Raw genomic sequence first — 44,206 nt, forward strand, 5'->3', positions numbered from 1 at the left:
ATCATGAATTACGAACGCGACGATAGGCAAATGAAAGTTCGTAATTGGCAAAGTATAATTCAGCAACTCGAAATTCTATTTGATATAGATTTGCAACCAGAATAAATACAAACACTTAATTTATTGTTCAATCTTGACCAAGAGTCAAAGATTTGCGCGTTTAAATAATGATAAAAACGGAAAATTGCGAAAGCGTTTCCGTTTTTTAGTATACTTTTAATAACACGATGTCAATGGTTTCAAAGAAATCTAGACATTAACACACTTAAATCATTACTTCCCAAGCGTTTGTTAAAAAGTGGGAAAAACCATTTAATTGACGAAAAAGACAAATTTATATTGACATTTAGAAATAACAAATTAAAACTTTTGTCTAATTATTTCAAAGGAATTTATTATGACTAAAAATCTGTCTAAGGCCAAAACCCAAAAAATTGTACAAGTCAAAGATCACAAATCCATTGAACAAAAAGCTGAAGAAATTAAGCGTTCATTAGGTCTTAAATAAAAATTTTATCTAATTCCAAAAAGCAATAAACATAGCAACAAATTTTGTCAAATTTGAAATCAGCTCATTTATGGGCTGATTTTTATTTTTTATAAATAAAAATGGATGCATACGCACCCATTTCGTTTTGATTATTAAGTTTTAATTTGCTTTATATAAATCTAACAACGTTCCGTTTTGTACGAGTTTTAGCAATTGTTCTTTTTGACTCATATCTAAGTTATGAAAATAAGATCCAGAAACAAAGATATCACCATATTTCCATAGTTCACGCATTTGTGCTGCACCAATTCCACCATCAAATTCTAATAGTGGGGGTTTACTAAGTTGTAATCTTTTAACAATTTTATGAAACTGGAGAATGTTTTTAAAAACCTTGGGATTGAATTGCTGTCCACCCAAACCTGGATGAACTGACATAAAAGTTAAATAATCCAAACTACCAATAACTTTTGCATAAGGCTCTAAATCTGTTTCCATTTTAAAAGCTAGGCCAACTTGATAATTATGATTTTTAATAAATTCGATATAGCGTAATACATCGCCTGGATTGGCTAGAGCTTCAACATGAAACGAAATCCGATTAGCCGGAAAACGGGTAAATTTCAATAGCGTTGTTGCAATCTTGGAAACCATTAAATGGATGTTTACTTTAAATCCTAATTGATGCAAAATAGGTAAATAGTCAACATCAAATCCTTTAGTTCCTGTAAATTCATCCATCACGTCATAATGAATTGTATCTAGACCAATACTGCGAAGTTTTTTCAAATATTGGATATCAAACTGGTCTCGTAATGGCAGTACTGAAAACGCGATTTTTTTAAGTTGCATATTAATATTTATTTTTTTCCAAGTAATTTAAACATGTTTTGTTTATAGGCTTCAACGCCAGGTTGATTGAAAGGGTTGTGTTTTAGTAAACGAGCTGAAATAGCAGTAGCAAAACACAATCAGTAATAGAAATATCCAAATGCATATTCAGACATTTCTTCAAGTTCGATTTTTAGAATTGGAACACCAGCATCTTCATGGGCAGCTATTGTTGCTTCACATGCGGCTTGGTTAATATCATGAACAGTTTTGGAATTCAAGTAATCCAAATGATCGTCATCTTTAAAAATTGATTTAGTCATTTTAAGATTAGCAATTGGTTTGTTAAAAGTTAAAACTGTTTCAAAAAAGTTACGTACTCCTTGTTGATACAATTGACCCATCGAATGTAAATCTGTTGTGAACACTGAAAAAGTAGGAAACAATGCATCACCATCTTTTCCTTCACTTTCGCCAAACAATTGGCGGTGTTGTAATAATGTATCTTCTAAATTGTTTTCGTAACTAATAAAAATTTCAATAGCAAGTTTTGATTTTTTATATAAGAAGTGGCGGTAGCAAGCATATAAAGCTGCACTATTTTTATCTAAAGAAGAATTCTTGATAAGAACATCATAAGCATCTTTGGCACCTTTAAGAACCTTTTCGGCATTAATTCCACACAACATTGCTGGCAATAATCCAACTGGAGTTATTGAAGAAAAACGTCCACCAATATCGCTATCAATTGGCAACATTGTGTATTTATGAGCAACACACAAATCGTGCAAGACGCCTTTTTCAGGATCTGTAATAGCCACAATTCTTCAACCAAAATCCTTTTTGTATTGAGTCGCCAAAGCTGTTCTAGCTAATTTAAACCCAAGCGCAGATTCTAAAGTAGTTCCGGATTTACTAATAACAATAATGCCCCAATTTTTGTTCTTGACGTTATCTAAAACAACTTTTAGGTTTGAACTAGATAATGAACGCATAAAGTGAACTTGCATTTTACGTTTAGTTGGGTCTGGTAAAGCCATTTCAATAATTGCTTTAACTCCAGTGTATGATCCACCCATCCCGATGATTACAACATCTGTCAATTTTTTAGAGTGTCATAATTTGGTTATTTTTTTCATTTTTGCAAATAAAGCTGTGTGATCTTGATTTGGATAATCAACCCATCCTAAAAAGTCATTTCCAGGTCCAGATTTTTTAATTAAATCTGTATGGAACTTAGCCACATCTTTTTCATAAATCTTTTTTAATTCAGTTAATTTAGTTGCTTCTACATGAGAAGCATCAAATTTTAAAAATGCCATTTTTCATTTACCTTCTTACTGTTCGGTTTAAATTAAACCTTCTTGTCTTAAATAATTATAAATACTTTCGCGATTATTATCGCCAATTACTACGTCAGCCATTGCTTGAACACTTTCGGGTGCATTCCCCATTGCCACAGCTGTTCCTGATAACAAAAAAGAGCTAACGTCATTGGCAGAGTCTCCAAAGACGTATAAATTATCTGTAGATATTTGTAATTGTTTACAAATAACTGCTAAAGCACTAGATTTAGAAACTCCTAGTGGCGAAATGTCAATATTGACTTTTGAACCTAACGCAATAGTTACTTGATTACCATGCTTATTTTGCAAATATTCTACTCATTCTGCGACAACTTCACTTTCGGCTTTAATTGACATTTGAATAACTTTAAAAGAATTTTTTAAATGTTCTCATTTACTAAAAGAATCGTAAATATGAGATTCAGAGCGGCCGCGGAAAAAAGCAGGATCATCTATATCTTGAATAGGGTCATTTCCAAAATAAAATCTTAAAATGTCTTCTCCATTAGTTAATAAAATTTCCCGGTGTAATTCTTTTGCATAACCAATGAATTCTTCAACTAAAGATTGGGAAAAGGGTCGCGCTTTAATATATCTTTTAGTCGTAATGTTATAAATGGCAGACCCACATCCACCGATAATATAATCAACCAAATTTAACCGGCGGTAATAATAACGCGTTGCTGCTGGAATCCGTCCACTAGATAATAAAATATGATGACCTTTTTGCAATAACGCCTGAACAGCCTTTACAGTTCCTGGCATTAACATTTTTTGATCGTTTAATAATGTGCCATCAACATCAAAAACAAAAATCTTTTTATCTTCCATACTATACCTCTTGGAGCATCTTCACATAACAATCGTATCGTCATTGTGGTAACATCGGCTTATTAATTTGTGCTTTGATAGCACATTGAACTTCATTCATATGCAAACAGTCTGAATACTTACACTGGGCTTTTAATTTTCTAAAATCATGAAAAGATTGACTTAATTCTTTAACAGAAACTGGATATAAAAACTTGCTATATCCAGGAGTGTCAACTAAAAAACCATTCAAAAAAGGAATCAATTGGGTTTGCGTCGTTGTATTTTTTCCACGATTTAGTTTTAGAGAAATGGTGGCTGAACGCAAATCAATCGAGGAATCGAAACTATTAATTAAAGATGACTTTCCGACGCCACTTTGACCGACAAAGCACGAAACCTTGTTTGCTAGCTTATTTTTCAACAAGAGATGATCTCTAGGTGTGTTTTTATCAAAAACCTCATATCCAATTTTTTTCAAATCGATCATCCGTGATTGCAAGATAACATCATTTCTGGTTAAATCTAATTTGGTAAAAACCAAAGTAGGTAAAAATTCTAAAGCCATTTCATAATAAGCTAAAGTGCGCATAATTTGCAACCAATTTAACTCTGGTTGGGTTGCAGCAACTACTAATATCAAATTGTCTATATTATTAACTTTAGGCTTTTCTAAACAATTGTGTGCAGGATATAATTTCACAATTTGATAACCACTAACACCGACATCAACATCGACTAAATCACCAGCTTTTAAAGCACGTTGTTGCTTTCATTTGTTTGGTGCAAAAACGAGGTGTTTTTTATTTTGAAACCAAACGGTAATTTGGTTTGCAGTTAATTTTAAAATAACGGCTTGCATACTAACCAAAAAAGAATATTAAAAGAACAATTAAAATTACTGCTAAGATAACTAAACCAACAGTTATTAAAATGAACATTCATTTTGTGTAAAAAAACTTTTCTTCTAATCGTGTAACACTTGGATTGAAACTATCGGGTCGTTCTAATACTCTTTGCGAAACCGGTTTTAAAAGAGGTTCATTTATCCGTTCGGGCAAATTATATGTCTCTACATCTTTTAAAATTTGTTCACAATCATTGTATCGAAATTGTAAGTCTTCTCGTTTTGAAGCAACACAGCGAAAAACTATATTTTCAATACTATTTGGAATATCATAACGAATTCCCCGCATGCTAGGCATATCGTAAAATTTAGCTTTTTTAATGGTTGCTTTATCTTCTTTAGCTTTAATAAAAGGTTTTTCGCCAGTTAACATTTCAAATAAAATAACACCCATTGAGTGAAAATCAAATTGGGGCGTAGGTGTAATGCGGCGTCTTTTTTTGGTTTTGGGGTCAATTATTTCTTCTAAATTATCTGGAGACATATAATCAACAGTTCCAAATAATGATTGTTCATCTGTTAATGCTTCAATTTCTAAATCTCGCCGCATTACCGATGATGAAATTCCAAAATCCACAATTTTTAATTCGCGCAAATCAGGTGTCAATAAAATATTTTCTGGTTTTAAATCGCGATGAATTATCATGTGGGAATAAGTATGTAACCGACGAACGGCCAAAACAATTTTTTCAAAATAATACATTGCTTCGTCAACACTAAAATAACCCTTGTTACTTAATAGGGAACGTAACGAAGGACCATTAATGTTTTCCATAACAATAACAGCAACATTTTTTAATTCTAAAATTTCGTGGTTGCGGCGGATTGTTAAATTCGGTTGAATCACATCATATGTTTGCACTAAATTAGCATGCTGAACACGGGTTGCAGTAACCACTTCTTCAAGAAACTTAATTCAATTGTTTTCTTTCATTTGAGGCAAACGTTTAACAATTTTAATTACAACGTTTGCTAATGATGTATCTGTTGAAGTATTAGGATTTAAAGTGATATTAACGCCAGTAAAAATATGCGAGTCCATACCACCTTTTGTTAAAGGGCCATCGACACGGTATTTTTCAAAAATTAAATCTCCGGGTAAAAGTAAATCGCTACTATCAGCAGCTCTAGCCATGAATAATTCCTGGTAAATTTACAAGAACGACAGACAAATTGTCATTACTTCGGTGTTCCATTCCAATTTTCAGTAATTTTTCAGCAGCTTTATTTAAATCTTTTGCATTTGGTGCTATCAGATCATAAAACTCTTCAGGAGAAACAAAGTTGTAAAAACCATCTGAACACAACAATAAAAAATGTTCATTTGCTTTTGGTTCATGAACTGAAATTCCAAAATCGTCACGTGTTCCAGAAAATTCTTTAGAAACAATATTAGTCAAAGCTAATAACTCTTTGGAGTGAGTTTGAAAAGTAAGTGAACTAGCTTTAATTGAAGTCAAATAATTGAAAAGATTATGATCCAAAGTAATTTGTCATGTTTCTTTGGAATCATTCAACAAATAAGCACGCGAGTCACCAACTCAAAACGTGTGAATTTTTTTACCTATAATTAAACTTAAAACGATTGTTGATGCCATTTGCTCTAAAGAAGCCCCACCATTAGTTTCTTTAAAATGATCGTTAAAACGGGAAACGTATTTACCAATTGCAATTTTGGATTGACGTAAAGTTTGGGCAAATCATTTTTCTACGTGTTTATCGTCTAATTTATTGAAATCGGTTGCTTCAAAAGATTTCGCAAATAAATCCCGGACAATGCTTGAAGCAATCGCTCCGCCCTTATATCCGCCAAGACCATCACAAACCATAGCAACAACATTATTATGAGGATTGACCGCACAAAAAACGGCATCTTGGTTTTCTTCTCGAACGATCCCAACATTCGATGCTGAACCAAATAATTTATTTCCCATAATTCAAATTAACTCCTTCGTGTTTTGCACGTAACTGACCACATGCGGCATCAATCTTAGCTCCGCGTTCTAAGCGTACTGTACATTGAATTTTCAGCTTTTTTAAGGTTTGATAAAAAGCATTTATCCGTTCGTTAGTACTTCTATTATACCCATTTTCAGCCACAGGATTATAAGGAATTAAATTAACATAGCACAATAAGTCTTTTAATTTATCGGCCAATTCAATAGCGTGTTCAACTGAATCATTAACTCCATTAATCATGATGTATTCAAAAGTTAAACGCCGTTTTGTTAAAGTAAGATATTCTTTTGCCGCAGCTAACAACTTTTCAATCGGAACAGGTTTATTAATAGGCATCAAGCTAGTTCTTACTTCATTATTTGGAGCGTGTAAAGATATTGCTAAATTCACTTGTGGTTGTAAAGTGGCAAAATCTTTAAATTTACTAATAATTCCGCATGTGGAAACCGTCATGTTTCGTGGTCCTAGACCAAAACCGTTTTGATTTTTAAAAGTATTTAAACAAGTCATTAAATTTTTGAAATTATCAAATGGCTCACCGATTCCCATAACAACTAAATGCGAAATTCGTTTGTTTTCTCTTTTTTTAATGAAACGTTGGGCTTGAACTAACTGCCCAACGATTTCACCAGAAGTTAAATTTCGAATACGTTTAAGTAAGCCTGATGCGCAAAAAGTACAACCCATATTACAACCTACTTGAGTAGTAACACAAATTGATAGACCATAGTCAAATGTCATCACAACCGTTTCGACTTTATTGTTATCACTTAATGCATATAGAAATTTATAAGTATTATCAATCTTATCATGCTGGTAAATGACTTGCTGCGGAACTTCCATAGTAAAATGTTTTTTTAGCAATTCAATGTTCGCTTTAGACAAGTTTTTCATTTCGTCAAAACTTTCGCACAATTGTTGATATAACCAATTGAAAACTTGTTTAGCAACAAAAGGTTTAATACCAATTTCACTAAGTTTTTCGCGCAATTGCAATTCATCATAATCGTAGATATTCAATTTCTTAGTTTCCATGGTGCATCGCCTTTAAAATAATTTGTCGAACTTCCTCAGTGGCTTTAAGTAAATCATCGTTAACAACAACATGCTTAAACAAATGAATTTGTGACATTTCGAACTCTGCTTGTTTAATGCGATCTTCAATTAAATGTAGGTTCTCTGAACCGCGTTTAATTAAACGGTCTTTTAATTCTTCCATCGAAGGAGGTTTAATGAAAATTGTTAAAGTTTCTGGGATTTTTTTAATTACCTGAGCTACCCCTTGACACTCAATTTCGAGCAAAAGGTTTTCACCTTTATTTAAGACTTCATTAACATAAAACATTGGCGTCCCATAGTAATTATTAACGTAAGTGGCATGTTCCAAAAGCTCGTTATTGGCAATCATTTGTTCAAATTCTTCTTTAGTTTTATAAAAATAATTAACGCCTTCGACTTCGCCATCGCGTTTTTTTCTCGTAGTTGCTGAAATGCTAAAATTTAATTTTAGATTTTTGTCTGGTAACAAAGACTTAACGATGCTTCCTTTTCCAACTCCACTGGGTCCGGCAATGATAATTAGGAAACCTTTATGTTGTTTCATTTTTGTCCTTATATATTAAAAATGGTTACTTATTGTTTATAATTATAACAAGATATTAGAGCGAGAACTTATGGATTATCAACCTTCACAAGAATGACTAACATTTGACGAAAAAGATAAGATGCGTCAAAAGTGTTCCTTAGTCACATTTCCTTTAAAGAAAAAAGACTTGGAACTAATTAATAAAATGATTGCTTATGTAGACGAAAGTTATAATGGCAATGCCCCAAAATACAACATTCGACCAGGAATTGGAATAGCTGCCAATCAACTTGGGGTAAACAAACAAATGTTTTATATTCACTTAGACGATGGTGGCGTTGAATACCGCTACTTACTAATCAACCCTGAAATGGTCGCCGAATCACCACAACGTGCATATTTAGGCCCTGGAGAAGGGTGCTTAAGTGTCGCAACAGATCGGGACGGTTATGTCATCAGAAGTGTTAAAATACGGATCAAAGGATATGATTATTTTCAACAAAAAGAAATAGAAATCCAAGCAAAAGGTGGACTATTAGCTATGTGTTTGCAACATGAATATGATCATTTGCAAGGAAAATTGTATTACGATCGAATTAATCCCTTAAACCCATATCATGTAAATCCAGACTGAATCAAAATTGGACGCAGCGATCGCGAAGATAAAACAGAAAATACAAATGAATAATTAATGCATTTCTAGCAATTTTTGTTTTATAAATACTCGTCTATATTTAACAAATCAGATTATAAAAAATCGGAAAAAATCGGAATAGAAATTCGACAAAACCGGAGTAGAAATCCGACAAAACAAGAATAGAATTTCGACAAAACCGGAGTAGAAATCCGACAAAACAAGAATAGAATTTCGACAAAACTGGAATACAATTAATAATTTATTCTTTTTTTTCGCTATAATAAGTTCATAATAAGGAACTTTTATGATAATAAAAAGAGAAATTTTTAATCGTATTTTAAATTCAGTCGATTCTTTCCCTGTAACTTTAATCACTGGACCTAGACAAGTGGGAAAAAGTTTTCTGTGTTCTTTATTACATAAAGAAAAAAAATTTAATTACATTTCTTTAGATGTCCAAAAAAATTTGGAACTTGCGATTAATGATCCTGAATTGTTTTTGGATACTTATCAAGCCCCTTTGATAATAGACGAGATTCAAAAAGCTCCGATTCTTTTTGAGTATCTTGCACCTATTGTCAATAACAAAAGATTCAATCAGCAAAACTCCAATGGAATGTTTGTTTTAACAGGCTCACATCAATTTAATTTAATGAAAAACGTAAGTGAATCACTTGCAGGCAGGGTGTCAATTATTAATGTTTCAGGATTATCTTTTAACGAAATTATCAAACGCGAAGAAATCCCTTTTAAAATAGATCCAAAGACAATCACAAAAAGAGCTCTCACTTCATTTACTAAAAAAGATCTTATAAATGTGATTTTTAAAGGATCTTTTCCAGAAATGCATGTTAACAAAAAGCTTGAATGGAAAAATTTCTATGACTCTTATGTCAATACATACATTAGCAAAGATGTTATAGAAATATTGCCACTGAAGAAAAACTCATCGCTCTTTTTAAATTTTCTTGAAAACATTGCAAAAAATACAGGTGGAGAATTTATTGGAACTAACTTTGCTAGAGAGTTAGGCGTCGATTTAAAAACAATAGTGAACTGGTTAGGAATATTGCAAACATCAGGGCTTATAAAAATACTGTGTCCATGGGCAGAACAAAATTCTATTAGAACACTAACAAAAAGAAATAAAGTCTATGTTAGCGATACAGGATTAGCTTGTTATTTATGCGGTTTATACGATCCTAAGAGTCTTGAAAAAAGTCAGTTAAGCGGACGACTAATAGAAACTTTTGTAATTAATGAAATAATGAAAACCTATGAAAATTCAATTGATCAATCTGCTAAATTTTTTTATTATCGCGATCGGTATAAAAATGAAATAGATTTAGTAATGTTAACAGATGGGAAAATAAATTTAATAGAAATAAAATCTGGAATAACATTTAGAAAAAAAGATATTGCTGCTTTTGAATATTTCAAAGCTAGAGATTATGCAATTGATAAATCTGGAATTATTTGCACATCGCCTTCTTTGTATGCAATAGATAAGGACAGATACGTCTTCCCTATTTGGTCGATATAAATACAGAAGATCTCTAAAACAATAATAAATAAAATGATGCTATCATTTTTAAAAAATGATCAATATTTTTATTTTTAAATAAGATCTTTTTTACTTATAAATCTGATGTGTTGAAATTGTTTCAAAATATCTTTTAATTTTGTTTTAGAATCTTTTTCAGAAACAACACAATAATCTGCATTTTCTAAACTAGATACAACGATTCCGCCGATTTTTCTAATCTTGACTAATAAGTTATTCAAAACTTGGTATTCGTAATCGATGGATTTTTCTACTTTGTAACGTTTCCCTTGTCAAACTGGTAAATTTAACAAAGCTTTATCATGTGCACATGCTTGAGTGTATAGGCGTGAACACTTTGACCGATTTTGACGTTCCTTGTGAATTTTAAATCAATTCAAATAATAAGGCTTTGAAAACACAACAAATTCTTTTGAATCCAAAAGCACTTCTTGAATTGATTTATTTTTAAGTATACAAACTTCTTGAAATATCATAGCTGTCATTTTTGCATCATCTTCCGGCATGTGAAAAACTAAATTATGTGTTTTTTTATAGCCAATTAATTTGGTAAAGACATCAATTAATCTTTCGGTGTTTTTACTTCTGGTATACGTTTGATAAATTTTTTGAACATCAAAACATTTAAAATTTAAATAAGGTAAACGATATCTTTTACAAGCCCATTCCATGGCGATTAAGTCGTTATGAAAACCGTAAGCAAAACAGATTGTATCTTCACCACTTGCTAATGCTTTGATTCGCTCATAGAATTTAGGAAACTCAGGTTGTTTAAAGTAATAATCTCTAGGATGGGCGTATTGAAATTTATGATCGTGTAGTTCAATATTTTCATCAAAGCGATTGTCTTGAGTTTGTCCTGGTGAGATTACTAGATCGTCACTTTCAATAAGTTTGAAAGATTCATCGTATAATTGATATCCAAATTCACAGAGTTTACACAACCCTTTAAAACAATTCGACGATTCAGTGTCAAAAAACAGATATTTCATTGAAAAAGCCTGATGATTAATAAAGTTTATAAATTATATATTTGCAGAACTAAATTGAAAAAATTTATCCATTAAAAAATAAAAACGAAGTCATAGCATATGACTCCGCTTTAACTATAATTGATAATGTTTTAACTATCAAATAATAAGATAACCATACAAACAATCTAGTCTATATCCATATAGAAGAATAGTTCTTTCTAATAATTTTAATGTCCAAGTAACATTTCGTAAAGTACCGGTGTAACACTACCTCATGAGATTCTAATTTGATAGATATTGGTATCTGGCAAATTAGTAAATTTATTCAAACTATTATCTAATTTACCTAAAGCAACTCACGTTGGGGTCGAAGCAGTTACAGGATTAGTACGGACTTCAACTGTGGCATTAGACATCTTGTTCCCACCTTGTAAAAAGGTTAAATATTTTAATTTCAAATTATCAGATAATGTATATGTTAATTCTCCGTTTTGAGCATCTTTCATATTTGGTTGATAGTAACTTAAAAAATTATTATCAGTCAAATTTTGTGGACCGTGGTCTTTTATTTCAACTACATTAGAACTAAACGTTGGGTCATTTGAAGTTGATACGTATTCGTTGTCGTTAATTTCAATTTCATTAATTTCAAGTCAACGGTACGGATAGTCTTGAGTAACGTTAACCCGAATATAGCGTGCAGCCACTTTATCAATTAATTCTCCAGACGCAATAACATAACCACCAGCTGGGTCACGTGTGTATCCTGCAGCACCATTTAGATCATCAACTTGTGGCGCTCCTGGTTTATTATCACCAACCTTAATTATTGGGGTTCAAGTCTTACCATCGGGTGAAATATCAACAGTTCCATTTCTTAAGTAATCAAGACTTCCTTCGGAATTAACAAGCGTCAATTTTTTAATCATTCTTGTTTGTCCCAAGTCGTACTCTACATATTGACCCTTCTTTTGTGTATCAGCAAATTTAGCACGAGATCCACGGTTTTGATCAAACCAGTTGCCGGTTGTATGAATGGTGCGAGCATCTTCACCTTGGCTTACGTTGTTCATGTTAGTATCTTTAAATGTAATTCCTTTAAGAATATCTAAATTAACTTTAAATTGGTTTAGATCAAATTTTACAACGGAGTCTGTTTTATTAATGAGTCGAACATACCTAGCATCGTACGATTTATCTGGAGTTTGTGATGCAACTGAAGTTCAATTTAAGCCATCAATAGACGATTCAATTGATAAATTAGCTAAGTTGTTAGACGTTTGAATTTCAAGTCCTTTAATCATTTGTAAACGATTTAATTTAATTCCAATATATTGATCCTTATCCAAAGTTATATTATTAGTAGGTAAAAGAGCATATGCTCCATCGGTTAACTGATTTTGAATATTAGCATAAGTAGAATTGTTTGTAAAAGTAAACTGACTAGTTCTTTCGCTTACTTTAAATTCACTAAATCTCGCTCATTTAGGAACGTTAGTTTTATTAACTAAACGAATGTATTGGGCTTGAATTCCTTGGGTTGAAAAATCCGTTTCAATAGTATATGTTGAATTTCCATTAGGATTATTGTCAGAATAGGTTGCATAAGTTTTTCATGTTTGATTATCAAGCGAATACTGCAAATCATATTGGTGTCATTTATCTGCATTGTCGGTTCCACCAACAACAATATGCACTCTTCCAATATAATATGGTTTGCCATAATTAAATCCAATGAAATCTCCAGCTTTAGTTTGATCTCCAGGGGTTTCATACCAAACATTTGTGCTGTCATTACCATCGGTCAAGTTGTTTTCAGAACTTCCAAATCTTGAGGCAACATTGTATCCTGAAGTTTTAAAAATTGATCCTTTTAAAACGGTGTCTGTATTAACAGGTTTGGCTTCCGTAGGGTTTGGTCTAATTAGTGTTTGTAATTCGCTTGCTAGTCTAGACATTAATTTTTTGGCAGCTGGAACAATATGTTGCACACCAAATTCAGCATATTGGGTTCCGCCAACATAGTCAAAACCATATGAACGTGATTTGTTATATAAATTAACACCATTAGAATAATCAGTTCAAGCTTTTGCTAGATCATTATTTTTAAGAGCAATAAAAGCGTTTAAAAAATTAATATTTGCGTCACTTATATTTTGCGCTGCGTTCAACCAATAAATAATTTGATTTCGCAATCTTTCATAACCTTGTGTCTTATAAGTGATAGCTGCATTATTAATTTTTTCAAATTCGGTTATTAAATCAAGAATAATTTTTTGTTTATTTTCATCCTTGTAATTGTTCAATCCATTGTTAACAAAAGGGTCTAAAATTTTTGCTAACTCAACTGATTCGGGAATTGACCTAACCCGTCAGTCCATATTTTGATTTTGCATGTGTTTGCTTAACTCACGTAAAGCATCTGATGCTGCAGTAGACTGAGAATTCAAATGATCAACATAACTAAAAGCATTTTCTCACGCTTTATCACTTGTTTGCTTATCTTTTCAAATGTTTCAAGCATAATCTGAACCTAAAAAGATTGCTACTTTAGAAGGTTCAGACTGTTGCATTGGATTAAGCACAATCCCAGCCACTGTACTTGGGTCGACTCCTGGATGTAAGAAAATGTCTTGCCCCCCCATAATTAAATGGTTTTTTGAATTGTCCGTAACTGGCCAGTTAACTCAATAAAATGGAGGACGCCCCATTGCATTTTTAAATTGTTGGCCAAAATCAGATGTAACTTCTCCCCAAATCTTTCCACCAGTTTGAACTATTTGAACGCTTTTTGGTAAAGCTTTTAAATCAGTTCCTGGATTGCTACCATAATATGCAGCAGGAACATAAAATAAATCAGTTTTTAAATCCGGAATTGCCTTTTGCTTTTCGATTAGAAAATTTGTTAAATCAGTTAATAGCCTAATCATATTTGCATTTGAGGCTCCGCTCGCATCATCAGCTAATAATCCAATCTGACGAACTCCAGCTGTTATTACTTGGCTAAACTTTGCTTCCATCACATTAAGATCGTTTTCATAATTATTATCAAAGCGAAAACGTTGGTTCATAAAAGCATGAACGGTTCATACGAAACGTGTTTTAGATTCGTTGCCTACCTGGGCTGCGTGTTTGATTTTCTCTAACTCTGCTGGTGGATATAATTCTCGTCATTTAGAATTATGATAAGGGTCATTTTTTGGACCATAAATATACATGTTACTTTTTACTGTTCCACCAAATTTCATTAATTCTTCACGGTCGGCAAAACTTCAAGGATTTCCGTAATAACCTTCAATAAAACCACGGTATTGAACATTCGCATAATCTTCAATAGCTACATTAAGAATATTGGTTTCTTGTGTGCTATCTAATAAATGTTCTAAAGTAACAACCCCATAAAATGCAGCATCCTGAGTTTTTCCCAAAATAAAAATATCATGATCTTTGACATAAAGTTGATATGCATCGTAATTGGTATCTTTTGTAAATAAATCTAAATTAATCAATTTCGACTGAGATTTAACATAATTATCAACAAATCCTGATGAACCAGCAATCCCTACATAAATATGCGTATTTTTAGAATCGGGTGTATATTTTTGGGCAGCACTAGTTAAAACGACGTTGGGAAGCGTATCGATATTATTTTTATCTAAAACAGTTTGTAATTTATCTTTTGTATAAATATCAATTCCCGAATCATAAATTACTTCTGTTTTATCTAAAAATTGAAAACTTCCTCCCAAAAGCTTTACATTTTGGGGGGAAGGATAAATATCTTTCATTTGAGTGATAACACTAGTTTTTAATCCCGATACTTTGACAACTCGTGTTAAACTGTCGTTACCATTTTTGATGGTTAATTGAACACTTACTTTATCTTTGATAGCATTTTTATTTGCAATAGTTTTAACTGAACTAATATAAGCCTTATTATTTAAATTTTTACTAATCAAATCTCGATCAGATGCTTTTATTAAATTCAAAAAAGCTTCCTGAGTATTATTAATCGATAAATGGTTAATACTATTTGCAAAGTCACTGGTTGTTAAATTTGAATTTTCAGCGGTAACAACTTCAGGAAAATTTTGAGTCGTCTGCTTTATTGGAATTTTATCAGTGTCTTTATCTTTATGCTGATTTTGCTGATTAGCACATGATGCAGCAATACCACCTATAATTGGGATAACACTTCCTAATGTCGATCAGAAAATGAGTTGATTTCTTCTTTTTTTCATTACTTTACCTCAATAAAATTCTTTAAATTTTTCATCTAATTAATTTATCTCCACTAGTATAACATAACCCTATTGTGGATTATGAGTTAAAAAATAGTAGATGCTGAAATCGGCTAGCAATTATAAAGAAGGATGAAATCGATAAAAAAAGAAAATTAAAGACAATTTGTTAGAATTAAAGTTCATATAAAAAACATGAATATTTTTTAAAAAACTAATTGATCTTTGTTCTAAAAAATTCTTTTTATATTGCTTACAAAAAGTTCTAAAAATATAAAAAATTGATCTCCTTCAAATACCTAAAAATATTGATATTTCTAATTGCAAATAAAATCCCATTATACCTGATAATCAATCAAGACAAAGGGATTTTTAATTATTAAACAACCAGAAAACAAAAGAATTAAATTATTTTTTAGTGTTTTGCTTTCTTGTAAATTTGGTAACAACTTTTTCTTTCATTCGGTTACCAAAAACTACAGTTTTTTCAGAAAATGTTTTATTAGCATACATTGCTTTGATGGCTGCTTCTTTTGCTTGTAATTTATCAATTGCTTCATCGCTTTGATCATGCAGGTGAATAATGATTTTACCAGCATCAAAAAAAGCCAAACAAGCAGCAATGAATAACGCTAAATATCTTATTAGATTTAAAACAATGCTACCTGCATATCCAGCCTCGCTGTGATACCAACTAATGTAGTTATTTAATCATTCAAATCCATGTAGATTTAATGGAAGAGTAGCTAAAGAAACAATAACATCTCATCCAAAAAATAATGCCAAAAAACCAACTACGGCAGCCAAATAATAATTACCTTCACGAATTGCGTGAATCGTAAAGAAAATAGTGATTAACATTCAAATCAAACTATACAAAATGTTTGGCAAAGCAAATTCAGGATTTCCGGTCGCACCAGCGGAAATTGCAGGAACAATTTGTAACATGGTAAATCCTAGTCAAAAGGCTGCAAAAGCAAAAAATACCGTTCCTGTAAATCATTGCTTTTTAATAAAAGACATAATTCCTGCAAACATTTGCAATAAACAACCAAAAGCAAATCCTAATGCTGCTGAAAATAAATTTGTAGCAAGTCCTGTCTGAGTCGCCTCTGGAAAACCTTGTCGACTTACAAAAAACGATCATAAACTCATCAACGATAGCACAATAGTTGGAACTCCGAATCCTAGCAATCCAATTGCGCTTCAATTAAATGTCTTTTTATTTTTTTCAAACTTTTTAATCATGCTTTACCTTCCTATATAAACTCAAATAAAAAAGTTCACTTAAAACTAACTTTCAAAAGCGAAAGTTAGTCTAAATAAACCTTTTGATTCCTACATTAAATGTAATGATTTTTTAGTATTAAAGTTTATAACGCTTAAACATTATAGACTTTTATTTTTTAGGATGTTTAAAAAAACGTTGTTCAGTTGTTATAAAAATTTAATATTCTCGACGAATCAAGCATTATTTAACAAGCTTTTAGTGAACGTCTTTCCCATTAACACGCAAATATGTTAGATTTGAATCACCAACTAATTTAGATACCGGGCAAGTATTGTGAGTTTTTTTCATTAGTTCACCAACTAAAGCTAAATCAGTACCCTCAGGAACAGTAATTTCTACGCCCGACATTAGTTTATATCCTTTGCCTGGATCCATTGCTAAGTCAACAGTAGTCTTGATAGGACAATGCGATAAATCTAATCCCTTGGTTTTTGCATTATAAGCCATTGTTAACGAAAAACAATAAGCGTGAGCTGCTGCTAATAATTGCTCAGGGTTTTGATTTTGCAATTTTTGGCCTTTTTCGGTTTCTTTTGGTTTTGCGAACTTTCCTTCAAAAGTTTCTACAACATCTTCTTCACCGACTAATGACTGAGCCGAGACTGTGTAAATTGAATTCATAAAATTTCTCCTAGTAATGAATGGTTTGAATTTAACTAATCATATATTAAAAATCCAACACCATTAGTAGTTTTGCTATAAAACTGCTATAAATAAAAAAAACGTTTCCCACGGAAACGATTTAGAATTTTATTAAAAAATAAAATTATCCGATTTTCACACCATTCACTTTTAAAAATAAAAAGTGATCAGCTTTGATAAGCTTTGAAAACGGGCACATAGCGTGAGACGCTTTAACTATTTCCACGGCTTTAGCATGGGGAATATCTGTTGGTAATGTTGCTTCAATTCCGGCATAAATATTAAATCCAGTTTCCTTGTCTGCGTGTAATTCTACTGTTGATTTAATTGGTGTTTCTTTTAATTCGAAACCTGCATTTTTTGAAACGATTGCCATTGCTTGTGAAAAACAAGACGCATATGCTGCAGAGAATAATTGTTCGGGGTTATTCTTTTCTGTTTTTTTACCAATTGCCATTGGCGATGCTAAATATAGGCTCAATGAACCTTCAGTTGTTTCTACTAATCCTTCACGTCCTGCCTTAGCGATTGCAGAAACTTCATAAGCTTTACTCATATTAATTGACCTCATAAGATATTGTGACAATTGGATGTTACATTAAATCCAATGATAAGAAAGGTAATTTGCTCATCAATTTTAAAAATTTAGGTTCTATTTATACATTTCTAAAATTTTTGTAGATTCATAATGCAAATCCTAACACCATCTGAAAACAAAGCGAAAAAGTAAAAAAAATTAAAATATTTTTCTTAAATATTAGGCCTTTTCGACATTATATTTAATAGGAGAATAAAAGTGAAAGAAAAAACTATAATTCAAACCTATTCAAAATTAATTTCACAAGTTAAATCCGATGCTTGTTTGCATGAAAATTTTGAATATACACACGCTTTTGATGAAAATAAACATTTGAAAATTATAATTGAATCACTTAAAGCCAAAGAAATTATTGAGGATCCCGTGATTACATTAGAACAATTAATGCGTATGATGGTTCAATTAACCCAAAAAGTAGATGCCGGTTTTGAAGAAGCCAAAAAAAGAAAGACTGCTTATAAAACAAGATCTAAGTGAAACCAAAAATGAAATCTTAAAAATTAAAAAACGACTCGATGAACACGAAACTATCTTAAATGAACATACAAATATTCTAAAAGAACATTCAGCTATTTTAAAAGAACATTCAGTCACCTTAAAAGAACATTCAGCTATTTTAAAAAAGCATGACGGAATATTTAAAAGAAATAATTTAAAGTAATTTTTTAAAATAAAAATTTTAAAACTTTAGTTTATACCAAACCCAATCCATGAGTGATCAATAAACCTATCACTACAATAATTACAACTCAAAAAATTAACATTGCAACTAAAAATGGAAACTTATTATAAAAATCTAATATTGGACTCATTGACGTCTTAAATTTTGATGAATGTTTTTTAACGCTGTTTTCATCTTTAGAATGATTTTCAGTAACTTGATTGATATTAATTGTATTATCTGAAGCAGCTAATTCACTTCCTTCAGCAGCTGATTTGAATTCTTTATTTTCCATGTTTATCAACCTGAGTATCTGATGAATTATTTTTATTAAATGATCCAAGTTGACCTACAGAAACTAATCCAATGGATGCTGAATTACTATTTGCAGGAACAGTAGGTGAAGTATCCACAACATGCGGCTCTTGTGGAATATTATCGTTGTAATAATACATCGTATAAAAATCTCTTATGTAGTATGATCTTTCTTTTTTTCATTCTCTAGCAACTTCAATCACCGATTTTCTTAAGTGATTGGGAATTTCTTTTTGTTTGAAATAACCATAAATTCCCCTAAATCATCCGAGAGTATTAATTCATAAAAAATAATAAACGCGATATTTTCTAAAACGCCAGAAGGTTGTGTAAACAAGAATTAAAACAACCACTCCTAGTGCCAAGAAAACAGACGAAGTAACAATTGAAGTTTCGAATTTAAAATTTCGGTCCCTAAATATTTCAATAACTAAACGAACTATGCCAGTTCAGATAAAATATAAACTAGCGTTAGTTCCCGCACGATAACCTCGAATGTATTCAAGCCCATAATACATAACTAAAAAACCAATAACATTCATAAATGACTCAATTAAAAAAATTGGAACCCGGAAGGCGATAACCCCATCTGAACCACGAATTCACATATGTTCTCAGACAGCAGGCATAAAGTTTTTTAATCAACCTCATTGTGTAAATGCAGGGCCATTAGGATCTGCAAGTGCGGTTGTGTCTCCTGTTGGCGCTGCTGTTTGAACGGCTTGTCCATACACTTCATGATTAAAGAAATTTCCCCAACGCCCCAATGCTTGACCAACTAAAACTGCTGGCAGAATGGTATCAGCTAAAACTCACATGCTAACTTTTCGGCTATTAACTTCTGATAATAGCACACCGTTTTTCATAATCTCATCACTTGTATGAACAAAGTATTTTGGCTTTCTTAAAATATAACTAAATCAAATAATTCCGGCTATTGTTGTAAAGATTATCCCGCCCTGAATAGCTAAACCACCACCCCTAAAATCAAAAAATTGGGTTTGGCCTGTTTTAGCATCACCAATGATAAATGATCATGCTCGAGCACCAAAAATAATGACTGGGATAGCAATAAAAATGAAAATGTAAAAGGGAGTATCATCAATTTTATAAAAAGTTCGTAACTTGATAATGATGAAAATAATGGCCATCAAAATTCCAAGGGCGTAAAAAACCCCATACCAACGAATTGGAAATCCACCGATTTCAAACGCTGTTCCAAACGATTCAATACCACCTGACGATTCAATACCATCTAGGTTTTGAAGTTGGCCATCTGTAAATCCAAAATTTATTGGAAACATTTATTTTTTACCCTTAACTACTTTATTCATAGTTTTACGTTTATTTGGAAGCGGTTTAGTACTAGCAGTTAACAAACTGGAACGAATGTCTGTTTTTTCTAATTTTGCAGGAAAATGTGTAATTGCTTCATCTTCATCAATACCACGATTTTTAGTTTCAATGAAATCTAATGCCGAATTATATCCTTCACGCTTTAATTTTAAGTCAATAACGACACTTTCAATTAAATCACTAGCCTTGCGTCCTGGAGAAATTGGTAACAAGTAATACGGTAAACGAATCCCTTTAATATTTTTAAATTGCATTTTTGCACCAAGGCGTTCAAAATCGTATTGCTTGTTATTGATATTCACAATCTCCACAACAACAGCAATGTGAGCTGCATCTTTAATTTTTTCAATTCCAAACATTTTGGCAATATTTAAAATTCCAAGACCACGGACCTCAATAAAATTTTTGGCAATGATATTGGCTTTGCCTAATACACTACCGCCAATTCTAGCAACATCAACTGCATCATCAGCAATAAATAAGTGGTTTTTCTTAATCATTTCCATGGCAATTTCAGATTTACCAATACCAGATTCGCCAATTATCAAGACACCAGCCCCAAAAACTTCAATTAAAACTCCATGAATTGTTTCATAAGAAGCTAAACGTTCTGAGATATATGTTCCAACAGATGAAGCAATATCGTTTGAAAACATATCACTTGAAATAATTGGTACTTGATATTTTTCATTTACTTTTTTTAAAAAGTCAGTCTTTTTAAAAGATTGGGTCAAAATAATTGCGGGCGGATTAGCTTTAAGAATATTAGCAAGCCGGGCATGACAATCATCCGCTTTTAAAGAAAGCAAATAGGTATATTCGCGATTTCCAAATACGATTACGTTTTTAATTTGCTTATCTACGAAAAATCCCAAAAGTTCAAAACCAACACGATTAATCCCTGGTTTAAGAATGGCATTTTTAATATTTTTTTGACCATCAATAATAGCTAAAGATAATTCAAATTTTTGAAGTAATTTTTCAACTGTTAGCATAACTTAGATTCCTTTTAGTTTTAAGAAATAATTGTCAAAAACACAACTGAAGCGACCTTTTTTATGATTTGTTCCAACATAAGTTGCTAACTTAATTAATTCCTTTGGTGCGTCATAAATTGCTGCTTTATATTTAACTTGTAAAAACATCGCAATGTCATTTCCTGAATCACCAATTGCAAAACGATGATCATAAGGAATATTTTCTAGTTCGCAAATCTTTTCAACTGCAGTTCCTTTGTTTGTTCCTTTAACAGTAATTTCAACTAGCTTGGGGCTAGCACGTGCCACTTCGATTTGATCAGTATGGATACTTGCAAAGTTTTTCAAAAAAGTTTCAATTCTTTTTGGATAAAACATCATAACATTAATTTTGAAATAATTGCTGTGCACATAATGCTGCAAATAATGCATTTCTTTTCAACGTAGCATTTGTAACATCTTACCAACTGGGTGTCTACCCACCAAGCACGGAGCACCTTTGTACATTTCCTGAGGATAACCCCAAAAGAAAACTTTATTTTGTAAACACGAATATCAGATTTTTTCAGCTATTAAATCAGGGACTAAATTTTTATGAATTTGTTCACTAACTCCATTGGAATTAATTCTATAGACTGCTGCCCCATTAAAACAAGCCAGATAAGAAATTACCGGGCTTTTTAGCTCACTATTGACATAATCCAAGTATCGTTTAGCAGAGTTATAAGCTCTTCCGGTCACAATTGCAATTACCGTCTCTGGATAAGCGGCTTTAAATCGGGCAATCGCTTGAATTGATTGTAAAGCAATTTTCTTTCGTGGCGTTAATAGCGTTCCATCTAGGTCAATTCCTAGAAATTTCTTGTTTGGGATGTTAGTAGAATTCATAAAATGTATTAGTAATTATATAAAAGCAAGGAAAATAGCAACAAATTGATTTCAAAATAAAAAAAACGGCTTGGCGCCGTTTGTTCTTATTTTAATTAAAGACTAAACTGGTTTAAGCGCGTTAGCAATTCTAACAATTTCCTCTTTTGGCATAAATCCGGTTTTTTTAGCAGCCACTTTACCACCAACGAAGGCAATGGTAGTTGGAATTGCAAAAATTTCGTATTCTTCAGCTATTTCACGAACTTCATCAACGTTTAATTTAGCAAAGCCAACTTCTTTAATTTCTTCGGCAGCTTGTTCAAAAAAAGGTGCCATCATTTTACAAGGACCACATCAGTCGGCATAAAAGTCGACTAAAACCCGATCATTGTTTTTGATAAATTCATTAAATTCAATGCTTGACTCAAATTTCTTCATATTATTTATCCCTTAGATGTATTTGGTAATTTTAAGTATGGTGAATTTTAACAAAAGACATTAAAATTTGTGCAAGATATGCTTTTGAACAAAATAAAACGCTTTAACAAAACCATTAATTTGGTTTAGGTGTGTCTGATTTAGGTTCAGATTTATCTTTAGCTGTCTTTTTCGTTTTTGTTGATTTTTGTTTATCAGCACCGATTTCTTTAGTTTTAGTCTTGCTGGCTTCTTTTTTAGGGCGCGAAGACTCAATAAAGTCACAATTAGGGTAACCAGTACAGCCGACAAAGGGCTGGCCCTTACGTGATTTTCGTTCAACTAATTGTTTGTGGCATTTAGGACATTCGCGATCAAGCAGCTTAGGTTTATTTAAAGGTTCGATATGTTTACATTCTGGAAAACCTGAACAACCAATAAATTTGCTGCGGAATCTTGGGTTAAAACGATAAATTAAAGGTTTACCACAATTATCACAGTCACGACCAACATATTCAACTTCAGCCGGTTCTTTTTTAATATTTTCAAAAGCCATATTTACTTCCTTTTCGAATTGCGGCCAAAACGCCTGCAAGTATTTTTTATATTCTTCTTTTCCATCAGCAATCTTATCGAGTTCATCTTCCATATTCTTGGTAAATTCTTTGTTAATGATTGTTGGGAAATTATTTTCTAACTCAGTAATTACTTTTCGACCTAACGAAGTTGGAACAAAAGCTCGTGATTCAAGATTAGCATAACCGCGATCTAAAGTGATATTTGCCATCATGTTATACGTTGATGGTCGTCCAATTCCCGCTTTTTCTAAACTAGCAATCAATGACGCTTGTGTATAACGTGGTGGAGGAGCACTAATATGTTCGGTTACATCAACACTTTTAGCATTATAGATGTTGCCAATCTTTAAATCGTTTAATGGTAATTCATGAACTTTGTCTTGGTCTTCATAATGAGTGTAAATTTTTCGGTAGCCATCAAATACAATTTCGCGACTTGATGCATAAAATTTGTTTTCGTTATTAACGAACCGAACATCAACCCGTTTATATTTTGCAGGCGTCATAAATGCGGCCACGGTCCGAACTCAAATTAATTTATATAAAGCATAGTATTCTTTTTTAACTTTGTCTTTAATTGAAACTGGAGTAATTGAAACATCAATTGGGCGAATTGCTTCATGGGCATCTTGAATTGCAACATCACTTGCTGCACCTTTTTTAGCCTTTGCAACTTGGGGTGACAAATATTCTTGACCAAAATTGTGCAAAATAAATGAGGCGGTACTTTTTTGAAAATTATCAGCGATTCTGGTGCTATCGGTACGGGGGTAAGAAATAAGAGCTAATTGTTCACCACCAACGTCAATCCCTTCATACAAATGCTGAGCCACCATTGTAATTCTTTTACTATTTCATCCCAACTTATTAATTGCATCTTGTTGTAATGTGGATGTTTTATAAGGTTCTTTTGGTGAACGATTAGAAAACTTTGGATCGTCAATCGCATAAATTTGATAATCCTTGCCTAATGAGTTTTTAACAAGGTTTGCATCTTTTTCATCTAAAAAATCAATTCCAGAAACTTCCTTAGGTTCAGAGTATTTAAGTTTTTTATCTAAACTTGGGGCCACCTTACGTAAAATTAAAGGAGTTTCATTTTTTAAAACTACATCAAGGGTTCACCACTTACTGGGAACAAACGCCTCAATTTCTTTTTCACGATCTTCTAAAAATTTAAGTGCCACAGATTGAACACGTCCTGCTGATTCAGCCCGTAAGGTTGACTGAACAAGTTTAGACAATCGAAAACCAATCATCCGATCTAAGATTCTTCTTGCAAATTGAGAACGTACTCATTCGTTATCAATTTCTCGGGGATGCTTTAAAGCTTCTAGAATAGCATCTTTAGTAATTTCGTTAAATACAATTCTCTTACATTTGTTTTGATCTGCTTTATCAATGATTTCGTAAACATGCCACGAAATAGCTTCACCTTCACGGTCCGGGTCACTTGCTAAATAGATTTCATCTGCAGCTTTAGCCCGTTTTTGAATATCTGTAATAATTTCCCTTTTTGGAGTCTCATTTTTTCTCCAGGGTTTGGGAACAACCCATTTTGGTTCAAAGGTTTCGCGGTCAAAGCCCATCCCAAAATTAGACAAATCCCGAATATGACCAATCGTCGCTACGATTTCAAAATCTGCTGGTAAATATTTCTGTAGTGTCTTAATTTTGTTAGGCGACTCAATAACTAATAATTTCATTTTGCGATTAGCTCCGTCGTAAAGTTGCATTAAAAATATACTTAAATAAATAAAAAAGGCAAGACAAAATGAAACAAATTTTCCTTATCTATATAAATATAGATAAAAAAATCACAAGTCATAACTTAAAAAAATATTATCAAAAATGAAAGTTTTTAACTACATTTAAAAAATTTCCAAAAAGTCTTTTGATGTAATTTAAGTTAGTGCAAAAGTAATACCAATTTTAGATTTATGATTATTTTAAAAGTGGATATATCAGTTTTAGATCAGCAAACAATTAAAATAACTTCAGCTGATCATCACTTGGCAAATGAGAAACCACTTTACTATCAATTAATTCAGCAAGGTGAGTTTTAGTTAATTTAGTTCGATCAGCAAGATCTTTAATTGAACTAAACATTCGTTCATCCCGGGCTTTAATAATAGACTCAGCAGCAACATCCCCAAGGCCAGCAACAGTAGTAAACGGTGGAATAATTTTTTTATCTAAAACGCGAAATTTAGTCGCGTATGAATGTTCAAGAGAAATGGCAGACATTTCAAATCCACGTGCACGCATTTCTAAATAAGCTTCATAAGTAACAATCAAATCGATTTCTTTTGTCTTAACTTCACTAGCTGTTTTTTTATCTGCTAATCGCGAACGGATATTATGTAGAGCTTGACGGATCGCTTCTTTGCCTTGAACACAAGTAGCAATATCGTGTTCAGTTAATTTAATCGAAAACAAAGTAGCGTAGTATTCAAGTGGATGATGAATCTTATATCAAGCAATTCTTCAGGCCATTAAAACGTACGCTGCAGCATGGGCTTTAGGAAACATATATTCAATTTGTTGACATGATTGGATGTACCATGATGGAATTTTCTTTTCGTTCATGATAGTGATCATGGACGGAGTAAGACCTTTACCCTTACGAACACTTTCCATTATTTCAAAAGAATCTTTATTGCTAACACCAAGTTTACTTAAGTAAACCATAATGTCATCCCGGCAAGTGATAACTTGTCGTAGTGTCAAACCTGATTTAATAAGCTCTTGAGCATTATTAATTCAGACGTTAATTCCATGAGACAATCCCGAAATACGAATCAGATCAGCAAATGATTGAGGCTTTGTATCGTTCAACATTCTGCGAACAAATTCGGTCCCAAATTCTGGGATTCCAATTGCCCCGGTTTTTTCTCCTAATAAGGCTTCTGAAGAGATTTTCAAGCTATCTAAGCCAACAAATAAATTCATTACTGCAGGATCATGATGCGGAATTTTAATTGGATCAATTCCTGTAATATCTCTTAGCATTCTTAACATTGTTGGATCATCATGCCCAAGGATATCCAGTTTTAATAAATTGTCATGTAAATATTCGAAAGCGAAATGGGTTGTTTTTCAATCACTTTTGGTGTCATCAGCAGGGTAATTATAGGGTGTAAAATCAGTAAACTCACTGTCTTTGGGAAATACCATAATCCCGCCAGGGTGCTGACCCGTAGTCCGTTTGATCCCAGTTAAATTTTTAGCATAACGATTTAATTCGGCATTTTTGACAATTTCAATTCTTCCGGTTTCTTCAAAAAAAGCACGGACATATCCAAAGGCTGTTTTATCGGCGACAGTCGCAATTGTACCAGCTCTTAATGTATGGTCTTCCCCAAATAATTCACGAATGTGGTTGTGTGCATGCGGTTGATATTCACCAGAGAAATTTAAATCAATATCTGGTACTTTATTCCCAGCAAACCCCATAAAAGTAGCAAATGGTATATTATGACCTTCACCGCTCATCATTGCTCCACACTCGCATAATGTATCAGGTAAATCAAAACCGTCATCGACATCTTCTTTAAATACTACTCGTTGACATTTAGCACACCAATAATGTGGAGGCAAGGGGTTAATTTCGGAAATTCCGGTTAATGTTGCAATTAATGAAGACCCAACCGATCCACGGCTACCAACAAGATATCCTTCTGCATTTGATTTAGTAACTAATAAGTGGGCAATTCAATATACAATTCCATAACCATTTCCTAAAATGGATTCTAGCTCATAACTGATACGTTCTTTGATTAAATTTGGAATATTTTTACCATATCATTTTTCAGCAGTTTTTCATGCAAGAGATTCAAGATTTTCATCTGCATTAGCAATTTTAGGTGTGTGTAAACCATTTTTGACAGGTTGTAATTTGTTCTCAGAAAATTGATTTATTAAAAGATAAGCGTTGTTAATTACGACATCTTGAATCAATTGCTCGTCTTTTAAAAACCGGAAATCATGTAACATTTCTTGAGTCGTTCGGTAGTGAGCAATTGGTCCAAACTGTTGAAGTTCCCGGTGACGATAAAAGCGGTGTCGTTTTCCACCAAGAGCTTTCACATACAAAAGCATGTGGTGGTATTCGTGTTGTCAAGGATGTAAATAATAAGCATCACTACTAGCAATTGTTAAACGGTCTTTTGATAAAGCAATAATTCGTTTAGTGGCGTCTTCAAGTTGTTTCAAACTAATTTGTTCACGTTGAACGAGATGTGTAGATCAATTTGGTGGAACTACCAAAATGAAATCGTATTTTTTAATAACGTTTTCAAGATGATTATCATGAGATGTTAAAGCAGTGTTTAACACTAGACCTTCTCCTGGACTAGATGTAACTAATAAATCTTTACGATAAATTTCAAGCTCGTGTTCTGTAATTTTAGCTTTATCATAAAAGCCAGTAGTTAAACTTTTTGAAACCAGATTGTAAATGGCTTTTATCCCTGACTGATTTTTAGCATAAATAATGCTTTTAGCCCCGCGATAATGTTTCTTTAATGAATAATTTTGTAGTTGTTTATTCAAATCATTAAAAGTTATTATTTTACTCGCTTGAATTCTTCGATTCATTTCAAAATAAATGTCCTTTAAGACTTCAGCATCAGCATCGGCTCGATGTGCTTCTTCTTCATTGTAATTAATGTAATACTTTCTAGCAATATTCCCTTGTGAATGCGATGCAAATTCTGGATTAATTGCTCAAGATAGTCGTAAAGTATCCAACATAACATTGGACAACAAGGGCATTTTGTTTTGAAATAATTTTGTTTGAATAAATTTAAAGTCAAACTCTATTCCATTGTGAGCAACTAAAATGCTATCACCGACTCATTCAACAATTTTCTTTAATGCTGCTTTAATATCAACTGCATCAGCAACTAAATCATTTGTAATTTTTGTAAAAGTTGAAATACGATCAGGAATTGGTTTTTTTGGTTTGATAAAAAAATCTATACGATCGATAATTCGATTATTTTGAACTTTTACAGCACCAAACTCAATAATTTCATCATATGCTGGATATAAACCTGTAGTTTCCAAATCTAAAATAACATATGTTGCATCTTCCATGTTAGCTTCATTTGCATTTACTACGATTTTAATTTCATCAGGTATAATTTCACAATCTAAACCATACAAAATATGCGATTTTCTAATTTTTTTATGGATTTCAGGATATGCTTGAACACTAGAGGTATCAGTCAACGCGCCATACGAATATCCCATATCATCAAGAAATTTAGCATATTCAGATGCGTCACAAATTCCATCAAATGCTGTCATCTTAGAGTGGAAAGAAAATTCGATTCTTTTCTTTTCAAATTCATCTTTTCGAACAAACCATGCAGGTGGTTGGTTTGGAATTATTTTTTTAACAATTCCGGTTAATTCGTTACGACGATATTTATTATTGCTAACACTAGCTTCTAATTTCACTCAGTCCCCAATTTTAAATGAATTTGCATATGCTAAAGTGATATTCGAATTTTCTTTAGGAAAAATAGTAAATCATAATGAGTCTGTATAGTCGGTAACTGCAAATTCATAAATTTTTTGTTTTTTACCATTAATTTTAACGATATCAAAAATTTGCCCATAAATAATTACCTTATTTTCTTCGGTAATGATATTTTCAATTTTGGTAATTGTATTTGAAGTAATTTTATTTAAGATATGTAATTGATTTTCTATTTGAGCTTTTGCTTCTTTGAAATCTTTTTTTGCTAATTCTTTTTGCTTTTGTTGACGGTGGAGTTCAATTTCAGCGGTTTGCATCGAAACATCGCAAATAATGCTAACACCTAAAAAACCTGCACTATGAAAAACTTTTTGCAAAGTATCAACGTAAGGCTCAAATAAATCTTTTTCTAAAGTATTATTAAATTTTAAATGAATTTTGTTATCTACAAGGAAACAAAAATTAACCCGTTGAAATATTTTTAATAAAACTCCCTGATTTTTCAAAACTTTTTCAAAATAAAAACTTAAATAATCTAAGACATCATTTTCATTGAAACTTTGATTCTCGATTTGAAATTTAAAATCAACTTTTAAATCATTTACTTTTTTAGCCTGATTAATAGCGAAAAAATAAGCTTGTGGAGCCAAGCTTTTACCTAAAACAAAAGAAAGGATAACCTCCTTTTTATCTTTGGATAAAATGGGAGATGCTTGTGAAACGGCATCTTCCATTTGATATAAAGTTTCTTCATTTACAAGATGATAATCAAGTAAAAACTTACTAATTTTTTTAAGCATGATCCTACCGAACTATTTGGTTAATAATGCTTCCTATTGTAATTCAAAAAACGACAATTAGACCAATGATTGATAAGACAACCAAGAGTTTTTCTGGTAATGGCTTTCTTGAGATTTTTTCATATGTTAATTGCATAATTTTTCATCCATCTAATGGAGCAATAGGAATAAAATTAACGATTCCGGTTGCGAGATTGATCGAAAGCAAAGAACTAAGCAGTAAAAAAGCATCAGGACGTTGAGTAAATACCGAAGGTGGGATATCATTTCCAGCCCCAGCAACAGCTTCACGAGGCCATAAACTATATAAAACAAAAGATTGTCCAATTGAAACAAATAAGTTTTTCACAAAAAGTGAAATTTGTAAAAATACATTAGGTTGGACTGCTTTCACTACTCCCAAGAAAATCGCAAAAGCCAAAAAGTTAAATAAAATTCCGCCAAACATAATAATCATTTGTTTTCAATAATTAACTTGCTCTAACAGTTTAGTTTTGTGTGGTCTAGCTCTTAAATAAAAGTTATATTTTTTTGCATTAGGATCATCTAAATAAGCTTTTCGAATTGAAGCACTATCCATTAAAACATATGCCCCAAATGGTAACAAGCGCAATGAGATTTGCATATTCGCTCGTTTGGTAAAAGTCTTAAAAAGAACCGGACCAAAACCAATTGAAAATTCTTTAACATTAACGCGAAAAAGCTTAGCAAAAACAAAATGCCCAAATTCATGAATTGTTAAAACAACAATGATTCCAAAAATCACCATAAAAACGATTTGAACAATGTTTAGCGCATTCACTTTAGAGATATTCCTTTCAATTTGTTTGCAAATTTATTTGTAATTTATTAATCAGTGCCAGAACACCAACGATGGTCTCTATTTTCTTATGATTATACTTTCAATAAAAATTGTTGATTAAATCAATAATTTGATCAAAACGAATTAGACCTTTTTGAAATAATTCAGAAGCGAAATCATTTACAACATTAAAAACTACACCGCGTGATGTTTTTGGTTTAGCAATAATATCATAAGCAATTTTAATCACGGGATAATCACTAATTTTAATTGTTTCAAAACTAAAAGTTAAATCTTTTAATTCTAATGGCTTAATAATTGCTTTGGCAGTTTTATAGCGTTCTAAACACAACCCAATAGGCAAACGCATATCAGGAAATGCAGCATGAAATAATCAGACATTACTTTTTAGTTGCACACCGGCATGAATTATCGATTGTTTGTGCCGGTAAGCGACAACGTCTTTAATTTTAAATAAATGAAATGCTTCGATGAGTTCAAATGCTTTATTAACCATTGTCGCACTGTCAATTGAAATTTTAGCACCCATACTTCAGGTTGGATGATCAGTCGCTTGTTTTACGGTTACATTTTTTAATTTAGTTTTGGACCAATCCCAAAAAGGACCACCACTAGCAGTCACCATTAATTGTTTAATTTGACTATTTTTTTGATTCATTAGTAATTCGTATAATGCTGCATGTTCACTATCGATTGGATAGATTTTGACATTTTGTTTTTGGGCTAATTGCATCAATCATCAACCCCCGACTACTAAAGATTCTTTATTTGCTAATCCCAAATCAATTCGAGCTTTAATAGTTTGGATGCTTAAACTTAGACCAGCTGTTCCAACAACAGCATTTACTACAAGATTAGGTTTAGCTTTAGTCAATAGTTCGTTAAATTCTTTTGTGTTTCCTTGAGCCAAATCGCTATGACATAAAAAATAGGGAATTTTTAACTGTTTAACAATTTTTTTTCCTTCATTAACTTGTTTATTAAAAGTAATACCAACAATTTGGTGTCCCAAACGTTGAGAAACATCAATTGCTTGTTGACCGATATTTCCGGTTGCACCACAAATCACTATTTTCATAAACTAACCTACTGTTGAGACATAAAAATTGGGGTTAAAAATCGGTCTTCCAGAAACTAAAACCATGATGATAATATAAATCATAAACACGCTAAACAATAAAGCTGTGGAATCAAAACGATCCAAAATTCCACCGTGAGATCCTAACGAATTTCCAAAATCTTTAATTTTGTGGCAACGTTTAATATAACTAAATAATAAATCACCCATAATACAAATGATGCAAGATGCGACAACAATCATAATCGTTGCTAATCATCAGTAAGTTTGAAACGTTGTTCCTCCAAAAATAAAGGTGATGACAAAAACGTTAGTAATCATATTGTGTTTATCATATAATTGCGGATAATTACGAGCTTCAGTAAAATTTTTGGACTCATAAATTCCCGGGTAAGAATTAATTCCATACAAGGCGATGATAAAAATAATAATCACAGCAGTCGTTAAGACCCCATAAATTGCTCCACCTCAAGTTTTATTAGGACTAATGTGGGGAATCATTTTATGCTTTCCAAAGCGTTTTCCAAAAATATATGCAAAACTATCTGTACCAATAGCTATCAATGCAAGTAATAATAACGATGATCATCCGCGAATAATGCTTGTATAAGTAATTGCAAAAATAGCGAACATAAATAAAAAATGAATGGCAAACAACGACAAGACATATTTCTTTTGAAATAAATGGTAGTATCACAATAATCCAACATCTAAAGCAACAGTTAAAAAAATCAGAATAATGATTGATAATCACAAGCCGAATGTAGCAAAACTTTCGCCATCATACACATGAATAATTCCAAATTGGAAATCGGCATTAATGTCTCGTGAGGTGTCACGTAAAGCTTGAAAATTTGCCTTAAAACTTAGTTGATTAGTTTGATCCAAATGAGAAAAATCTGCATTTGAATTGTTGACAAATATTAGATCACTACTGTTGTAAAAATATAACGGAATGGTGTAAAAAAGCGAAGTAAATAGATACCCAACAAAGATTGTCAAAAACATTGAGTACAACGCTTTTTTGGAGTTTGCAAAAATCAAATTAGAAGTTTCTTTAGCAGTAAAAAAGCCGAAAACACTAATCATGCAAATACTAATAAATGTCATTGCAAAACGAATTGAAGCATTACGGTAAGTATCAAAAAAATTAAATAAAGTTGCGTTTGAAGTTTCTGGAACAAGACCTGCAAATCCAAACCCTTGAATTGGTGTTGGACTTCATGGTGACCATTGATTAAAACCATCACCAAGACCACTAAACATCAAAACTAAAATCATGTAAAAAAGCAAAGCAAGAGAAACCGCAGTTCGCGATTTTGGTCTTCTGACTTTGTGATGAAAAGTTGCAATATTTTTAAAATTTTCAATATTCATATGTTGTTTATAAGCCGCCAAAACGACGGTTCCGATTTGCATATTCAGCCAAACATTTATCTAATTCAATAGCATTAAAATCAGGTCATAATACATCAGAAAAAATTAGCTCACTATAACGTATTTGTCAAAGCATAAAGTTGCTAATCCGTTGTTCACCACTAGTTCTAATAAGCAAATCAACATCCGGAATTTCCGCTGTTAATAATTGACTAGAAAAAGTTTTTTGATCCACTTCTAAAGATGGGTTTAATACATATTTCTTTACTACTTGTAAAATATCAGCCTCACCACTATAATTCATAACTAAACAAACAGTAGTACCAGTAAAATTTTTTGTAAAGGTTTGGGTTTCATTAAGTATTTTACTAATTTCTGGAGAAATTTTGTAATCTTCACGAAACCCAATCCATTTAAATCGGACATTATTATCTTGAAACCATTTAAGGACTTTTTTTGTGAGAATAACTTTAACCAAATTTCAAATAAAATTCGTTTCCGATGTTGGTCTTTTTCAGTTTTCTAAACCAAAGGCAAAAAAAGAAACATAAGAAATCTTTTTTTGCACAGTTGCTTTAATAATATCTTTTAAACGCTCAGCACCTTCGCGGTGCCCATAAGTACGTGTTTTATTTAATTTTTTAGCCCAACGTCCATTCCCGTCCATAATAAAAGCAAGATGTGTTGGTAAGTTAGTTATGGAATCACTCATTTATAAAAACTAGAGAGTAGTTAAATCTTTTTCTTTAGCGGCTAATATCGCATCAACTTCACTATTGAATTTTTTAACAAATTTTTCAACTTCACCTTCTAAGAATTTCTCAAAATCTTCATCTGCATGTTTATCGCTTTTAATCTTTTGTAATGTATCGCGTCTAATCATCCGAAGTTCTTGGCGGGTTTTTTCGCCTATTTGCTTAGTTTTCTTTACATATTCTTGACGGGTTTCAGATGTCAGTTGAGGTAATTTAATTCTAATCTTGTCACCATCAACAGTCGGATTTAAATTTAAATCCGATTTTGATAATGCACCTTGAATCATTCCAACAGTCGAAGGATCAAATGGTTTGATTAAAAGTTCCCGAGGTTCAGGAATTTGAATTTGAGCCATTTGGTTTAATGGCGTCATTTCGCCATAGTATTCAACTCGAATTCCATCAAGCATTTTCAAATTTGCCCGTCCTGAACGAATTTTTGATAATTCTGTATGTAATCAATCAATTTTTTTATTTGCTGCTGTTTCAAAAAAGTTTTGATATGTTTTCAAATCCATAAAAGGTTTCCTTATTTAGTAACGATGGTTCGTTTAATCTTGCCATCTAGCGCCTTTACTAAGGCTTGGGGGGCGTCTATATTAAAGATGATTAATTTAATATCATTTTCGCGGCACATTGTAAATGAAGTTAAATCCATAATGGTTAACTCATCAGTAATAGCCTTTTCATATGTTAAAGTATCATAAAATTTAGCCTTTTTATCTTTGTTGGGGTCGCTGCTATAAACGCCATCAACACCTTCTTTACCAACTAAAATTGTTTTTGCACCAATTTCAATAGCACGCAACGCTGCGCCTGTATCTGTTGTAAAATAAGGAGATCCAATTCCACCAGCAAAAATTACAATATTGCCAGCATTAAATGATTCATCAATGTTATCTACAGTAATGATTCTAGTTAAATGTGGACAATCAATTGCTGATAAAACGCAAGCTTTAACTCCAATGGCATCTAATTGAGCTTCAAGAAGTGAAGCATTAATAATCGTAGCTACCATTCCAACATAATCGGCTCGTCTTTGATCCATCTTGATATCATTAGCGATACGACCACGTCAAATGTTTCCACCGCCAACAACAATTCCAATTTCATATTTTTTCGATAAAGTTTTAATTTGCTCACAGATTTCTAAAACCCGGGGTAAATTAAACGGATTAGTTGAATCTGTTGCTTGAAGTGAACCACCACTAATTTTAATCAGAATTCGTGGCTTCTTATTTTTTAAAGTAGCCATTGAATTACTTCATTTGTGAACGAACTTCTTCAGCGAAATCCGTAACTTTCTTTTCGATTCCTTCGCCAACTTCATAACGAATCATTTCATTTACAGTCAAAGATTTTTCTTTTAAGAACTGACCTACTTTTTTTGTAGAGTCAATTAAATAAACTTGAGAATCTAAACATGATTCAGCTAATAACTTATGGATGCGTCCCTCAATAATTTTGTTTTTCAAGTCAGCTTTTTTAGTTTCATCATTGACTTTTTTTAATTTTTCAGCAACTGTTTCATCGCCTTCAACTTGAGCTAAAATAACTTCTTTTTCACCATCCAACCATTTTTTATCTACGTGTTGTTCACTAATAAATTTGGGATTACTAGCCGCTACATGCATTGCTAAATGTTTACTTGTTTCAGTATCTGTTTGTTTCAATGCTAATAAAACACCAATTCTTTTGTTGGCATGCAAATACGACCCAATAACTTCATCTGCTTTAGCAGTTACGAAAGCAAATCGCCGCAAAGAAATTTTTTCACCAATGGTAGCAGTCAATTCAATTTCTTGTTCGGTGACAGTTTTCCCTGAAGCAAGTTTCGCATTTTTAGCTTCATCTAGAGTTTTGAAATCCCCCATAAAAATTGCTTTTGTAAGTTCATTAATAAACGCTAAAAATTTATCATTTTTAGTTACAAAATCAGTTTGGGAATTAACCTCTAATAATAATCCTTTATTCCCTTCAACATGTAAACTAATGATTCCTTCAGCAGCCACATTATCAACTTTTTTAGCAGCTTTAGCAATTCCGTTTTCACGCAATCATTTAACTGCTGCTTCTAAATCATTATTGCAAGCATCTAATGCTTTTTTGCAATCCATAAAGCCCGCTTGTGTGCTTGCTCGTAGTTGCTTAATTAATTCACTTTGGTTTGACATAATTACCTAAAATTCTATATCGTTATTTGTATCGCATCAATTATAACAATTTTTTTATCTATTAAGACGTTAAAGGTATCGGGTTACAAGAAACTAAATAAATTATCTATATAGACAGATAAATACTTAAAAACAGCACCTTTATTTAAACAAAATTAAAATCTCTGTAACTTAAAAAACAAATCAAAGTCTGATAGTAAATAAAGATAAAAAATAATAAATATCAGCTTCTGTTACGTCACTTGATTTACTTTTATACAAATCGCATTTGTTAATGCACACACATGTATATGTAAAAAAGAAATTTTTAAATATGTAAAACGAAAAATAACAAAAAATGTGCTGTCAAAAACAGCACATTAATTAATCTTTAAATACCGGTTATATTATTGAGCAATTGCTTGTGAGGCTGTGATAATTCCAACATCAGCAATTTCTTGAACTGAAGCTCCTCGTGATAAATCGTTAACTGGTTTAGCCAATCCTAAAAGAATAGGACCAATCGCTTCATAACCACCCAAACGTTGAGCAATCTTATATCCTATATTACCAGCATCGATGTTAGGGAATACAAAAACGTTTGCGCCACTTTCCCAATGTAATTTAGGAGCCTTTTGATTGCGAATAGCTTCTACATAAGCTGCATCGAATTGCATTTCTCCAGCAATGCTAACTCCTGCAGGTAAATGCGCCTGGTTAACAATTTCATATGCCTTTTTAACTTTATCTACGGATTCACCCTGACCTGATCCATAAGTAGAATAGCTTAGCATTGCACAATTAATATCTTTGAAGTTCAAAACTTCGCGGGCAAATTTCACAGCTGAAATGGTTATTTCTGCAAGTTCTTCTGCTGTCGGGTTTAAATTAATTGCACAGTCTGCAAATACTAATTTTTCGTGACCATTATCCATTGCAAAAGCACTAGAAACAATCTTACTTTGTTTATCTGTTTTGATAATTTGAAGGGCCGGTTTTAGGGTGTCTTTAGTCGCATATTCTTTACCACATACTTCCCCATCAACTTCGCCCAGTTTAACTAGCATTGCTGCTAACACATTAGGTTTTTTAACTTCTTCTAAGGCAACAGGTAAAGTCATCCCTTTAGCTTTTCGAAGTTCATATAATTCTTTAGCATATTTAACTAAATCTAAAGTGTTAACAATGATCCGAACGATATTTGGTGGTAAAGAAGCGGGGATTTCTGATTTATCTCGAAATAACAAAATAGGTTTAATAATTTTTTCTTCAGACAATTGCATAACTGCAGATTGAACAAACTTAGATCAACCTTCAACAAATAAAATTTTAGGAACTTTTTTAGATTCTTTAATTTTAATTTTCAAATTTTCAATGATGGCGCTCATGACATCTCCTTCAAAATACGGTTTTGCAGCCTTGTTTATTGTTAAACAAATCTAAATAAAGCAAACCTGATGTAACACGAAAATTATATAACAATCAAACTAAAGTTCACGCATTAAGTATGAACTTACACTAAAAGTATTATCATCGCTCTTAAAAAAATGTTAAATAAACTACTTTTTTGAAACAATTATTTGACCTAATTGCAAAGCACTATCGATTGCTGCATCCATATCATAATACTTGTATTCTGCTAAGCGACCGAGCAAAAATAAATTTTTATAGTTTTTAACTAACTTTAAGTATTGCCCATATAAATCTAAATTTACTTTATTTGCAATAGGATAATATGGGGTATTAAAGTCTTGACTGTTAGGGTTAAATTGACCAGGATATTCTTTAGAAATAACGGTTCTATGAGCTTTGGTTTGTAACGTCATTTGTTTATATTCCACATCCCTAGTTTTGGATTTATGCAGCGGATAATTAATAATTGGAAATTTTTGAAACTGACTTTGTTTATAAGTTTTAAACACAAACTTTAGACTACGATAAGGTAAATATCCAAAACGATAGTTGCCCAGTGCTTCAATTGGCCCACAATAAATAATAGGCATTTTAGTTGGGACGTTATTCCAATAAGTATTATTTTTTTCAAGTTTTAAAAAAGATAATCCATCTGTATCCAAAATGACTTTAATGTTTTTGTGATTAAGCATTTTTTCAATCATTTTTGTGTAGCCACCAATTGGCAACCCTTGAAGCTTTGCAGTTGGAAAATAACTTTCGTTTTCAGATAAACTAATACCAACCCGAGCAATTACATTCGGGTCAATTTCAGAAATTTTTAAGCCTCACATCTTGGCAGTATATGAAGCATAAACATTTTCATACAACCAATCAACTAACTTATTTAATGGTTCAAAATGAGTAATTTTTTTAAGTTCTAAAATAGATACTTTTTTTTGCTTAGGAAAACTCTTTTTCAGAAGTTTAATAATTGCATCAGCATTAATTGGATCAAACTTCTTAATTTGCAAAAAATTAAAAGGTAATTGTAAATGTTTGTTATTAACAACTAATCCAACCTTGTTAATATAACCGTTAAATTTAGCAAATTGCTTAATGAAGTCAATTACATGCGATTTTTCAGTATGAAAAATATGTGGCCCATATTGATGGTACAGAATTTTGTCTTGAGAATATAAATCAAAACAATTCCCGCCAACCCGGTTAGTTTTTTCATACACAGTCACTTGATAACCTTTATTTGCTAAAACATTAGCAAGACTGGCACCAGATATACCTGCCCCAATAACGATTGCTTCTAATTTTTTCACTATAAAATATCTCACTTCTCTTTTAAAGCTGATTCATGAACGCTTTGTGGTCACGCACCACTAAAAATCTCACAGTAATGATGCTTGTTTAAAATTCATAATAAAAGGTTAGCTAAATTAATGTGAACAATATAAGACCATTCAGCATTTTGCTTAACGTCACTTAAACATTTCAAATAGTATGATTCTAAATCTGTAGTTTGATTAACCATTTCTTCGTAAGTTGGTTGCATTCCTAAACTAAATATTTCAACAGCCTGATTCAAAACAGGTGTATATACAAAATACACCCCAGATAATTTTTTACTGATAAATAAATCTTGATAACCTGATTGAACTTCATTTCATTTAGTAATCAAACCAAATTCAGTCATTAATAAAGGCTGTTGTTGTGTCTGGGTAACCAATAAATCCGAAAAAGTAAAAGTTTTATAACGTTTGGTCAAGTCCAAAGCGTTAGCGCTTTGGTACTTAGTTAAATCTTTCATAAAATGAATTTGGTTAACTTGAGTAAAGTTAATCACTTCACTTAAACAAAGAGAAACTTCATCTGCAATTTGTTTTAAATAATCTTCACTATAGTTAACTCGCGCGATTGAGACATTCAATGTAATTCTTGGAATTTGAATCAATTGTTGTTTTTCCACATTTGCATCACGGGCAATTTGATTGGTTAAAGCAAAGACCCCATGATTTAAATTCACACCAGTTTGGCGCAAATATAAATACATTCATTTGTCCACAGCATCTAGCATTTGAAAAACTTGGTTACTAGCTGAATTATCAAAATCAATTCAACGAGCTTTATCATTAACTAATAATGGATGTTGACCGTTAGAAAACAGCGGTGGAACACACATTGTCAATTTAAATTTATAAGTTAAATGATTAATTAGATTATGAATAAATTTACCAACGTATTGGTTTGTGCTTTTACGATCAATCTTTGGTTTATATTCATTACTAAAAATAGCCATAAATTATTTTAAAGACTTCATTTGGGGAAATAATAGAACGTCTCGAATTGATGATTTTTCGCAAAATAACATAACCAAACGGTCAATTCCTATACCTAGCCCACCTGTAGGAGGTAAAGCATATTCTAAAGCTTCTAAAAAGTCATAATCAACTTCCACAGCCTCACTGTTTCCTTTTTGTTTTTCTAATACTTGCGCTTCAAATCGGTTGCGTTGATCAATCGGATCATTTAATTCACTAAAGGCATTTGCAAATTCTTTTCCATTGATAAATAATTCAAACCGTTCAGTAAATCGCGGATCACTGTAGTCTAATTTTGATAACGGTGAAACATCTACAGGGTGTCCGGTAACAAAAGTTGGCTCGAAAAGTTTATCCTCACAGAATTTTTCAAAGAATAAACTAACAATATGGCCATAAGATTCTTGGTGTTTTTCAAATTCAACATTATGTTTTTTAGCCAAAGCAATTGCTTCATTAGTATCTTTAACTTTTTTAAAGTCAATCCCTGTAGCTTCTTTAATTAAGTCAACCATACTAGCCTTTTTAAAAGGCTTAGATAAATCAATCACTTTATCATGTGCTGTAATTTGTAATTTATTAATTTTTTGGGCGATAAAGCGAATTACGTTTTCAGTAATATCCATTACTGTTTGCATATTACCGTAAGCGACATATAATTCGATACTTGTAAATTCAGGGTTGTGTGTAGCATCCATTCCTTCATTACGAAAGATTCTTCCAATTTCATAAACTTTTTCAAATCCACCAACAATTAATTTTTTAAGCGGAATTTCTGTCGCAATTCGTAAATAAAAATTTTGTTTTAAAGCATTATATTTAGTGATAAAAGGTTTAGCATTAGCGCCACCTAAAATAGGTTGCAACACCGGAGTTTCAACTTCGTAAAAACCTTGTTCATCTAAATAAGAACGCATCAAAGAAATAATTCGAGTCCGTAATTTAAAAGCTTCCATTGAAGACTCATTATAAACTAAATCTAAGTATCGCTTACGAGCTCGATCTTCTTCGTCTACGATCCCATGAAATTTTTCTGGAGGCGTTTTTAGTGATTTACTAACGATTACTAATTTATTCACGTTCAAAGTTAATTCACCTGTATTTGTTTTCATTGGCGTTCCTTCGACATGAACAACATCTCCAAGATCTAAATAATCATTAAAATATTGAAAAACTTCTGGGTGGTTATTTTTATTTAAATAAAGTTGTATCCGACCAAAAAAATCATGCAAAACCATAAATGTTCTGCGGATACCAACAATCCGACCAGCTAACACAACTTTAGTTGTGCATTCATGTAAACTTTCTTTAGTTCCCGACTCAAATTCTTTTTTAAACGTTGCTGTTGTATGCGTTCGGTTCACTTTAGTAATTTCGTATGGGTTCATCTTTTGCTTTTGTAAAGCTTCTAATTTAGATAAACGGACTTGCTCTTGATCGTTAAGTTTTTGATTATTCATTATCGACTCCATATTTATATAAAACTATATATGATAAACATAAGTTATATAAGTATAAATATGATACCAAACTATTACAAGTCTAAACCAAGGAAAATAAATTTTTCTTGTGATTTAAAAATTAAATTCATAAAAAATAAACAAATTGAAATTCTACAACCTATTGTTAAATCAAATTAGCTTGACACAGAGTCTCTAATTCTAAGTGTTAGAGTGAAATCGTGAGCAGGTTGACCGTCATTGAAATCTAACGATATTCTCACATTTACTTCAAATGGCATTCCGCCCTCATTTTGTTTTTGAGAAACACTAATCACATCATGATAAAAAGCAGAGAATTTTGGGATGAAATTAGAACTATTTTCATCCAAACTAATGGGTCTGGATAAATTTATTTGATTTGAAAAATTTTCTCCTTTTATTCAAATGAAGTTAACCCCCTTATGACTGTCGATTAATTGCTCTTCAATGAGGGAAGTTGCACTATCAATAATTTGAAAATTTATTCGGCGTCGTAAAAAATTATCAAGAATTTGTTTTTGCTTATTAAGATCATTTAAATTAGATTTAAGGCCTTGATAAATACTTCTTTTAGGCAATACAAAAATATCAAAGTTTTTTGGATTTGGCGTAAGCATGTTATCAATTTCAATTTCTCGCTTACCATAATATTCAAGTTTTCCTATAGCTTGGTTTGCTTCGTAATCCCGGTTAAATAAACTCAAAGTTAATTTAGCACTATTAGCCGATAAAATTTCCATCGTTTCCACAACTGGAATCAAATTAAACCCATCGTACGCACTATATTTTTGATCAGTTAAACTCAAACCAAAAGTGATATTTTGTCCTTCTGCCGCTCCTTCATTTTGACGAAGTGCAATTTTGGATTGCAAAGCAGAAGGGTAAAATTTTTGAAATTCAGTTTGGTCGATATTTAATTTATTGTCGAGTACATATTTAGCATATTCATTTGTCTTGGGAAAATTTAAAGCGTTTAAATCAACAGGTTCTACAATTGAGATATTAGGATTAGCAAAATCAAAAATTAATTTCCCTTCAGATACAATTCTAATACCGCTTGGTACCTCTTTAATAGTGGTAGAACCATTTTGCAAAAGTAATGGAACAAACTTAACATATTTTTTTAAGTCTGTTAATGTTCAAGTCTTAACGCTGCTTAAGGTCTGTAAGTCATCAAAAAGAACAGAGCTATTTCACTCAATTAGTCCGGGTTGAATTCGATAGCTATGAGGTGTGTTTTGAATTTCTTCTTTAAAAGCAGATATTAATAAAAACGACTGAGATTTAAAGTCCGCAAATGATTTAGATAAAGTCACAGTAATCATAACTTTATTATTTGTATCAAAACTGATATCACTATATGAAACTGAAATCCCTTGCGGTAATTTACTAATCTGTCCCGATAAATTTAAAAGCTCAAAATTATTAATATTCTTAACAAGTTCCTTACTTCGAAGTTTGAATTCGTTCAAAGTCAAACCGTCAATATTCTTAAAATTAATTTGAGAAATATTTTTAAAAACTTGATCTATATCGTTTGACAAAGAAACGGGTTGATCAGTGTTATTCGCTTTATCGTTTTGAAAACCTGTAATAATAATCTCTTTTGTACTAACTTCAGAAGTAGTTCCATTTTTAAAATAAACAGTTAAAACTACTGAATTGTTATCATCATTTATTTTGACAGAATAACGAACACTTAGGCTTTGTGGGATAATTATTTTTTGATCATTACGATTCTTTAAAGTCAAACGAGAAATAGTTTTTTCGTCATGACTTTCTAAATTAAATTTAAATGTTCTGGTTGTGATATTATTTGGGTTTTCAAAGCTTGCGTTATGTACTTCATTAGCGATTTGTTGGGCTAGTTGACTGTTATCTTTTTCAGTATCGTTAACAGCTTGAGAGCACGCACTAAGGATGCTTGAACTCGCTGCAAGCGATCCAAGTGCAAACAATACTAGTTTAAATTTAAAAAATTTATTTTTCATTTTGGGTTTCCTCAAAGCAATTTTTGATTTATTTAATCGTCATAAAAAAAGGTATTGTTCATATTGAGCAATACCTAACTTAAACATTATATATAAAAGGCGGTTAAAAAATTAAAAAATCGTGAACAAATAAAACACAAAAATACATTCAAAAATTTTAATTGTTAGACTTCGATTTTTCAAATATTTTCTTACTTATTTTATTAATTACTCAAATAATTTCACCACAAATAGGAAATATTAAACACAAGGGAATAAATCAAAGTCAAGTAAAACGGTTGTATTTTGTTTGTGTCAAAATCCCATAGACACTATACGAATCTGCACCATTATCTAAAAAACCAGCTCAAGGAATATAAACCAAATAGATGACATATATAAAAGGGTAAATCAACCCATAAAGCATAAAATAAAGACAAATCCGCTGTGACTTCTTGTAATTTTTAAACATTTGAATAAAACCAAAAGTGATGAAAAGAACAGGATTGATAATATGTAAAAAAATATAACTAGTAGAAACAAAAATATCATTACTAGCCTGAGAAATAGGAACATATATAACATTAGTTAATGAAAATCCACCAACTTCACTTTTAGCAGTTTTTACTCCAGAAAAATATCCTGATGCTTGAATGATTGCATAGATATTAGAAAAAATAAAAGTAATAAAAATATAGACTATTATTCACATTAAAAAGTTATTGGATTTAAAAAAACGATGTGTCGAATTAAAAAATAAAAACCAAATAAAAAAAGCTACTATGGTATGTACCCAGTTTCCTGGACTAATTAATAATTTTACATTATGCAGAAACGGATGTTTCTCTAAATCTAGAAGGAGGCATCCATTTTGTTTTATTTTTTATTCTTTTATTGTTGTAATAGTCCATATATTCAGCAACAGCATTTTTGAATTTAGCAAATGTTTTAAATTCTTGTTCATGGCCATAGAACATTTCATTTTTCATAATGCCAAAAAATGATTCAATGATACAGTTATCGTAACAATTACCTTTTCTAGACATTGACTGTTTAATCCCGTTTTCTTTAAGACGTTTTCGATAATTTTTCATTTGATATTGTCACCCCTGATCGCTATGAAAAATAAGACCTTTTAGGTTTGGAAATTTTTTAAAAGCTTGATCTAACATTCTGGTTATTTGATCAAAATTTGGCGACAATGACAAATCTCAGGCAACTATGTCGCCACAATGCATATCTAGAATAGGGCTTAGATATACTTTGCCAAAAGGGCATGAAAACTCGGAAACATCAGTCGACCATTTTTTGTTTGGTTTTTTCGTTTTAAAATTTCGATTAATCAAATTTTTAGCAATCTTTCCTACTTGGCCAACATAGGAATGATATTTTCTTTTTTTCCTTTTTGCTTTTAGCCCTAATTTGTTCATTAACCTTTGAACTTTTTTATGATTAATTTTCTTTCCTTGATTTTTTAATTCAGCTCAAACCCGTCTAACACCATACC

General features: G+C 31.7%; 37 protein-coding genes. 3 read left to right on the forward strand and 34 right to left on the reverse strand.

Annotated features, from left to right (window positions below; all coding sequences use genetic code 4):
- Nucleotides 1-649 precede the first annotated feature (649 nt).
- From T384_RS0103455 to gmk, 8 genes are read right to left on the reverse strand one after another with little or no spacing between them, the layout of a single operon-like run.
- On the reverse strand, nucleotides 650-1,342 hold the full coding sequence (locus T384_RS0103455; protein WP_036499044.1) for a ribulose-phosphate 3-epimerase: 693 nt from the start codon (nucleotides 1,340-1,342) through the stop codon (nucleotides 650-652).
- An 8-nt stretch (nucleotides 1,343-1,350) separates the two neighbouring features.
- Nucleotides 1,351-2,643 carry a glucose-6-phosphate isomerase gene (locus T384_RS0103460; protein ID WP_027119860.1) on the reverse strand — a complete coding sequence of 431 codons (1,293 nt, stop codon included), beginning with the start codon at nucleotides 2,641-2,643 and terminating at the stop codon, nucleotides 1,351-1,353.
- 27 nt (nucleotides 2,644-2,670) lie between these two features.
- Complete coding sequence (locus T384_RS0103465; RefSeq protein ID WP_027119861.1) at nucleotides 2,671-3,498, reverse strand: Cof-type HAD-IIB family hydrolase; 828 nt, start codon at nucleotides 3,496-3,498, stop codon at nucleotides 2,671-2,673.
- Between the two features lies 1 nt (nucleotide 3,499).
- Complete coding sequence (rsgA, locus tag T384_RS06380) at nucleotides 3,500-4,339, reverse strand: ribosome small subunit-dependent GTPase A (protein ID WP_036499066.1); 840 nt, start codon at nucleotides 4,337-4,339, stop codon at nucleotides 3,500-3,502.
- A 1-nt stretch (nucleotide 4,340) separates the two neighbouring features.
- Complete coding sequence (locus T384_RS0103475) at nucleotides 4,341-5,519, reverse strand: serine/threonine protein kinase (RefSeq protein ID WP_036499047.1); 1,179 nt, start codon at nucleotides 5,517-5,519, stop codon at nucleotides 4,341-4,343.
- On the reverse strand, nucleotides 5,512-6,318 hold the full coding sequence (locus T384_RS0103480) for a PP2C family protein-serine/threonine phosphatase (RefSeq protein ID WP_036499050.1): 807 nt from the start codon (nucleotides 6,316-6,318) through the stop codon (nucleotides 5,512-5,514). Before T384_RS0103480 ends, T384_RS0103475 begins: the two co-directional genes overlap by 8 nt.
- Nucleotides 6,308-7,378 carry a 23S rRNA (adenine(2503)-C(2))-methyltransferase RlmN gene (gene rlmN / locus T384_RS0103485; RefSeq protein ID WP_027119864.1) on the reverse strand — a complete coding sequence of 357 codons (1,071 nt, stop codon included), beginning with the start codon at nucleotides 7,376-7,378 and terminating at the stop codon, nucleotides 6,308-6,310. The genes T384_RS0103480 and rlmN overlap by 11 nt, the downstream gene beginning before the upstream one ends.
- Nucleotides 7,368-7,946: a guanylate kinase gene (gmk, locus tag T384_RS0103490; protein WP_027119865.1), complete on the reverse strand. Its 579-nt coding sequence runs from the start codon at nucleotides 7,944-7,946 to the stop codon at nucleotides 7,368-7,370. Before gmk ends, rlmN begins: the two co-directional genes overlap by 11 nt.
- Before the next feature lie 70 nt (nucleotides 7,947-8,016).
- On the opposite strand from gmk, the gene def reads away from it, so the two are divergent.
- A complete protein-coding gene (def, locus tag T384_RS06385) occupies nucleotides 8,017-8,616 on the forward strand; it encodes a peptide deformylase (protein WP_052663486.1) in 600 nt (199 codons plus the stop codon).
- A gap of 253 nt (nucleotides 8,617-8,869) precedes the next feature.
- Complete coding sequence (locus T384_RS0103500; protein WP_052663488.1) at nucleotides 8,870-10,108, forward strand: ATP-binding protein; 1,239 nt, start codon at nucleotides 8,870-8,872, stop codon at nucleotides 10,106-10,108.
- A 74-nt stretch (nucleotides 10,109-10,182) separates the two neighbouring features.
- Here T384_RS0103500 and T384_RS0103505 read toward each other — a convergent pair whose 3' ends face one another.
- The 5 genes from T384_RS0103505 to T384_RS0103525 all read right to left on the reverse strand — a co-directional run bounded on the left by T384_RS0103505 (nucleotide 10,183) and on the right by T384_RS0103525 (nucleotide 17,833).
- Complete coding sequence (locus T384_RS0103505; RefSeq protein WP_027119867.1) at nucleotides 10,183-11,121, reverse strand: 3'-5' exonuclease family protein; 939 nt, start codon at nucleotides 11,119-11,121, stop codon at nucleotides 10,183-10,185.
- 209 nt (nucleotides 11,122-11,330) lie between these two features.
- Nucleotides 11,331-15,344: a beta-N-acetylglucosaminidase domain-containing protein gene (locus T384_RS0103510; RefSeq protein WP_027119868.1), complete on the reverse strand. Its 4,014-nt coding sequence runs from the start codon at nucleotides 15,342-15,344 to the stop codon at nucleotides 11,331-11,333.
- Between the two features lie 408 nt (nucleotides 15,345-15,752).
- Nucleotides 15,753-16,592, reverse strand: a complete 840-nt coding sequence (locus T384_RS0103515; protein ID WP_027119869.1) for a GPR1/FUN34/YaaH family transporter — start codon at nucleotides 16,590-16,592, stop codon at nucleotides 15,753-15,755.
- Between the two features lie 238 nt (nucleotides 16,593-16,830).
- Nucleotides 16,831-17,256, reverse strand: coding sequence for an OsmC family protein (locus T384_RS0103520; RefSeq protein WP_027119870.1), 426 nt, complete (start codon nucleotides 17,254-17,256; stop codon nucleotides 16,831-16,833).
- 145 nt (nucleotides 17,257-17,401) lie between these two features.
- Nucleotides 17,402-17,833 (reverse strand): Ohr family peroxiredoxin, encoded by a 432-nt coding sequence (locus tag T384_RS0103525; protein ID WP_027119871.1) that lies wholly within the window; start codon nucleotides 17,831-17,833, stop codon nucleotides 17,402-17,404.
- Nucleotides 17,834-18,073: 240 nt separating this feature from the next.
- On the opposite strand from T384_RS0103525, the gene T384_RS0103530 reads away from it, so the two are divergent.
- The gene (locus T384_RS0103530) at nucleotides 18,074-18,379 is read left to right on the forward strand and encodes a hypothetical protein (protein ID WP_027119872.1); all 306 of its coding nucleotides are present in this window, start codon (nucleotides 18,074-18,076) and stop codon (nucleotides 18,377-18,379) included.
- 188 nt (nucleotides 18,380-18,567) lie between these two features.
- Here the strand turns inward: T384_RS0103530 and T384_RS0103535 are convergent, their stop codons facing one another.
- The 21 genes from T384_RS0103535 to T384_RS0103635 form a co-directional block, all read right to left on the reverse strand.
- Nucleotides 18,568-18,831 (reverse strand): hypothetical protein, encoded by a 264-nt coding sequence (locus T384_RS0103535; protein ID WP_027119873.1) that lies wholly within the window; start codon nucleotides 18,829-18,831, stop codon nucleotides 18,568-18,570.
- Complete coding sequence (gene lgt, locus T384_RS06390) at nucleotides 18,821-20,155, reverse strand: prolipoprotein diacylglyceryl transferase (RefSeq protein WP_052663489.1); 1,335 nt, start codon at nucleotides 20,153-20,155, stop codon at nucleotides 18,821-18,823. Before lgt ends, T384_RS0103535 begins: the two co-directional genes overlap by 11 nt.
- Nucleotides 20,156-21,202: an HPr(Ser) kinase/phosphatase gene (gene hprK / locus T384_RS06395; protein WP_084266123.1), complete on the reverse strand. Its 1,047-nt coding sequence runs from the start codon at nucleotides 21,200-21,202 to the stop codon at nucleotides 20,156-20,158.
- Between the two features lie 3 nt (nucleotides 21,203-21,205).
- Nucleotides 21,206-22,072 (reverse strand): HAD-IIB family hydrolase, encoded by an 867-nt coding sequence (locus T384_RS0103550; protein ID WP_027119874.1) that lies wholly within the window; start codon nucleotides 22,070-22,072, stop codon nucleotides 21,206-21,208.
- Between the two features lie 102 nt (nucleotides 22,073-22,174).
- Nucleotides 22,175-22,492 carry a thioredoxin gene (trxA, locus tag T384_RS0103555; protein ID WP_027119875.1) on the reverse strand — a complete coding sequence of 106 codons (318 nt, stop codon included), beginning with the start codon at nucleotides 22,490-22,492 and terminating at the stop codon, nucleotides 22,175-22,177.
- 115 nt (nucleotides 22,493-22,607) lie between these two features.
- A complete protein-coding gene (gene topA, locus T384_RS06400) occupies nucleotides 22,608-24,785 on the reverse strand; it encodes a type I DNA topoisomerase (protein WP_245595156.1) in 2,178 nt (725 codons plus the stop codon).
- Nucleotides 24,786-25,035: 250 nt separating this feature from the next.
- Nucleotides 25,036-29,337 carry a PolC-type DNA polymerase III gene (locus T384_RS06405; protein ID WP_036499055.1) on the reverse strand — a complete coding sequence of 1,434 codons (4,302 nt, stop codon included), beginning with the start codon at nucleotides 29,335-29,337 and terminating at the stop codon, nucleotides 25,036-25,038.
- Nucleotides 29,338-29,341: 4 nt separating this feature from the next.
- Nucleotides 29,342-30,139: a site-2 protease family protein gene (locus T384_RS0103570; RefSeq protein ID WP_052663491.1), complete on the reverse strand. Its 798-nt coding sequence runs from the start codon at nucleotides 30,137-30,139 to the stop codon at nucleotides 29,342-29,344.
- Between the two features lies 1 nt (nucleotide 30,140).
- Complete coding sequence (locus T384_RS0103575) at nucleotides 30,141-31,238, reverse strand: NAD-dependent epimerase/dehydratase family protein (protein ID WP_027119877.1); 1,098 nt, start codon at nucleotides 31,236-31,238, stop codon at nucleotides 30,141-30,143.
- A 3-nt stretch (nucleotides 31,239-31,241) separates the two neighbouring features.
- The gene (locus tag T384_RS07455) at nucleotides 31,242-32,657 is read right to left on the reverse strand and encodes a phosphatidate cytidylyltransferase (protein WP_211247130.1); all 1,416 of its coding nucleotides are present in this window, start codon (nucleotides 32,655-32,657) and stop codon (nucleotides 31,242-31,244) included.
- Nucleotides 32,623-33,327, reverse strand: a complete 705-nt coding sequence (uppS, locus tag T384_RS0103585) for a polyprenyl diphosphate synthase (RefSeq protein WP_027119878.1) — start codon at nucleotides 33,325-33,327, stop codon at nucleotides 32,623-32,625. Before uppS ends, T384_RS07455 begins: the two co-directional genes overlap by 35 nt.
- A 9-nt stretch (nucleotides 33,328-33,336) precedes the next feature.
- A complete protein-coding gene (gene frr / locus T384_RS0103590; protein ID WP_027119879.1) occupies nucleotides 33,337-33,888 on the reverse strand; it encodes a ribosome recycling factor in 552 nt (183 codons plus the stop codon).
- A gap of 11 nt (nucleotides 33,889-33,899) precedes the next feature.
- A complete protein-coding gene (gene pyrH / locus T384_RS0103595) occupies nucleotides 33,900-34,625 on the reverse strand; it encodes a UMP kinase (protein WP_027119880.1) in 726 nt (241 codons plus the stop codon).
- A 4-nt stretch (nucleotides 34,626-34,629) separates the two neighbouring features.
- Nucleotides 34,630-35,544 (reverse strand): translation elongation factor Ts, encoded by a 915-nt coding sequence (tsf, locus tag T384_RS0103600; protein ID WP_027119881.1) that lies wholly within the window; start codon nucleotides 35,542-35,544, stop codon nucleotides 34,630-34,632.
- Between the two features lie 386 nt (nucleotides 35,545-35,930).
- On the reverse strand, nucleotides 35,931-36,911 hold the full coding sequence (pta, locus tag T384_RS0103605) for a phosphate acetyltransferase (protein WP_027119882.1): 981 nt from the start codon (nucleotides 36,909-36,911) through the stop codon (nucleotides 35,931-35,933).
- A 171-nt stretch (nucleotides 36,912-37,082) separates the two neighbouring features.
- Nucleotides 37,083-38,249 (reverse strand): UDP-galactopyranose mutase, encoded by a 1,167-nt coding sequence (glf, locus tag T384_RS0103610; protein ID WP_245595157.1) that lies wholly within the window; start codon nucleotides 38,247-38,249, stop codon nucleotides 37,083-37,085.
- On the reverse strand, nucleotides 38,249-39,226 hold the full coding sequence (locus T384_RS0103615; RefSeq protein WP_027119884.1) for a hypothetical protein: 978 nt from the start codon (nucleotides 39,224-39,226) through the stop codon (nucleotides 38,249-38,251). Before T384_RS0103615 ends, glf begins: the two co-directional genes overlap by 1 nt.
- A 3-nt stretch (nucleotides 39,227-39,229) precedes the next feature.
- Nucleotides 39,230-40,708, reverse strand: coding sequence for a lysine--tRNA ligase (lysS, locus tag T384_RS0103620; protein ID WP_036499063.1), 1,479 nt, complete (start codon nucleotides 40,706-40,708; stop codon nucleotides 39,230-39,232).
- Between the two features lie 176 nt (nucleotides 40,709-40,884).
- The gene (locus tag T384_RS0103625; RefSeq protein ID WP_027119886.1) at nucleotides 40,885-42,720 is read right to left on the reverse strand and encodes a hypothetical protein; all 1,836 of its coding nucleotides are present in this window, start codon (nucleotides 42,718-42,720) and stop codon (nucleotides 40,885-40,887) included.
- Between the two features lie 157 nt (nucleotides 42,721-42,877).
- Entirely contained in the window at nucleotides 42,878-43,411 is a 534-nt protein-coding gene (locus T384_RS0103630) for a DUF1600 domain-containing protein (RefSeq protein ID WP_027119887.1), read from the reverse strand.
- 112 nt (nucleotides 43,412-43,523) lie between these two features.
- Nucleotides 43,524-44,206 (reverse strand): IS3 family transposase (locus tag T384_RS0103635; protein WP_027119888.1); only part of this gene is annotated, 683 nt, incomplete at its 5' end.

This window comes from Mycoplasma testudinis ATCC 43263 (assembly GCF_000687795.1).
Lineage (GTDB): Bacteria > Bacillota_I > Bacilli_A > Mycoplasmatales > Mycoplasmoidaceae > Mycoplasmoides > Mycoplasmoides testudinis.